This window comes from Bacillus sp. FJAT-45066 (assembly GCF_002335755.1).
Taxonomy (GTDB): domain Bacteria; phylum Bacillota; class Bacilli; order Bacillales; family Bacillaceae_I; genus Bacillus_CD; species Bacillus_CD alkalisoli.
In genome coordinates this window covers 2,594,630-2,652,300 of the sequence record NZ_NISQ01000001.1, presented here as the reverse complement: position 1 = coordinate 2,652,300, position 57,671 = coordinate 2,594,630, and the positions used below count along the sequence as shown (strand labels likewise).

54 protein-coding genes (1 of these 54 cut by a window edge) are annotated in these 57,671 nt (G+C 35.5%); 41 read left to right on the top strand and 13 right to left on the bottom strand.

Annotation, left to right across the window (positions count from 1 at the left end):
* Positions 1-260: 260 nt before the first annotated feature.
* The 3 genes from CDZ92_RS13400 to CDZ92_RS13390 are packed head-to-tail and all read right to left on the bottom strand — an operon-like array spanning position 261 to position 2,395.
* Positions 261-938 (bottom strand): hypothetical protein, encoded by a 678-nt coding sequence (locus CDZ92_RS13400; RefSeq protein ID WP_096155703.1) that lies wholly within the window; start codon positions 936-938, stop codon positions 261-263.
* Complete coding sequence (locus CDZ92_RS13395) at positions 922-1,320, bottom strand: hypothetical protein (RefSeq protein WP_096155702.1); 399 nt, start codon at positions 1,318-1,320, stop codon at positions 922-924. Before CDZ92_RS13395 ends, CDZ92_RS13400 begins: the two co-directional genes overlap by 17 nt.
* Positions 1,265-2,395 (bottom strand): hypothetical protein, encoded by a 1,131-nt coding sequence (locus CDZ92_RS13390; RefSeq protein WP_096155701.1) that lies wholly within the window; start codon positions 2,393-2,395, stop codon positions 1,265-1,267. Before CDZ92_RS13390 ends, CDZ92_RS13395 begins: the two co-directional genes overlap by 56 nt.
* Positions 2,396-3,073: 678 nt before the next feature.
* Here CDZ92_RS13390 and CDZ92_RS20055 point away from each other — a divergent pair.
* From CDZ92_RS20055 to CDZ92_RS13350, 8 genes are all read left to right on the top strand, one after another.
* Positions 3,074-4,132: a hypothetical protein gene (locus CDZ92_RS20055; protein ID WP_096155700.1), complete on the top strand. Its 1,059-nt coding sequence runs from the start codon at positions 3,074-3,076 to the stop codon at positions 4,130-4,132.
* Between the two features lie 381 nt (positions 4,133-4,513).
* Positions 4,514-5,866, top strand: coding sequence for a DUF3895 domain-containing protein (locus tag CDZ92_RS13380; protein ID WP_096155699.1), 1,353 nt, complete (start codon positions 4,514-4,516; stop codon positions 5,864-5,866).
* Positions 5,867-5,938: 72 nt separating this feature from the next.
* A complete protein-coding gene (locus CDZ92_RS13375; protein ID WP_096155698.1) occupies positions 5,939-7,159 on the top strand; it encodes a hypothetical protein in 1,221 nt (406 codons plus the stop codon).
* Between the two features lie 387 nt (positions 7,160-7,546).
* The gene (locus CDZ92_RS13370; protein WP_096155697.1) at positions 7,547-8,437 is read left to right on the top strand and encodes a hypothetical protein; all 891 of its coding nucleotides are present in this window, start codon (positions 7,547-7,549) and stop codon (positions 8,435-8,437) included.
* A gap of 141 nt (positions 8,438-8,578) precedes the next feature.
* The gene (gene mgrA, locus CDZ92_RS13365; protein WP_096155696.1) at positions 8,579-9,574 is read left to right on the top strand and encodes an L-glyceraldehyde 3-phosphate reductase; all 996 of its coding nucleotides are present in this window, start codon (positions 8,579-8,581) and stop codon (positions 9,572-9,574) included.
* A 227-nt stretch (positions 9,575-9,801) separates the two neighbouring features.
* Positions 9,802-10,659: an EamA family transporter gene (locus tag CDZ92_RS13360; RefSeq protein WP_096155695.1), complete on the top strand. Its 858-nt coding sequence runs from the start codon at positions 9,802-9,804 to the stop codon at positions 10,657-10,659.
* A 437-nt stretch (positions 10,660-11,096) separates the two neighbouring features.
* Positions 11,097-11,270, top strand: coding sequence for a sigma factor (locus CDZ92_RS20525; protein WP_096155694.1), 174 nt, complete (start codon positions 11,097-11,099; stop codon positions 11,268-11,270).
* A 238-nt stretch (positions 11,271-11,508) separates the two neighbouring features.
* Positions 11,509-12,249, top strand: a complete 741-nt coding sequence (locus tag CDZ92_RS13350) for a Fic family protein (RefSeq protein ID WP_096155693.1) — start codon at positions 11,509-11,511, stop codon at positions 12,247-12,249.
* Between the two features lie 183 nt (positions 12,250-12,432).
* On the opposite strand, the gene CDZ92_RS13345 is transcribed toward CDZ92_RS13350, so the two are convergent.
* Entirely contained in the window at positions 12,433-14,160 is a 1,728-nt protein-coding gene (locus CDZ92_RS13345; protein WP_096155692.1) for an ABC transporter substrate-binding protein, read from the bottom strand.
* A 116-nt stretch (positions 14,161-14,276) separates the two neighbouring features.
* Between CDZ92_RS13345 and CDZ92_RS13340 the strand changes: the two genes are divergently transcribed.
* The 3 genes from CDZ92_RS13340 to CDZ92_RS13330 all read left to right on the top strand — a co-directional run bounded on the left by CDZ92_RS13340 (position 14,277) and on the right by CDZ92_RS13330 (position 16,605).
* On the top strand, positions 14,277-15,500 hold the full coding sequence (locus tag CDZ92_RS13340) for an MFS transporter (protein ID WP_176483774.1): 1,224 nt from the start codon (positions 14,277-14,279) through the stop codon (positions 15,498-15,500).
* A gap of 247 nt (positions 15,501-15,747) precedes the next feature.
* Positions 15,748-16,149: a hypothetical protein gene (locus CDZ92_RS13335; protein ID WP_096155690.1), complete on the top strand. Its 402-nt coding sequence runs from the start codon at positions 15,748-15,750 to the stop codon at positions 16,147-16,149.
* Positions 16,150-16,245: 96 nt separating this feature from the next.
* Positions 16,246-16,605 carry a cache domain-containing protein gene (locus CDZ92_RS13330; RefSeq protein WP_096155689.1) on the top strand — a complete coding sequence of 120 codons (360 nt, stop codon included), beginning with the start codon at positions 16,246-16,248 and terminating at the stop codon, positions 16,603-16,605.
* 169 nt (positions 16,606-16,774) lie between these two features.
* On the opposite strand, the gene CDZ92_RS13325 is transcribed toward CDZ92_RS13330, so the two are convergent.
* The gene (locus CDZ92_RS13325; RefSeq protein ID WP_096155688.1) at positions 16,775-18,328 is read right to left on the bottom strand and encodes an ABC-F family ATP-binding cassette domain-containing protein; all 1,554 of its coding nucleotides are present in this window, start codon (positions 18,326-18,328) and stop codon (positions 16,775-16,777) included.
* Between the two features lie 413 nt (positions 18,329-18,741).
* Here CDZ92_RS13325 and CDZ92_RS13320 point away from each other — a divergent pair, with 413 nt between their 5' ends.
* From CDZ92_RS13320 to CDZ92_RS20365, 4 genes are all read left to right on the top strand, one after another.
* Positions 18,742-19,194 carry a YaiI/YqxD family protein gene (locus tag CDZ92_RS13320; RefSeq protein WP_096155687.1) on the top strand — a complete coding sequence of 151 codons (453 nt, stop codon included), beginning with the start codon at positions 18,742-18,744 and terminating at the stop codon, positions 19,192-19,194.
* 91 nt (positions 19,195-19,285) lie between these two features.
* Positions 19,286-19,558 (top strand): hypothetical protein, encoded by a 273-nt coding sequence (locus CDZ92_RS13315; protein WP_096155686.1) that lies wholly within the window; start codon positions 19,286-19,288, stop codon positions 19,556-19,558.
* 497 nt (positions 19,559-20,055) lie between these two features.
* Positions 20,056-21,015, top strand: coding sequence for a tRNA dihydrouridine synthase (locus CDZ92_RS13305; RefSeq protein ID WP_096155685.1), 960 nt, complete (start codon positions 20,056-20,058; stop codon positions 21,013-21,015).
* A 201-nt stretch (positions 21,016-21,216) separates the two neighbouring features.
* Positions 21,217-21,330: a putative holin-like toxin gene (locus CDZ92_RS20365; RefSeq protein ID WP_227521548.1), complete on the top strand. Its 114-nt coding sequence runs from the start codon at positions 21,217-21,219 to the stop codon at positions 21,328-21,330.
* Positions 21,331-21,500: 170 nt separating this feature from the next.
* Here CDZ92_RS20365 and CDZ92_RS13300 read toward each other — a convergent pair whose 3' ends face one another.
* Both CDZ92_RS13300 and CDZ92_RS20360 read right to left on the bottom strand, forming a co-directional pair.
* Positions 21,501-21,779, bottom strand: coding sequence for a TetR-like C-terminal domain-containing protein (locus CDZ92_RS13300; RefSeq protein WP_176483773.1), 279 nt, complete (start codon positions 21,777-21,779; stop codon positions 21,501-21,503).
* Between the two features lie 32 nt (positions 21,780-21,811).
* On the bottom strand, positions 21,812-21,946 hold the full coding sequence (locus CDZ92_RS20360; RefSeq protein ID WP_255249823.1) for a hypothetical protein: 135 nt from the start codon (positions 21,944-21,946) through the stop codon (positions 21,812-21,814).
* Positions 21,947-22,129: 183 nt separating this feature from the next.
* Here CDZ92_RS20360 and CDZ92_RS13295 point away from each other — a divergent pair, with 183 nt between their 5' ends.
* The 4 genes from CDZ92_RS13295 (at position 22,130) to CDZ92_RS20355 (ending at position 26,146) form a co-directional block, all read left to right on the top strand.
* Positions 22,130-22,681, top strand: coding sequence for an RNA polymerase sigma factor (locus CDZ92_RS13295; protein WP_096155683.1), 552 nt, complete (start codon positions 22,130-22,132; stop codon positions 22,679-22,681).
* Positions 22,647-24,665 (top strand): GerMN domain-containing protein, encoded by a 2,019-nt coding sequence (locus CDZ92_RS13290; RefSeq protein ID WP_096155682.1) that lies wholly within the window; start codon positions 22,647-22,649, stop codon positions 24,663-24,665. The genes CDZ92_RS13295 and CDZ92_RS13290 overlap by 35 nt, the downstream gene beginning before the upstream one ends.
* Before the next feature lie 179 nt (positions 24,666-24,844).
* Positions 24,845-25,702, top strand: coding sequence for a YihY/virulence factor BrkB family protein (locus tag CDZ92_RS13285; protein WP_096155681.1), 858 nt, complete (start codon positions 24,845-24,847; stop codon positions 25,700-25,702).
* A gap of 330 nt (positions 25,703-26,032) precedes the next feature.
* The gene (locus CDZ92_RS20355) at positions 26,033-26,146 is read left to right on the top strand and encodes a putative holin-like toxin (RefSeq protein ID WP_255249822.1); all 114 of its coding nucleotides are present in this window, start codon (positions 26,033-26,035) and stop codon (positions 26,144-26,146) included.
* A gap of 459 nt (positions 26,147-26,605) precedes the next feature.
* On the opposite strand, the gene CDZ92_RS13280 is transcribed toward CDZ92_RS20355, so the two are convergent.
* Entirely contained in the window at positions 26,606-27,061 is a 456-nt protein-coding gene (locus CDZ92_RS13280; protein WP_369679948.1) for a staygreen family protein, read from the bottom strand.
* 360 nt (positions 27,062-27,421) lie between these two features.
* Between CDZ92_RS13280 and CDZ92_RS13275 the strand changes: the two genes are divergently transcribed.
* The 3 genes from CDZ92_RS13275 to CDZ92_RS13265 all read left to right on the top strand — a co-directional run bounded on the left by CDZ92_RS13275 (position 27,422) and on the right by CDZ92_RS13265 (position 28,920).
* A complete protein-coding gene (locus tag CDZ92_RS13275; RefSeq protein WP_096155679.1) occupies positions 27,422-27,664 on the top strand; it encodes a hypothetical protein in 243 nt (80 codons plus the stop codon).
* Between the two features lie 216 nt (positions 27,665-27,880).
* Positions 27,881-28,063 (top strand): hypothetical protein, encoded by a 183-nt coding sequence (locus CDZ92_RS13270; protein ID WP_217990668.1) that lies wholly within the window; start codon positions 27,881-27,883, stop codon positions 28,061-28,063.
* Between the two features lie 374 nt (positions 28,064-28,437).
* A complete protein-coding gene (locus CDZ92_RS13265; RefSeq protein WP_096155678.1) occupies positions 28,438-28,920 on the top strand; it encodes a DUF4825 domain-containing protein in 483 nt (160 codons plus the stop codon).
* A 276-nt stretch (positions 28,921-29,196) separates the two neighbouring features.
* Here the strand turns inward: CDZ92_RS13265 and cspC are convergent, their stop codons facing one another.
* A complete protein-coding gene (gene cspC, locus CDZ92_RS13260) occupies positions 29,197-29,397 on the bottom strand; it encodes a cold shock protein CspC (protein WP_096155677.1) in 201 nt (66 codons plus the stop codon).
* A 518-nt stretch (positions 29,398-29,915) separates the two neighbouring features.
* Here cspC and CDZ92_RS13255 point away from each other — a divergent pair.
* From CDZ92_RS13255 to CDZ92_RS13235, 6 genes are all read left to right on the top strand, one after another.
* On the top strand, positions 29,916-30,377 hold the full coding sequence (locus CDZ92_RS13255; protein ID WP_176483772.1) for a CarD family transcriptional regulator: 462 nt from the start codon (positions 29,916-29,918) through the stop codon (positions 30,375-30,377).
* 598 nt (positions 30,378-30,975) lie between these two features.
* Positions 30,976-31,317 (top strand): iron chaperone, encoded by a 342-nt coding sequence (locus CDZ92_RS13250; protein WP_406564934.1) that lies wholly within the window; start codon positions 30,976-30,978, stop codon positions 31,315-31,317.
* 289 nt (positions 31,318-31,606) lie between these two features.
* Positions 31,607-31,768, top strand: a complete 162-nt coding sequence (locus CDZ92_RS20050; RefSeq protein ID WP_176483771.1) for a hypothetical protein — start codon at positions 31,607-31,609, stop codon at positions 31,766-31,768.
* Between the two features lie 283 nt (positions 31,769-32,051).
* The gene (locus CDZ92_RS13245) at positions 32,052-32,567 is read left to right on the top strand and encodes an AAA family ATPase (protein ID WP_096155674.1); all 516 of its coding nucleotides are present in this window, start codon (positions 32,052-32,054) and stop codon (positions 32,565-32,567) included.
* A gap of 21 nt (positions 32,568-32,588) precedes the next feature.
* Entirely contained in the window at positions 32,589-33,176 is a 588-nt protein-coding gene (locus tag CDZ92_RS13240; protein ID WP_096155673.1) for a DUF4256 domain-containing protein, read from the top strand.
* 532 nt (positions 33,177-33,708) lie between these two features.
* Positions 33,709-33,888 (top strand): hypothetical protein, encoded by a 180-nt coding sequence (locus CDZ92_RS13235; protein ID WP_096155672.1) that lies wholly within the window; start codon positions 33,709-33,711, stop codon positions 33,886-33,888.
* A 45-nt stretch (positions 33,889-33,933) separates the two neighbouring features.
* Here CDZ92_RS13235 and CDZ92_RS13230 read toward each other — a convergent pair whose 3' ends face one another.
* Positions 33,934-35,643, bottom strand: coding sequence for a two-component system sensor histidine kinase NtrB (locus CDZ92_RS13230; protein WP_096155671.1), 1,710 nt, complete (start codon positions 35,641-35,643; stop codon positions 33,934-33,936).
* A 193-nt stretch (positions 35,644-35,836) separates the two neighbouring features.
* Positions 35,837-36,952 (bottom strand): metallophosphoesterase, encoded by a 1,116-nt coding sequence (locus tag CDZ92_RS13225; protein ID WP_255249821.1) that lies wholly within the window; start codon positions 36,950-36,952, stop codon positions 35,837-35,839.
* 631 nt (positions 36,953-37,583) lie between these two features.
* Here CDZ92_RS13225 and gloA2 point away from each other — a divergent pair.
* Entirely contained in the window at positions 37,584-37,970 is a 387-nt protein-coding gene (gene gloA2, locus CDZ92_RS13220; protein ID WP_096155669.1) for an SMU1112c/YaeR family gloxylase I-like metalloprotein, read from the top strand.
* 72 nt (positions 37,971-38,042) lie between these two features.
* Here gloA2 and CDZ92_RS13215 read toward each other — a convergent pair whose 3' ends face one another.
* Positions 38,043-39,149, bottom strand: coding sequence for a Fic family protein (locus tag CDZ92_RS13215; protein ID WP_096155668.1), 1,107 nt, complete (start codon positions 39,147-39,149; stop codon positions 38,043-38,045).
* A gap of 245 nt (positions 39,150-39,394) precedes the next feature.
* Between CDZ92_RS13215 and CDZ92_RS13210 the strand changes: the two genes are divergently transcribed.
* The 12 genes from CDZ92_RS13210 to CDZ92_RS13155 all read left to right on the top strand — a co-directional run bounded on the left by CDZ92_RS13210 (position 39,395) and on the right by CDZ92_RS13155 (position 56,391).
* Complete coding sequence (locus CDZ92_RS13210; RefSeq protein WP_096155667.1) at positions 39,395-40,423, top strand: Gfo/Idh/MocA family oxidoreductase; 1,029 nt, start codon at positions 39,395-39,397, stop codon at positions 40,421-40,423.
* 580 nt (positions 40,424-41,003) lie between these two features.
* Complete coding sequence (locus CDZ92_RS13205; RefSeq protein WP_096155666.1) at positions 41,004-41,975, top strand: LacI family DNA-binding transcriptional regulator; 972 nt, start codon at positions 41,004-41,006, stop codon at positions 41,973-41,975.
* 278 nt (positions 41,976-42,253) lie between these two features.
* On the top strand, positions 42,254-43,645 hold the full coding sequence (locus tag CDZ92_RS13200; protein WP_096155665.1) for an ABC transporter substrate-binding protein: 1,392 nt from the start codon (positions 42,254-42,256) through the stop codon (positions 43,643-43,645).
* A gap of 30 nt (positions 43,646-43,675) precedes the next feature.
* Positions 43,676-46,612 (top strand): extracellular solute-binding protein, encoded by a 2,937-nt coding sequence (locus CDZ92_RS13195; protein WP_096155664.1) that lies wholly within the window; start codon positions 43,676-43,678, stop codon positions 46,610-46,612.
* Positions 46,602-47,489 (top strand): carbohydrate ABC transporter permease, encoded by an 888-nt coding sequence (locus CDZ92_RS13190; protein ID WP_096155663.1) that lies wholly within the window; start codon positions 46,602-46,604, stop codon positions 47,487-47,489. Before CDZ92_RS13195 ends, CDZ92_RS13190 begins: the two co-directional genes overlap by 11 nt.
* A gap of 47 nt (positions 47,490-47,536) precedes the next feature.
* A complete protein-coding gene (locus tag CDZ92_RS13185; protein ID WP_096155662.1) occupies positions 47,537-48,412 on the top strand; it encodes a carbohydrate ABC transporter permease in 876 nt (291 codons plus the stop codon).
* A 17-nt stretch (positions 48,413-48,429) separates the two neighbouring features.
* Positions 48,430-50,451, top strand: a complete 2,022-nt coding sequence (locus CDZ92_RS13180) for a YIP1 family protein (RefSeq protein ID WP_176483770.1) — start codon at positions 48,430-48,432, stop codon at positions 50,449-50,451.
* A complete protein-coding gene (locus tag CDZ92_RS13175; protein ID WP_096155660.1) occupies positions 50,444-52,714 on the top strand; it encodes a DUF5696 domain-containing protein in 2,271 nt (756 codons plus the stop codon). Before CDZ92_RS13180 ends, CDZ92_RS13175 begins: the two co-directional genes overlap by 8 nt.
* Positions 52,711-53,577: a carbohydrate ABC transporter permease gene (locus CDZ92_RS13170; RefSeq protein ID WP_096155659.1), complete on the top strand. Its 867-nt coding sequence runs from the start codon at positions 52,711-52,713 to the stop codon at positions 53,575-53,577. The genes CDZ92_RS13175 and CDZ92_RS13170 overlap by 4 nt, the downstream gene beginning before the upstream one ends.
* 12 nt (positions 53,578-53,589) lie before the next feature.
* Positions 53,590-54,549, top strand: a complete 960-nt coding sequence (locus CDZ92_RS13165; RefSeq protein ID WP_227521545.1) for a carbohydrate ABC transporter permease — start codon at positions 53,590-53,592, stop codon at positions 54,547-54,549.
* Between the two features lie 312 nt (positions 54,550-54,861).
* Positions 54,862-56,193 carry a glucoamylase family protein gene (locus CDZ92_RS13160; RefSeq protein WP_096155658.1) on the top strand — a complete coding sequence of 444 codons (1,332 nt, stop codon included), beginning with the start codon at positions 54,862-54,864 and terminating at the stop codon, positions 56,191-56,193.
* Between the two features lie 15 nt (positions 56,194-56,208).
* Positions 56,209-56,391, top strand: a complete 183-nt coding sequence (locus CDZ92_RS13155) for a hypothetical protein (RefSeq protein WP_096155657.1) — start codon at positions 56,209-56,211, stop codon at positions 56,389-56,391.
* Positions 56,392-56,837: 446 nt separating this feature from the next.
* Here CDZ92_RS13155 and CDZ92_RS13150 read toward each other — a convergent pair whose 3' ends face one another.
* On the bottom strand, positions 56,838-57,671 hold the 3' portion of the coding sequence (locus CDZ92_RS13150) for a DUF3231 family protein (protein ID WP_096155656.1). It continues 174 nt past the right edge of the window; 834 of the gene's 1,008 nt are visible here — the last part of the coding sequence; its start codon lies off the right edge, out of view — the gene reads right to left on this strand; the stop codon is at positions 56,838-56,840.

Sequence of the window (57,671 nt, the reverse complement as noted above, 5' to 3'; positions counted from 1 at the left end):
TTTTATTTTGGAATTAAATATAATTGTAGCCAAAAACTTAGTCGAAAAATCAATTGCCCCCGCAAGTATTGATATTATAATGCTCTGAGACGATTGGTTCGACTCCCGCCGTTAATAACATTAACTCAACAAGATGAAAGGTAGTGGTTGTTTTTCCACTACCTTTCTTAATTATTTATTTTACCCTATCCAATGTTACGGTGAACCGTATCATAAATAACGGTAAACCAAAGATAATGAAACAAATAAAAAAATCCTCTTCAATTCTGAAGGGGATCTTTCATTGCGGGATGTTTTTGTAAATAAGAACTTATATTAGTATCGTTTATTATGTCCATCTTTTTTTGTTCAATGATTTCGAAAAAGGATTTATTTTCTATAAGCTGTCTAAAATCATCTAGAGTAAAGCTGATAATAAGTATAGCATGCTTTAAATATAACTTTTTTGTCCATCCATAGGCATCAGACCAATTAGATCCTGTTATTCCTTTTTTAGAAACTAGGATGCCAAGGTTTTTACTTTGGCTTAATAGAAGACAAGCGAATTTACCAACATAAGTAACATCTACTGGCCGTGCATAATTTTTGCACTCTATTAAAAATTCATCTTCAAAACGAAAGTATCCTTTTGTTTTAGCGATATTTCCAGATTCTGATAATTTACAGAGGAAATCTATTTCATTTGTTGAGGTATGAATATTAGGTAATGCATCAAAAAACTTTAATGCTTTTAGAGTTTCTCTGGTTAATAGTTCTAATGCGTCGCCTTTTTCTTTTTCTGTACTAAATACACCCGTATCTATTTTGTCAATTAATGCAGCTAATTTAACCTTATTTTCTTCATTAAGTAGTAATATTTTTTGAAATTCAACAGCCTCTTTATTACATTGTTCAAATAGAACATCTAATGCATTATAACCATTAAACTTGCTCGTCATAGGTAATATCCACCTGATGAATAACTCGATATATCAGTATGTTACTTTCTTGTATGTTAACAGTTTGACCGCATTCTGGACAATCTTGCTTCAAATCATCCCCAAGTAAATCTAAAAGGTTCTCATAAATCTTACCAATAGACTTGGATTCGTACGGACAGTAAACCTCATAAAACTCTTTAAGAAATCCGTTTTCTTTTAGCAAATCTAGAATTTGATATGCTACTTTCATTCCAATATTTAACTCGCGGATTAAAACTCCAGGATATACATAGTGACCTGGCTTGAAAAGTTTAAAAAGACGGGTAAGAGCTTCTTTTTGTTGTTTATTCAGTTTGATTGGCAAGTTTTTGCTTGTTATCAAAAATGAATTGTGTAACATAAGACATCCTCTCCGAATCGGCATTATTGCCGTAATATTGTAAAACACTGAAATCTTGACCGTGATAGTTGAAAAGAAACTTCACTTTCACAACCTTGCTTTTCACTTCATTTTTCCATGCTAAAGTTATCCATGGATGATCAGAAAGATACTCTGCTTCTAAAATTATTTCTTCAAGCATCGTATGTATCTGTTTAGTTTCTTTGTTAGCATCAAAGAGTTCCTCATTATTCTTTAAAATATCCTTCAAATTTCCAATCAAAGGTAATATCATGTTATCATTGTTACCTGTATCTAATACAGCTTTTGAACCTGTATGATACTCTAATGCTTGTGCTGAAATTGCTACTTCATTTTCCTCAGATTCATTCAAGGTTTCTTTAATGTATTTTACAATAGAAGACAGGTTAATAGCTAGTAGTTCAATACCCAGTATATTTTCTAATCTTTGTTTAACCTCTTCGATTTTTTTTACATAAAATCCGCTTTCACCGTTGCTAATGTATCCTTTCACTTTCTCAAATCGAATTTCTACCATATTAGTTTCAGGGTGTAGTAAACAAATTATTGGATAAACTATTTCACGCTTATTGTCGTTTTCTTGAGGTAAGTATCCAACGAGATGCAATGGGAATTTTAAGATATTCACATTAGAAATTTTTTTTATTGAAGGTATACAGCTGATGACGTTAGTTGATAAATGGTCATGGAGATATTCATCTGATTCAACAGGTAAGATAAGCCCTTCTTTAATAGCAAGATTTAAGTTATTTTCCCATTCTTCTTCAATCTCAAATAAAACAGAATAGCTATATGCAGAATCGTATTCTTGTTCTTGAATCATTGAGATAACATCACTTGTCTTATTATCTAAAGATATTAGTAATTCTGTTGTGTCATATCTAGGATGATAAGGGGTTTCATCGTCGTTACTAAAAATAAATGCTTCCTGAGATAATAGATCTGCTTTATAACTAATTATCCCTTTTTCTTCTAGTTTTTTAAGTAACGTTTTTATTAAATAATTTGGATATACTTCTCTGATTGTAGTTTGAATTACATTCTTATACTCCATATTGTTGTCCTCCATAAATTTTTATAAACATCCTGTATAAAAAATTTACAATATCTACATTAATTTTAACACATAATGGATATTCATTGTTGTTTAAATGGATAAGAAACCGACTACTTTAAAAATAAAAGTAGTAGGTTTGAAATATATGTTAAACCTTATTGAGAGACATACGAAATAGTGAAAAGCTATCAAAGTTTTGCTAGTTTGGAAGAGATGAACGAGGAGATTCGTCGTTTTTTATATAGATATAAATCAACTTTGTCAAACGTGGCTATGGGGCCAGTCCCCCGACACGGTAAAACTTTATCGTACCGGGGGTCAGGCCCCGTTTTCTCCGGAATAAAACTCACCAGCACCCCGTGTGTTGCCACATACACTCTGGACATGTGGAGTGTATAGTCAAAATTGAATTAGTATAAGCAAAAAAGCCTTAACCTATGACGGTAAGGCTTTTTTGTGTGGTCTCTTGGAGCAGTAGCTAGTTTTCTTAGAGATAACTATTAAATATTAACAAGGTTTACGTGGGAAAAAGGTTTTAATGAAGTGTTAAGATAAATTGGTAACCTGAAAATGACCTAAAAATGCGGTTATTTGTAACTTTTGTAGAAATATAAAGGAAATTGAAAAAAATTGTAGAATATACCATTAGTTCAAATAAATAGTAGGGAGAATTATATGGAAAAAACAAATAAATTCTATCAGAGAAAGTGGTTTGCTATTTTATTATTAATATTCTTTGCACCTATTGGTATTTTCTTAATTTTTAAGTATGAGCACTTTAAAAAGAAGACTAATATTGTATTATCAGCAGTCTTCGGGTTGTTCTTCCTTACTATGTATTTTGGGGAAGCAGATACTGAGACAGTCTCACGAGAGGAAGTTAAGACTAAGATAGAGGCAGTAACCACTTCAACTGAAGCAGAAGAAGAGAAGGATAAGAAAGCAGAAGATAATGCAGCTAAAGAAAAACAGAAGGCTGAAGAAGAAGCTAAAAAGAAAGTTGAAGAAGAAGCAAAGAAAAAAGAACAGGAAAAGAAAGCGCAATTAGAATTTAAGGGTAATATGGAATTAAAAGCCGAAGAAGGTAAGATACATGTGAATATCACCTCGAACGTACCAGATGGTGGAATATTCGAAGTAGTGCTAATGGAGGCAAATTTTAATATTGTTAGTGATTTTTTAGAAATAAAAGACGGTAAAATACAACATACATTTGATGTAAGTGAGTGGGAACCTGGTGAAGTAGGAGGTATGGCAATGTTTAGATTTAATCTAGATGACCATCCTCAACCAGATAGTATAAAAGTAATTTATGGACAGTTTGGTGAAAAGATGACGGGTACTTTAGCAGTTGCTCATCATCAAAATGGGAAGAATGGTTCAATTGAAAATGTAACCATAGCTTATCCAAATGAAACAGCAGTGAAAGAAAAGAGAAGTGAACAGTTTGTAAAGGCTATCCAAGAAATTATTGAAGTTAGTGGAGGGATTATTGTTGATATCTCCCCAAGGTACAATGATGGTGATTGGACACTTGTTAACGTTGTTGTAAGTGATGCTTGGTATTATTCTGCTCAGCATGAGAAAGAACGTTTTGCTGAACAAGTAGGGAATACAGTGGAAACATTAATAGTAAATGCAGGAGTTAGTAAAACGACTAGTGTTTACTTTGTGGATACTTTTGCTAAAACGGTTGCAGAACCTAAGATATTCGGTGGTTATAAAATTAAATAACAAATAAAATAATAAACCCTGCTATGGATCCAGTCCCCCAGTTTGGTAAAACTTTAACGTACTGGGGGTCAGGTCTCTTTTCCGAATTTGTAAAGGCCAAAAAGTCTTATCCTATTGAGCCATGGGGGCAGGCACAACTTCCTAATGCGCAAATTCCGCATTCTGTTCAAAGGCGCTTATCCAAAAAGTATAGATCACGCAAATCAACTTTGAAAGGTTTTTAAGAGATTATTTCGTAATATAGAAAACATAAATTATTTAGATTCGTCGAAAAGGTGTACTGATTACAGTACACCTTTTCCTACATACTAAACTTACCAGTTTTTTCATGTTATTGTAAATACAGGCATATAGAACTAATTGTGGTGGAGGGGAATTGTAATGAAAGAGGCGATATACGAGGGGAGTTTTTTTGACTTAAGGACCTATTTAGATGCAAAAGAAAATCAGCAAGAAGCCATTAAAAAGTTAAAAAAAGGTGCAGATAAAGGAGCTTTTACTTGTCCTTATTGTGGAGAAACTTTAATCCTAAAATCGGGTGAAATTAGGGAAGAACACTTTGCTCACAGGCATTCCAGGTCTTGTGAAATTTCTATTGCTAGTGAAGTGTATCAAAAGCAAGTAAAACGGGAATCGAAAAAGCATTCAGTAATGAAAGAGATTATTTATGATGAACTAAAGTCACAAGAAAAAACAAATGAAGATATCAACGTAGATTATGGTTATGTTACAAAAGGTACAGAGAAGTGGAAGTACTATCCAGACATTATTTTGAAAAATAAAGAGAAAGAATTTGCGCTAACAATCCTTACAGATGTTACATACAACAAAGACTCTAAGTTAGTAAAGCAAATTAAAAATAGAAATAAATACTTCAAATCTAAAAAACTAACGCCAATTTGGTTTGTTGAAGATGCGGAACAGTCGGTAGATATAGATAAACATGTTATTCACTTATGGGAAGCTGAGTTAGATATTGCGACAAAAACGAAAGAAGATCTAGTTTGGGAGGAGACATTAAATTCTTTGTCACTAGATTATTCTATTTTCAAAATATTTAACTACCAGTATAGGGGAATTCCTAAAAACTATGAAGTTTACAGTATATATTATGTTCATTCAACAGAAACCAATATTGAGTTTACAGTCCAAAGGTTTATTAAAGATGATGACCAAATGCCTTATCGTGCTTTTTCTATAAACAAAGGATATCAGATGAGCTTATCAACAGCATTACTTGCAAAAGAAGATTTACAGTTAAGTAATCCAAGTTTAGAAAAACAACATAGGGATGCCTTCTTGCAAGAAATCCAACAAAGGCAAATTCAATTCGATAAATACTTCCAAGAACAAATCCTCCATGAAGAAAAAACAAAGAAAGTACTGAATCTCAAAGAAGTTATAAAAATGCAAGGGGAAGTTGGTTCAACAAGAAAAACTGCTCCAAGAATAAATATTCCTATTACACCTATTAGTCAAAACAATTATATCGAAGAGTTGAAAGGGGCAATAAACCTTTACTTGATGTCCCAACTAAAAGCATCTGCAATGGAGTTATGTGAGTTTCTGGTCGAAGCAGGTGCATCATCAGAATGCTATCCAACTGGTAGATACAAAATCTATCCACAAGTATGCCAATACTTAGATAGCTTAACGAAAAAAGGTGCATTAAAGTTAGAAAATAAAGACTCAGTTAATGATAGAGTATACTCTGTTTTATATAGTGATTTTTAGGGACAGACACTAACCAATAAAAAATAGTACTAAGTTTGAAAACCACTGTACCACTCTGAAAGTAGGGAAACAATGACAACCAATTTACAACAAACAATCGACCGATTCATAAAAGATATCTGGGTATCCAAAATACCTCAAGACTACGAATCTTTCTATTTACTGAAGGAAGATACACTAAAGAACGCACTTTACTTCCACCTGCGTACAAGCCTTAATAGTTTTTTCATGAAAAACAACATAAGGATTTATACAGAATTCCATTACAAAGGCTCTATTGCAGACATTGCTATGGTAAAGCTTAAGGATAAGCCAGGGAATAGTGATCATTTAAAAGATGACATAGAATCTGTTCTTGCAATCATAGAAGTTAAATATAAATCCTGTTGGAATGACAAGCCATTTTTGGATGATATTTTAAAAGTGAAAGATTATATGGAAACATTACCTCAAGATACAACACAATACTATTTAGCTTTTGTCCATGAGATAGAATATGAAAATATTGCGGGAGATTCATGGTTAACAAAACAACAAAAAGCGTGGGCAAGAGGTAGATTAACAGAATTGTCGGGACACTATATAGGAGTAAAGATGGTCTGGACTGTGTTATCTCATAATGAAATGAATGAAAATTACAAGTGGAAATATCGTTTTACTAAAGAAGATTTGATGATAGCAGCATCTAGTTTTAACGAGGTTAAATATTCTCATGAGCTTTACCACCACTATCTAAATATTTTAAAGCAAGAAAAAGGTGTAACCGAACAACTAAAAGAAGCAGTAGAATTTTTGGTATATTGGAAACTTGGTAAAGTTTCAACAACGAGAATTCCGGTGGAGAGTAATAGAGAAGCTAAAGGTGTTACTTTTAGCATTTCAGGCGGGACTACTTCTCATCATAACTTTATTCAAAAAGCTGTTTCGGAAGAACTGTTAGAATTGGCTATTAAGTTTCGCGACGATCAAATTACGTATGAGGAATTTAAAGGTGTGGTTTCAATGATGACAAAAACATCTATTGTATTGCCAACTTTTTATGTTCACATTTGGAAACCGGATACTTTTCCAATCCTTGATGTGAAAGTATGGAGAACGTACAAGTGGGATAAAGGTGAGAACTTAAAGAAGTATACAAAACCAATGTCATGGAGCCACTACGAAGAATATACAGTTTTTTTTCAAGAGTTGGTGAAAGATGCTGAGAGTGAATGGCGAATTATTGATAAAGGGTTGTGGAGTTTTAGTGACAGATTGAAGCTAGATGAATCGAAAATAATTCAACATATATAATAAGGAACTAAGGTGCCTTGCACGACCCGAAAAATCTTGTTTCACAGAAATGTTTCACGAAACAGGAGATTTTGCTAAATTAAAAGGTTTCTTCTAAGTTATAGAAGGAACCTTTTTTAGTATGGTCACTTTGAGCATTATCCAGTTTTCTAACTAAGAGCTAGCTATTAAACAATCTACCAGTCTGTCCTCAAGAAAAAGATCCAAGAATTTTTCCACAATATAACCAATATCCCTCCAAACTCACCACCCAAACGTAACATTTTCCTAAGGGAAATGTTGCATTTCCACTTTCTCATTAAACGAATATTCATCGTTTCCCTTTTTTCATTTCTATGATCTTTTCTTACTATATTCTTGAGTTTGTTTATTAGGGAGGCAAATAGGATGGAAAAGTTTACATACGAAACAGTGAAAAGCTATCAAAGTTTTGCTAGTTTGGAAGAAATGAATGAGGAGATTCGTCGTTTTTTATATAGATATAAATCAACGTTGTCAAACGGAGCGATTAAGGTGATCCAGTATATCGCTAAGCATTCGTGTAAAGTTATAGGTGTTTCTTTTTCCAAAAACCAAACGATCGCATCTGCATTAAATTTAGGTGTTCGTACTGTAACACGATCAATCAAAAAATTCGTGGATATTGGGCTTCTTAAAAAAATTCATACGGTACGTGAAAACGGCAAACAAGGGGTGAACATACTTGTCATTCAACCTTTTTCCACTAAGATGACCACCCTTGATGACCACGTATGTGACCACCCTAATAAAACTGAAAAGAAACTAGATTCACTCTGTGAGAATAAAAAACCTTTTATCGAAAAAGAAGAAAATGCGACCACTGATACCACACCACCTCCATCTTCTTCTTTAGAAAAGAAGGGGCTAAAAGAAAACCCTTATGCATACATAGATAGCACATTTTTACCTCCGTTTGTTCATCCGGAGTTTATTAAAGTTGCAGACCCGTTTTTCAGTGCAATGGAGATTTTCCAATTGTGGAAGCGTGTAACGATCGCCTATAACAAGATACCATTTGATCGCCCGCTGGAAGAATTAATAGATGCCATTATACAATCTTTTAAAACTACCATTTTCATGCATAAAACGAAAAAGATTCACTCTACTTTTGCTGGCTACTTTTACAATACGTTATACGCTAATTTCATTGTAGAAAAGCGGAAGGAAAATTATGAGGAATTTATGTTTGATGTGTTTTTGGAGAGGTTGGAACGAGATGGTGGGAATGAAGAAGATACTATTTACATTGGTATCTAAAGATACGATTCCAGCCCCATAGCCTGTTGCATCCCATTTTGATTAAATAATGCAATTAGGATAAAATTGTTCTGTTAAATCGAACGATTGCAGAACAGGTATATACCTGGGGAAAAGGCTTCGAATAAGGAGGAATGAATAATGGGATATCAACCGAATGAGCAAAGATATGAATCAATGGTTTATAATCGATGTGGTAAATCTGGTATTAAACTACCAGCTCTTTCATTGGGATTATGGCATAACTTTGGTGGAGAAGATGTCTTTGAAAATGGACGTTCTCTCATTAGAAAAGCATTTGATTTGGGGATTACGCACTTTGATCTTGCAAATAATTACGGGCCTCCACCTGGATCGGCAGAAGAAAATTTCGGGAAAATACTTCGTCAAGATTTTGAAGGGTTTAGAGACGAAATGATAATTTCTACAAAAGCAGGTTATGGAATGTGGCCGGGTCCATATGGTGATTGGGGATCAAAGAAGTACTTAGTTTCAAGTCTTGATCAAAGCTTAAATAGAATGGGATTGGAATATGTTGATATTTTTTATCATCACAGACCGGATCCAGAAACACCGCTTGAAGAAACAATGATGGCCCTTGATCATATCGTCAAGCAAGGTAAGGCCCTTTACGTGGGAATTTCTAATTATGGAATAGAGGAAACAAAGCAGGCTATCCATATTTTAAGAGAATTAGGGACTCCGTTACTTATTCATCAGCCCGCTTATTCCATGTTTAATCGCTGGGTTGAGGATGGGTTAACTTCACTGCTGCAAGAGGAAGGGGCAGGTTGTATTGCTTTTGTTCCACTTTCTCAAGGGTTGTTAACAAATCGATATATAAAGGGTATTCCTGAAGATTCACGTGCATCTAAAGTAAATAGCTTTTTAAATCGTGATGATATTACAGAAGAAGTCATTCAAAAAGTACAAAAATTAAACGAAGTAGCGCAACAGCGTAGTCAATCCCTTGCGCAAATGGCAATTGCATGGGTACTTCGTGAGCAAATGGTTACTTCTTGTTTAATAGGCGCAAGTAAAGTAAGCCAACTTGAAGAGAATGTAGCCACTCTTAATAATCTTGAATTTAGTTCAGAAGAATTACAGTTAATTGATAACATATTAAACCCCGATTAAAGAACAAGTCTAAAGCCACCAGGATGCGCTAAAGGGCCAGACACTTTGTAGCATTCATTGCTACAAGGTGTCTGGCCCTTTGCAACATTAGCTGAGGCTTTTATGTATCTTTTCAAATCCAATATCTTCCGGATAACAAGTACCCAAAATTAAGTTATAAAAACTCTACTAGGAGGTATAGTCCCTAACATGTACAGATGTTAAATGTGATATGTGGAGGTAACTATATGCGTGTTGGTGGGTTAGGATTTGTAATTTTAGCAGCATTTTTATGGGGAATTTCCGGAGGACTAGGCGGCTTTTTATTGGATATGGGTTGGGATCCCTTGGTCATCTCCTTTTATAGGGGAGCAGTGGGTTTAGTATGTATTCTTATTTGGTTCTTGTTCCAGCCGACCCGGTTGAATAAGCCGCTGCTGTTCTGGTCTATTGTTGCAGGTATTGGTGTAGCAGGGAATTTTATATTTTACTTTGTTAGTATCTCAGAGGGCAGTATTGCCGTAGCAGCAACATTGATGTATACTGCGCCCATTTTTGTTCTCCTTATTTCTTTTATTTTCCGTCTTGAACAGGCGTCATTATTTAAATGGCTGGCTATTGGTTTTGTGATGGCTGGAGTGGTATTGCTGACAGAGGTTTACAGTATTGGCTCCGATAGCATCTCGATGCTTGGACTTGTTACAGGATTAGGCGCAGGGTTATCGTATGCAATGTTCATTTTTGGTTTTAAATATGCATCCCGCCATGGGCAGCCGCAAGGAATTTTAACGATTGCATTCCTTTTCTTTACTATAATTACGCTGCTTTTCATTGACCGCAGTGAAGCAGCTTCCGTCTTTTACTCACCTGACCTTTTTTGGATGATTCTTTTAGGGATTTTCGGATCAGGTTTGTCATTCTTCTTGTATGTAGCTGGTTTGAGACGAACATCACCGACTTCAGCTTCCATCGTTGCAATGGTGGAACCAGTCACTGCATCCCTTTTTGGATTAATTGTTCTGAGTGAACTGCTTACAGTAACCCAGCTTGGAGGTATGGGAATTATCTTGGTGAAAGTGACCATCTTAAGTTTGAAGCAGAGTTGAAAAAAGCACCTCTTTGTTTCACTAAAATATAGTACAATGAGACGGCCGACCAATTGGTTGTGGCTGTCTTTTTTTACATTAAATATATAACAGATACTAGAATACCAGAGAAGGTATTAATGAGGATTTATTAAAACAATAGGAACTTATCATAAGTAGGGGTGATAGAATGATACGAAGGCCGTTGGGGCAGTCCCCCGGCCATGAAAAAATTTAGGTGCTGTGGGTCAGGCCTCAATCTCCCTGAAAAAAGAAATCAACTGGGCTGCTTTTTGTCTGTAATAAACCACTTAGTTTACTAAAATAGAAAGATAAATAAAATAAACGGGTCAAAGCCATCATTACATTCGTCTGATTTTTGGAAGGGAGGTTGAGCGGTGTTTATTCAAGAAAGTAATGATTTAGAAATAAATAAAGATGCCCTCTTGTAACAGTTAATGCAGAAGTATGGATCTGAGTTAAAACGGATCGCCTATTTGTATGTAAACGATAAAGTTGAATGTGAAGATATTATTCAGGAAGTTTTTATTTCTTGTTATCAAAACTTGGAACAGTTTCGGAATGAAGCTAGTTATAAGACTTGGCTTATTCGTTTGTTATTTCATAATTAAGAGGATGGACAAAGGTAAAGGTTTATTGAGCAGGGAAATTATTAGATATAGTTGACTTCCAGTATTTGTTTGGACAACCTATCCCTATGTCCACATGGACTCTATCCATATTAGCTCTATAATAAGTAATAGGCAGCTCTAATTCACTAATTATTGTTGTCAAAATAGAAGGTATTTTAGCCAAACTATCGAATGTTAAATTAAAATATATAATCAGTCGGTAAGAGAGGTGATTTAAATGTTCAACCAAATAGATGGGAAGAAGGCACTTCTAGATGCAAATCGACCTTTACCTAAATATACTGTCAAGAGCTTACGTGAGAAGTTATTGCTTGAATGGACATATAATACAAATGCAATAGAAGGTAATACACTAACCATTAATGAAACGAAGGTAGTTCTGGAGGGAATTACGGTTGGTGGTAAAACGTTGCGTGAGCACTTAGAAGTAATTAATCACCGTGATGCTATTACATATGTAGAGGAAATTGTACAAAAGGGAGAACCTTTATCAGAGTGGCAAATTAAGAATATACATCGTCTTGTATTAAAAGGCATTGATGATGAATATGCAGGCGTGTATCGAGATCAGCAAGTGTTTATTTCAGGAGCTAATCATATACCACCAACTCCTATACTCATAAAAGAAGAGATGGAAGAGTTAATGGAATGGTATGGACTTGAAAAAACGAAAATAATGCACCCGGTTACCCGTGGAGCTATGCTACATGCTGAATTTGTTGGTATTCACCCATTTATTGATGGGAACGGAAGAACATCGCGCTTGTTATTAAATTTGGAACTGATGAAAAATGGTTTTCCACCTATCGTAATAAAAGTACAAAATCGCCTAGCTTATTACGAAGCTTTGGATAAAGCACATACACAAAACGAATATGATGACTTTATTCAGTTGGTAGAAACAGAAGTAGAGGATTCATTAGACCTTTATTTAAGTGCTATTGATAAAAGAGTTTAGATATTGGTATGGCCGGATTTTGGAGTCAGGAGTTAAAACCCAACCTTACATTTAAAATAATATAAAGCAATCATTATTCACATTACTCGTCAACGTGCCAGCAGTCTGGAATAAGTTATATGAGGGACGGGGTTATAATTCTCATGCTTTCCAAATGAGAAATGTAACCCCGTCCCCGTTTTTCTAACTCGGTAACCACAACTTCGTAAAATCTAAATGTCCAAATGAGTGAGACTCCACGTCTTGGATGAGCGGATCAAGGGCACGTGTAACGATTGGGTGGTACAAAAAGAATAGTGCGAACTCTTTTTGTAAATATTGCTCCATTTCTTGCATAAGCTTGTCCCGTTCATGTTTTTCACTCTCAAACTCGAAATCTTCGAGTTTTTTATAAATGAATGCTTCTACGTCAGGATGAAACATGCGATTAAATAATAATGCTTTGTTTTTAAATGCATAGGAGAAAGCAAGGTGTTTATCAAACGACAATGCTAGCCCCATAATGAGTATATCAATATTATCCTCCATTCCTTCATCTGAAAAATCCCAGAAAGAGATAGGATGTAAGTGTATAGAAATACCGTACGTTTTCGCTTCTTTTTTCATCCACTCTGCTTCAAGGACAGCATAATAATTGTCAAAGTGATACAAATGGATTGGTTCTCCATGATAACCTGCTTCTTCAAGTAATCCGATAATGCGCTTTGCATCCTTATTCGGAGGTTTGGATCGTTCGATTTCAAAACTACTTGCTTCTTTAATTTCCATGCTTAGCTCTTGAGCCATTTTCTGGACATCAAAGAGATGATAGATTGCTTTTCGAAAAGAAGGTTGTTGAATAATGTTTTGTCTTTTCAAGTTGTACGCTAATAATCTAATACCTGCATCATTGATTTTATGATTGCTAGGTGTTATGTTCGTAGCATTTTCATCTCCGGATAAATAAACCGTTTTTGCGGCATCTTTTGTTACCTGGTAAAAATGGATCTCATCAATTAACGGGCGTTCCTTAAAGTAAGTGTCATGTGCTTCTAACACTAGTTTATGTGCGGTCCGTTCTTTTAAACGAAAAGGCCCTGTACCAATCCACTCGTACTCATTAAATTCTACATTTGCAGGCAATATGCAAAAGTTGATTGCCGATAAATAACGTAAGAAAAATCCGTTTGGCCTATCAAGGTGCATAATTACTTTATGTTGGTGTGGACATTCTACTTTCACAATATTACGTGCAAGCCAAGAGTAAGAAGGTGAGCTTGTTTTCATTCGGTCAATCGTGTAAGCAACATCTTTACTCGTTACATATTCTCCGTTATGAAAGGAAACGGACTTACGCAAGTAAAACGTCCAAACAGTATTGGTTTCGTCTGCATGAAAGTGATGGGCTAGGTGTGGGACAAAACAATCCTTTTCGCTATCGTAGCGGACAAGTGTGTCACCTAAGTATTCAATAAGGTGTGTTTCTAACGATATGGACACCTTCAAAGGATCAAGCGTTGTGATATCTCTCGCTTTAAATGTATGTAGAACATCCCTTGAATCGGAATCGTCTCGTTGAAATCCTAGTAGTTCTCGAATCTCTTTCGAAGAATTGGCAACCCAACTCTTTGGAATCGGCAAACGTAATATTTGTGCAATCAAATCTAGTTGCTCATCATTTACACACTTCTCTATGTATCTCTCGATTTCATGTTGAAAAGAAATTGGATATGTAAGTTTTGAGGAGTTCCCTCTTCCTCTGCCAGGTTGATAAGCTAGAAGATTTGCTTGTTTAAGTTGACGTAAGATTCGCTTCGTATTTTTTCGGGAGCAAAACCAAATCTGATCTGCCTCTTCCAATTTAAACTCGTAGTCTACCTCATTTGAATAATGCTTAAGGTGAGCTCTTAAAGATAAATATCGTTCATTCATTTCAGTACCTCCATAAAAGGGGACGTAATTGAATATATTTTACCCTTTTTACCTCTTTTGAGAAAGTGTTTAATACAAATATAGGAAATACGAAGATTTTTGAAAGGGTGAAAAGGGTGTTTAAACAATCGATATGGAGAGAACAAAATGCCGTTCTCTATTTTTCTGGAACGATTCTATCTAAGATAGGGGATAAATTCTACATTATTGCGATACCATGGCTCATATATGAACTAACACAATCAGCAGCTAGTATGGGTGTTATGTTTCTTGTGCAAACACTACCGTTTATCTTTATTTCTCCAATTGCAGGGGTATTGGCAGACCGATTACCAAGAAGAACGTTACTTATTTCGAGTGCATTACTGCAAGCGGTGTTAGTAGGATTAATCCCAATTTTACACATGCTTCAAGTTTTACACATATGGCACATCTATTTATTAGGGTTTCTCGTGGCAAGTTTAGGGGCAGTTTTCTCTGTGGTGAATGCTACTGTTGTCCCTCAATTATTTCAAAAAGAAAAGTTAATAAAAGTGAATGCAACGCACCAGTTCATCGACACTTCGTCCGTTCTATTCGGAAGTGTGCTCGCGGGTGTATTAATCGGAAAAATTGGAGTTTACAATGTGCTTTTACTAGATGCCTTTTCCTTTATTCCAATTGCCGTTTCTATTGTATTCTTGAAGTTCTTAACAAAAGAAACGCCAACGAAAAAGAGCACGAATTCTTGGGAACAGCTTCGTGCGGGAGCGGATTTCCTCTATCATCATTCGATCTTAGGACCATTCACGCTACTCATTTTAATCGTCAATATTGCCAATGGGGCACTTATAAGTATGCTAGTCTATTTTTCCCGTGAAAAATTGCTTCTTACGTCTGATCAAATCGGCTGGGTGTATGCAGGGGCAGCGGTCGCTCAAATCGTGGCCATTGCTATCGTAAACTACCAAGGAGACAAGAAAAATCCAATTCGTCTCATGTTAATAAATATCATGATAAGTGGGATAGGAATCATTACAGTTGCTTTTAGCTGGAATTGGCAAACACTATTGCTTGCTGTTGCTATTCAAAGTGCACCAGTTATTATGTTCAACGTTCTATTCAAAACAATGCGCCAAAAATTGGTCCCAACACACATCTTTGGTAGAGTAAACGGACTAATAATGATGCTAGGACTTGGTACACTACCATTAGCAGGATTTTTAACTGGTATTCTCGCAGAGTTTATGGACATTCGGAAAATATTCTTCGTACTGGGCATTTGTTCCGTAATTGCTACCATTAAATTTATGGGGTTAGCAAAGGTAAATATAGAAGCAGAAGAAAGAGAAGCAATATAGGGTTTAGGGATTAGGCTGACTTAACAAGAAATGTAGGTTTTAAAAATGGAAAAAGACTACTTGTCACAGTTAACAAGTAGTCTTTCTTTTCGGTATTCCCCTTTATCATATAGAACTACCATCTAGTAAATATGTAATATTCTTTTAGGAATATAGTGGTGTGAAAATCCTAATATATGGTATTATTCTTCTGGTGATTATCACCATTTTACAATTTAACAGTACAGGGGAAGTTGGAGGGTATTAAATGAAAAAACTAGTATGCATCTTATTTTTTGTAGTGCCTTTATTCGTAGCATGTCAAACGGTTAAAGAAGACCCAGTAATAAAAATAAGCAATTTTAACATTGATCAAACAGTTACAGAAATAGAAGTAGTAGATTGGTTAAGTAATGAACATGTTGCTAAAGTCACGGACCAAGATTTTATTAATAATCTAGTAAAAGAACTATCTTCATCTGATAATCATTCAACAAAAGCGGTAGAGCTAGGAAATCCTGATTATAAATTATATTTTATTAGTAATGGAGAAGTAGTATATGAATTAGGTTATTTTAATGAATCTGTAACATCAGGTGTTATTAGTCGCTATTGGGATTATCAAAAAGATGGTTTATATGAAATAATCCTCCAATTACCAATAGATTGATTTAATTAATAAGCAATGTTGAGAGAAGTTAACGTAGTTGCATGTAGCGAAGTGTATACTTTGGACTAATATAATATTATCAATAGGGGAGAATTTATGAAAAAAGTATTAATAGGTTTTATGTTTATCATAGCTCTAGTATTTTTATTTGGTTGTTCAATGAAAAATGATCTACCTTATGCTTTGTCAGCCGAACAATTTAAGGTTGTATATGTTGTTCCGGGTATCGTTGCTGAGGGAGAACATAAAGAACAATTAAAATGGTTACAAGATTTGCAAGACGAGCATAAAGGTGTTGTTTTAATCGCGATGGATTTGGAGCTAATAAACAAAGAATTTCCTTCATTGAATGCCAATCAATCGCCATATTTCTATGTTCTTAATCAAGATGATATAGTTTTTGAGGGCTCTAATTTTGAAGGGGCCCAAAAATATTTGATAGAAAACACTGATTAGATAAAGCAAATCAATTACGTAAGATAGTCATAACATTGATATGGCTTTTTAGATAAACTTAAGTGCAGACGCATTTAGAAACCATTGATAATATTAGAGATGCTATAAATAATATTAATAAAGGGATACCCAAGTAAACTCTTACTCCTGGGTATCCCTTTCATTCTATTTAAAACACCTTCGTCGTCCAATCCTCACAGTTCCAAATATCCGTCGCAATGTCACGATAGAAATCAGGTTCGTGGGATACCATTAAGATACTCCCGCGATATGCCTTTAACGCGCGTTTTAATTCTTCTTTTGCGTCCACATCCAAGTGATTGGTAGGCTCGTCAAAAATTAATATATTCGTTTCTGTGTTTAAAATTTTACACAAACGAACTTTCGCTTTTTCCCCACCAGAAAGGACTTCGACTTTACTTTCGATATGTTTCGTCGTTAATCCACATTTTGCAAGTGCAGCACGGACTTCAGCTTGATTTAAACCTGGGAACTCGCTCCAAATCTCTTCAATACAAGTGTTGTAGTTGGCTTCTTTCACTTCCTGTTCGAAGTAACCGATGTGTTGATACTCACCACGTTCCACTTTACCCGAAATCGGATCAATCAATCCAAGAATACTTTTTAAAAGAGTAGACTTACCAATACCATTTGCACCAACGAATGCGATTTTTTGTCCTCGTTCCATTTGCAAATTAAGAGGGCGAGAAAGTGGTTCATTGTAACCAATCACAAGATCCTCCGCCTTGAAAATCCAACGACTAGCTGCACGAGCTTCTTTGAAGTTGAACTCTGGTTTTGGCTTTTCTTTTCCTAATTCAATAACGTCCATTTTGTCTAGTTTCTTCTGACGTGACATCGCCATATTACGCGTTGCCACACTTGCCTTGTTACGAGCAACGAAATCTTTCAAGTTAGCAATTTCTTGTTGTTGACGCTTAAAAGCAGACTCTAGTTGTTGCTTCTTCATTTCATAAATATTTAAGAAGTTATCATAGTCACCAACATATCGATTTAACTCTTGGTTTTCCATGTGATATATCAAGTTTACAACGCTGTTTAAGAATGGAATATCATGCGAAATTAAGATAAATGCATTTTCATACTCTTGTAAATAGCGCTTTAACCATTCAATATGTTGCTCATCTAAATAGTTTGTAGGCTCGTCCAGTAATAGAATCTCAGGCTTTTCTAGTAAAAGCTTAGCTAGCAATACTTTCGTACGTTGCCCACCGCTAAGGTCATCAACATCGCGATCAAGTCCAACACCATCTAATCCTAGACCACGAGCAACTTCCTCTACTTTTGCATTAATTTGATAGAAATCATTACTATCTAACGTTTCCTGTAGCTCTCCAACTTCTGCAAGCAGTGCATCAATATCAGCACCTTCATCACCCATTTTTCCATAAAGCTCATTGATCTCTGCTTCTGCATCAAATAGATATTGAAAAGCTGTACTCAAAGCGTCACGTATCGAAGAACCTTTTTGAAGAACAGCATGTTGATCTAAATAACCAACACGTACTTTTCGTGACCACTCCACTTTCCCCTCGTCCGGTTGTAACTTCCCAGTAACAATATTCATGAAAGTAGACTTACCTTCACCATTCGCCCCAATTAATCCAACGTGTTCTCCTTTTAAAAGTCGGAAGGACACGTCATTAAAAATCGCACGATCACCGAAACCGTGACTTAAACCTTGTACGTTTAATACGCTCATTTTTTTACCCCTCATCTAATGTCATATGTGGATATCTTACTAGATTTAGACAGGTTTTTCTATTTATTTTTTATGGAAAATATAATTTGATTTTTATATCGCTATGAAAGTGGACAAGGGACAGATTCATTGTCCAGGAAAACTATTACATATTTAGTTGACTTCCAGTATTAATTTGAATTGGTGAGGTTACCTCAGTATGAATCTAGAATAAAGATCAGTTGACATAGCAACCTATTGTGTTGGCAATTGAACGATCATTTGCTAACGCAATTATATAAAGTATAATATGAGGATAGAAAAACACGGCAAAAGAAATACTCTTGTTTATTATTAAACAAAAGTCACCATCCCTTATATAGTAGAAAGAATAAGTTAAATATTAAGTCGAACTTCTTAACAGGAGGAGAAAGATGAAAATTTATGTGGATGCAGATGCTTGTCCTGTGAAAGATATTATTATTTCTGAAGCAAGGAAGCTTGAAATTCCGGTTATCCTTGTTACAAGCTTTTCTCATTTTTCTAATGCAGAACAGCCTTCAGGAGTGGAAACCATTTATGTTGATTCCGGAGCAGATGCTGCAGATTATCGGATTGTGAAGTTAGTGGAAAAAGGAGATATTATCGTGACGCAAGATTATGGTCTTGCATCTCTAGGTTTAGCAAAAGGAATTAACGTCCTCCACCATAAAGGATTTAGCTATACAAATGAAAACATTGACCAGTTATTACAAACGCGTTATTTAAGTGCAATGGCTAGAAAAAGCGGACAGCGAACAAAGGGACCAAAGCCTTTCACAGCAGAAGACCGGGAGCAATTTAGGGATCTGTTTAAACAGGTTATTTCTCGTGAAAAATTAGGCTAAATGAGTTAAGGGGATAGAACATTCAAATCATTTCTAGGTACATTTATATGTGAAGATTGTTTTGAAGAGCTAATTATTGGAGGTTATATAAATGGAAGAAATTAAACACTTACTATCTAAGGCTTTAAAATCAAACAAAGAAGTAATAAAAGGCCAAGAATTCAGCGTTGAGGCACATTTAAAAATGAGGTCTGATAATTATATTACTCTTTATGCAAATGATGTTGTTGTGGCTGTATATGATGCAGATGACCAAGATTTAAATATACTCAAACATGACTATCGGAAAGCAGTTAAATTTTTTGGTGAATGTCTGGAAGATGAGGGAATGGAAGTATATATAGATGAGGCCTTAATGGATTGATATTTTATACTGTCATTTTTCGACTTGGGTATTATGTATTATATAAACCTTGAACTAGCAGTGCTGATTGTATTTTTTATCACGTATCTTCCAATGGGGATGTTGTGTTGATAAAAAGAGAGAAGATGAAAAGTGAATATTAATAATCGGGACCAGAATTTCTGGTTCTTTTTTTGTGCAAAAGATTAGTGTAGCGTCGGTTCTGCTACCTAGGAATTACGAGAAACGAGTTCTTCTGCTTCGGAAGCAAGAGAACCGTCCCCGTGCTTTCCTTTCAAATTGGCTATTTTATACATACCATTCGGCACTATTTTTCGTTAAAATAAACATTGTTGACTTTCAAAATTATTTTCACAAACTATAACTGTCCCGATGTACTTGTGTTTGATAACAAGATATGGAGCATGTTATAAGTATAAAAGAATTGGAACATTTGACTTTATATTTCTTGACCGTTGTCAGAAGTTGCATTGATAGAGAGAGGATTTGAGTTTGATATGAAAGAAAATTTTTGGCGTGATTTACCTAAGCCATTTTTTGTATTAGCACCTATGGAAGATGTGACAGATGTAGTTTTTCGTCATGTAGTAAGTAAAGCAGGTCGTCCGGATGTATTTTTTACAGAGTTTACAAACTCAGATAGCTATTGTCATCCTGAGGGTAAGGATAGTGTGCGTGGCCGTTTGCTTTTTACAGAGGATGAACAACCGATGGTGGCTCATATTTGGGGAGATAATCCCGAGTATTTCCGTCAAATGAGTATCGGCATGGCAGAGATGGGTTTTAAAGGGATCGATATTAATATGGGCTGTCCTGTCCCAAATGTGGCATCAAGAGGGAAAGGTAGCGGCCTTATTCTTTTCCCAGATGTTGCGGCAGAACTTATTCAAGCTGCAAAAGCAGGTGGGCTACCTGTTAGCGTGAAAACACGACTTGGCTTTAATGAAGTAAAAGAGTGGGAGGAGTGGTTAACGCATATTTTAAAACAGGATATTGCGAACCTTTCTATTCATTTACGTACAAGAAAGGAAATGAGCGCAGTAGATGCACATTGGGAGCTCATTCCGGAAATCAAAAAATTGCGTGACCATATCGCACCAGATACGCTACTAACCATCAATGGAGATATTCCTGATCGCCAAGTTGGACTTCAGCTTGCTGAACAATATGGTATTGATGGCGTTATGATTGGTCGAGGTATCTTTAAAAATCCTTTTGCTTTTGAAAAAGAGCAAAGAGAGCATAGCAGTAAAGAATATCTTGATCTCTTAAGACTGCAGCTCGATCTTCAAGATCATTATGCAGAACAAGTGCCACGTTCCATCACAAAGCTTCATCGCTTTTTCAAAATTTATGTGAAAGGGTTCCGTGGGGCTGGTGAATTAAGAAATCAACTAATGAACACGAAATCAACAGATGAAGTGCGTGCATTGTTGGATGAGTTTGAGCAGGATTGAAATTCAGGGACAGACCCCTTGTATAATCAAGTGATACAAGGGGTCTGTCCCTTTTTTGCTCAACTAAAAGGTTTATTAAAAAAATTAGGAAGCTTAATACTTTTTAATAGAAATGCAGAACGTATGTTTTGTATAATTAGTTTAGCAGCTACATAAAGCGGATGGGCGGTTGATCATCTCCTCTAGAAGGGAGGTGGTTGTATGGTGACATATGAAGCAATGAACATGCTTTTTCAGTTTGGGGTGTTTTTGGTAACCACTCTAACTGCACTCGTTGCAATGATTGCACTTGTCACCAATAAAAAAGAGAAATAACCGCCCCCACGACCAATGGAAATGCGGTTACTTCTCAGTTAAACTGTTTATTCAATTGGTCAGCCGCTCTTCATGCGGCATGTAGTTGCTTGGCTGAGTGTTCACAGCACTCGGTCTTTTTTTATTATGTTACATAAATTATATATTAATGAATGTAGTCATTGCAATTATTAAACTACATATTCTGGTGGAACAAGAAGGTCTTCCCGCTTGAAAGCAGAATTTTTATTACTATCAAATAGGGCTTTTCGCATAAACATTTTCAACTTTGATTGAAAAGTTATATCCCCATTTGGCCCTAACATAGCTTTCATAAATCCTCTATTTTGATTTAAAAACTCAATAAATGGAACAAGAAAAGGTAAGGGAATCACATTCAGAGTATTGGTTTCAAGGTCAGCGATGACTTTTGGAATGTTTTTTAAAATCTTGTTCTCCATTTCTTTCACTAATTCTCCCTTTACTTCTTCAAGTTCTTCTTTTAAACGGGAAAAAGGTCTTCGCCTTCTTCTTGTGCATCTCTTAAAGCTATCTCCCATACATCGTCCGACTCATGTATAGGGAGGAGGTTACATGTTGCAAATTCTCTTTTCGTCTCTTTTGAAATATTCCACATAAAATCACCCTCAAAATAGTTGGTAAAAATAGTATACTATAATAAAAGTATTCTAGGGACAGACACCTCAGTGCATCAAGTGAAATAAGGTGTCTGTCCCTAATTTTCATTATTTAAATTTTTTTAATCTTTTTGAAACAAATATAAACGTCACACGACTTGTTAGTAAAGGGGGGGATGTAGGTGAGTAAAGAGGTAGATGTTGAAGAGCTATATTTACAATATTATAGAGATATTTATCAGTTTGCTTTATATTTTTCAAACAACAAACAGGATGCGGAAGATATTACACAAGAAACGTTTATAAAAGCGATGAAAAATATACATTTACTAAGAGATACTTCACGAGCGAAATATTGGCTGCTTTCTATTTCAAAACATACAGCAATTGATCATCTGCGGAAAAAGAAGTTGAAGAACTTATTACCTGGAATATTAGAAAAACTGAGTAGGCAAGGTGAAAATGAATCATTAGATAATCAATTACTTTTAAAAGAAAAATGGGAAGAAATCCAACTCGTACTTTTAAAAATAAAGCCACATTATCGCAGTTTACTTATTCTACGTGGGATACAGGAATTATCCGTGAAAGAGACCGCAGAAGTTTTACAATGTACAGAATTAAAGGTGCGGGTAGATTTTCACCGTGCTGTGAAATTGTTGAAAAAAGAACTGCACTTGCTGGAAGGGGGAAATTCGGATGAAAAAGATAGAACAACAGCTTCAAGAAGCTAAACAACTACTTCAGCCAATAAAGCAACGTCCAGAGCTTGAACCAAATAGTGCGTTTGTTCAAGAGCTACATCAACGAATACAACGAGAAAAAACGAAGAAAAAGTTCAACCTAAACTTCTATCCGTTTTTCGCCACTGCTTCTGTCCTTCTCGTTTTTACTATTTTTATATTATCTACTAACTTTAGTAACGAAGAAGCAGAGGAGATAGGAAAAGCATTTCCTATCCTAGAAACTTCCAAGCTTACATTGGTCGACACGTTTGCTTATGGAAATGAAGAAGGTCAAGTTGGCTTATATTTTGAAGGAATGAAAGATACGTTACCGGTTAGTGTGGCTGGTTTCGATGTGAAAGATGGGATCGTTTATCTTTTAGATGAGGCAAGATCTCAAGTAGTTATAAAAAGTGCGGAAGGAGAAACTACTTCATTTTCTATTCAACAGAGCGGATTGAAACCTGTTGGTTTAGACGATATTTTAGTGTCCGAAAATGGGGATATCTATATTCTCTATACCGAAAGAAACTTAGTTTATCAATATAGTGAAAATGGAGATCTGATTGAAACGCATTTACTCTCAGGCGTATATTCGTTTTTTCCTGATTCATTATTAGAATTAGAAAATAATCAAATTATTGTCAGTCAAAGACAGGAACGGTTTTTCAGTTTAGAAACTAACGAGTTCATGAATCGTGAAGAACTTCCATTTCAACTAGAACAAGTGAATCGTAAGGAATCTACGTTGCAAATTTTAAAAGGAGGGAAAATGGAGGAGATTACGCTGTTTTCAGAATTAGGGTTAGCAGAACGAGCGGTTCTTGATTTAAGAGAAGAGCATGTTTTGTATACGCAAACTGTAAAGCCACCAGTGATGGAATCTATTTCGGAAACGCACGTGTATGCGCTTGACCGAGAAGGAAGTATTGTTGGAGGAATACGTATTCCGGAAGAAAAATTTATGGAAACTCCGCAATTGCCACAGAAATTTTTGAAAACGGATGGGGATTCTATTTATCTTCTTATTCCAGAAAAAGAACATGTTGCCTTATATGAAATAACGCTTGGAGAAAAATATGAAAGCCTCGCCAAGGAGCAGCTCGCAGAAGTGGATAATGGTTTTGACTATGAAACATTTGGTAGTCCGTTCCCACAATTAGAAGCGGAAATAAATAAGATATTTATCGATGGATTATTAGAGTATGGTAACGAGCAATCGTTAAATGGAGTAGCGATCGATGAAAACGGAACGGTAGTGATTGATTTTAAAGATTTTCTCGCACCTAGCCCGGCAAATGCACAAGCGCAGCAGTTATTCGAAGTATTGAAAGCTGCAACGTTTGAGAAGTTTCCGCAAATTGAACAAATCTACTTTCAATTTGATGGCAGCTTTAGCGCGTGGTGTTACTGGTTAGAAAGTACGGAGGAACCCTGGAAGCGAAAAGACGCTATAGGAGCTTCGTTACAAGATGAGCTAACACTAACAGAAAAGACTGCGGCGCTTTTCAAAGATTTGGAGGATCTTAATTGGGAAGGCATCGCAACGCATGTGCACGAAGAGAAAGGGTTAACATTCTCCTTCTATGCTAGCTTGGGAAGCTTTGATAGCGGCGAATTGACGTTTACAAAGTCTGAGGTTGCTAATTTAGGAAATGATAATACATCGTATGTTTGGGGCTATGATAATGCTGATAGAGGGCATGAATATTCACCAAATAATTATGTAAAGGAAATACTACTCAAGCATCAGTATTCAAAGGAAGTGTTAGATTACGCTGTTGTCACTTTCAACAAACAAGCGTATGTAAGTGGTGGCGTTAGAAACACCATCCATGAAAACTACCCAGATGCAGTGTATGTAGACTACTTTTCTCCACCACCTGAAGGCGAATATGGTGAATATTACTGGCAAGCACTACGATTTGTCTACGAACAAACTGACAACCAATGGCTCCTAATCGCCATCGTAAGAGATGTCCACAACCCGTAAAAAGGAGGGACAGCTATAGTGCCAGACCCTCAGTTCGGTAAAACTTTACCGTATTGGGGGTCTGGTCCTTTTTTTCTTTTTCCCATTTGGATGTGACAGAGTCCTTTTCAAAAAAAGAGATTCAGTAGAAAAGAATAGGGAATATAAAAGGAAAAAAGATTGTATTTGGGAGGAATTATATGAAAAAGATAATTTCATATGGTAAAGCAATGATAAAGGAGTTTTCTAATGACGATGTACCTTTACTTGCAGCGGCGCAAGCATACTATTATATTTTAAGTTTTGTGCCAATGATTGTATTAATTTTTGCTATTTTACCGTACCTAAATATTAACCCTACACAGGCTATGGAAGTAATAGAGAGTGTGATGCCTAGTGCTACGGTGGAAGTTTTTGAGGAACAAATTATTAGTATATTAACAGAACCTAATGGTGGGTTACTTACGGTGGGTATTATTGGAACCATATGGTCTGCTTCAAATGGTATGAATGCATTTATTACTGCACAGAATGTGGCGTATAACGTAAAGGATAACCGTTCTTTTATTAAGAAAAGGTTATTATCCATAGGATTAACATTTGGAATAATCATTGCGTTATTAGTAGCATTAGTACTTCCTGTTTTTGGCGATCTATTAATAACTACTATTGGTTCTCTAGTGTATATGACAAACGAAGTAGAAATGATGGTAAGAGTGTTAAGATGGGTTGTAAGTCTCATCATCATTGTCACAATAATCTCTGCTCTTTATCATTTTGCACCAAATATAAAATTACCTTTTAAAACAGCTATACCAGGAGCAGTGTTTGCGACTGTTGCATGGCAGTTAACTTCTTTAGGTTTTTCTTACTACATTAGTAACTTTGCCAATTATTCAGAAACATATGGAAGCCTAGGCGGAGTGTTTATGCTCATGTTATGGTTCTATCTTATCGGTATCATTCTAGTAGTTGGAGCAGAATTAAATGCTATTCTATATCGTAAAAAGCGTATTCAAGTACATGTAAAGAATATAGATAAAACAAGTATTCAATAAAGTAACAGGCCGAACCATGTATAGAAGGTTCGGCTTTTTAATGTTTAGGTTGTGAAAATTCCCATTCATGGTCCGATTCATGAATAGGGAGGAGGGTGTATGGTGGAAAATCAATTTTGGCTTCCTTTGATATGTTCCACGTAATATCACCTCGAAATAGATGGTGAAAATAAGTCATGTGACGGTTTCTTTGTTTCAAACTATTGAGAAAGAAAAGGAATATTAAAACTTTTTAATAGAAATATAGAACGTATGTTTTGTGTAATTAGTTTAGCAGCTACATAAAGCGGATGGGCGGTTGACCATCTCCTCTAGAAGGGAGGTGGTTGTATGGTGACGTATGAAGCAATGAACATGCTCTTTCAGTTTGGAGTATTCTTAGTTACAACTCTAACTCCACTCGTTGCAATGATTGCACTTGTCACCAATAAAAAAGAGAAATAACCGCCCCCACGAGCAATGGAATAAGCGGTTACTTCTCTGATTTTCTTCTTTTCTGTTGGTCAGCCGCTCTTCATGCGGCATGTAGTTGCTTGACCGGGTGTTTGCAGCACTCGGTCTTTTTTAGTGTGTTACATAAATTATATATTAATGAATGTAGTCATTGCAATTGTTAAACTACTTAAAAGTTACTCAGGTCACGTTTGTGCCAGTTGCATATATAATATACATTGTTTCTTCTATCATTTAATCTTACAATAAAAGGGAATCTGTTTAAAGGATCGAATACATAAGGCTGTAGAGGATGACTAAGAGATGCTGCCCGAGCGAAATATTGGTTGCTTTCTATAACAAAACATACAGCAATCGATCATCTGCGGAAGAAGAAGCTGAAGAATTTATTACCTGGAATATTAGAGAAATTGAGTAGCATTAAATGCTATAAAGTTGTCTGTCCTTCTATCACAAATTTAAATAATCTCTAGGAGTACCATAGTATAGAATTTGATTAATTTCTGGATAAGTGGATTCATACACAATATAAATAGGCGCGTCTAACAATGACGGGTAATTTTTGAAAAAGGGTAGATCACCGTAAAACATTCCTTTTAATGCTGTACTCATTTCTTTTTGGAAGATGTTAAATCGAATTTGGGACTGCTCCTTTGTAAATTGTCCTTGATCAACGTGAGCTTTTCCAACGACCCTTAGTCGATGGAACGCATCTTTTTGCCATTCTGCTAAAACTTCATCGCGCATTTTCCAATCGATTGCTTCATAATTATAATTGGTGCCGATATCTAAAAATAATTCACCTGTAATATCAGAATGAGTTAAGGTGTATTTACGCCCTTGAATAGGTTGCATAAAAGTTGCCGGGGGTATTAGATTAACCGTTAACTTTTGCGGATCAAACATAATAATGAATTTGCCTCCTTTATGTTACCAGCAAGTTCTATTTTCTCCCTACAGTATATGCCTAAGTGTGATTACAAGACTTAAGGGATGTCAGTACTTTTATAAAAATAAGCTATGTTAAAGTTTAGTGTTAAAAATTAAATACTAATACCTGTTGATTTCCGTGCAAGGCTGAGATTCCTGCGGGAGAAGCGGGGAGCGGGAGACCCCACAGGCGCATGCGCCGAGGAGTAGGTTTTTTCACGACAGTGAAAATAACCTTCCTTTTTACTGCCCGCGGAAAGCGAAGCCTTGCACGGAAATCAACAGCGAACTTTAACATAGCCTAAAAATAAAACCGTTAAACAGGAGGACTATGAAATGAGCCAAACGCATTCTTTACATATTATTGATTTTGAAACAACTACACATAAAACAACCTTTGTAAAAATAACTATTTATGACGCAATTTTTGAAAAGATGCTAGAAGGAGAGGTTAAATTTGTTGGGGGCATGCCCTACGGAGATATCATCCATCGGGATAGATCTACATTATCACCAGAATGTAGGCAGTACGTTCAAGCGAGATTGTTAGAAAAGTATAATGAAGGAGATTTTGATTAATATCTATTGTAAAAAAATACTTGAGAAGCTTTATCAAGTTCATTATTGACTTTTTCTTTAGTGGGAATGAACTTGAAAGACCTTATCAAGTTCATTATTGACTTTTTCAAAAGTGGAAATGAACGTGAGAGGCCTAATCAAGTTCATTTTTAGTTCTTACATAAGTGGAATCCATTTATAGATGGAAACGGCAGAACATCAAGGCTGTTATTAATTTTGGAACTGATGAAGGAAGGTTTTCCGTCAATCGTAATAAAGGTTGAAAACCGACTAACTTATTATGAAGCATTAGATGTTGCACACACGCAGAAAAAATATGATGATTTCATTAATTTAGTGGCATTAGAAGTAGAAGATTCACTAGACTTATATTTGAGTGCTATAAATAAGAACGCATAGTCTAAGGTGTTATAGTTTATGAGGTTGAACGAAGTTTAAAAACAATGGAGAAAGTTTTAACAGGTAAACAACTATAAATACGAACCCTTAATAATTGATTTAGAGGGACACCTTGAATCATTTGACGATTCAAGGTGTCCCTCTAAATCATTATTTATTAATTCTACTTTGTATTTGTTCTAAAGAATACTTGGCTAGCTTTCTAGCATCTTTATTTTTACTTTCGGAAAAAGTCAAGCAAATAGTCATCTTCTAGTATTCCTTTATTTTCAACCTCGGCGCACATTAAAAAAAGGAGTAAATAAACAGAACATTCGTTTTTCTCTAACGAACAGTAATTATGAAATTGATTCAAATATTAGGGGGAATAAAGAGTGACTAAAACATTAAGATTTTTCTTCTTTTCATTAATAATATTATCTTTCTTGAATGGTTGTAATGCAGATAATACTAATAAGGAATTATTTGAGTTTAAAGGTTCGTATATTGGAGATAACAGTGCAGTTGGAAACATTGTTAGGAACTTACCAAGCGGTGATAATTTAGAGGGATTTGAACTTAAAACAAAAGAAGAACCTTATGGAATGATTTTAAACTATAAAGGCATAGAAGCTGAGGAAATAGAAAAAAAGCATAAAGAAACAGCAATTTATAATGCTACGTTCATATTCGTTTTGGTTCAGAATGCAGAATGGATTACTTTTAATTTTGAAAATCAGGAATACCAAATAACAAAAGAAAATCTACAAGATTGGTACGGTAAAGAATTAAGTGAGTATTCGAGTGAAGAAGAACTCAGAAAACTAACCCTAAAATATTTAGAAGATGAAAATAAAATAAATGACTTATTAAAGTAAAGGGCAGCTAGTGGAATAAAAAAGATAAAAAAGCTTAGAGAATCTGGACTCTCTAAGCTTTTTACGTATGTAGTCGTTAATTTGGGGCTTTGGGGCAAGTCCCAGTTCGGTAAAACCTTTACTTACTGGTGGTCTGGCCCCGATTTCTTTGGCAAAAACTTTAGATCCTTTACCATTACCTGTACCACTTTCCTACTCGAACGTTTGTTAAGTATTATACAGAGAACAAAAAAACAGGCCCTCTATAAAGAGCCTGTTTGTATAAACATTTTAAGATTAAGCTTTTTGAACGTTAGCAGCTTGAGCTCCACGAGCACCTTGCTCAACGTCAAACGTTACTTTTTGACCTTCGTCTAAAGATTTGAAGCCGTCACTATTGATTGCGGAGAAATGTACGAATACATCGTCACCATTTTCACGTTCGATAAAGCCAAAACCTTTTTCTGCATTAAACCATTTTACTGTACCTTGTTCCATTTTTGTTGCCTCCTAGTGCGTTATCACACAATGTATTACTATCCTTGCCAAAGTATCAAGATGAAAAGTTATTCATACTATCATTTACACCGAACAAAAATAATTCTTCTTTATTGTATCATAAAACAAAATGAATTTCAAGTTGTTGGGAATAGAAAAAATCCGCAAAGAAAAAGAAGAGCAATCACGCAGCTCAAAAAAGAAGTCATTATGATTGTTGTTTTGATCAAGTGCTTGATGTAATGGTTAATTGTTTGGGGTTAAAAGACATACAACCTATCGTTTTCAAGTGAAAAGTAATCTAAGTTAATTAGTAGAGGAATAAGCATTTGCGTTTAAAAATATACCTTCCCTTTATTGGTAAGCAAAACGACTCCTATTTTTTCTTTTTACTTTCTTTAATTTTTAATGAAAAAGTTATTGACGTGGAAAATAAATTTATGATATTATTAAAATTTTGATAAAAATAAGTATTTATGGTAAGATTAAGAAGGTTACCAAATATGGAGGTGGATTATTTGTTTCAAATTGGCGATAACATTATTTATCCAATGCACGGAGCAGGTATTATTAAAGACATCGAAGAGAAAGAAATCTCAGGGGAAAAACAACAGTATTATGTTATAAAAATGTTAATTAGTAATATGCAAGTCATGATTCCTGTTAGTAAAATAGTGAGTTCAAGTATACGTCCAGTTACTGACATAATTGCATTAAAACACATCATACACATTTTCCAGAATGGTGAATCAGATAGTTTACTTCCGTGGAAAGAAAGGTTTAAAGTTAACACAAACAAAATAAAAACGGGTAAAATACAAGAAGGTGCTGAAGTTGTACGTGATTTAATGCGTATGAAGAACGAAAATGCACTTAATTCAAGCGAAAAGAAAATGTTGAAAAACGCAAATGAATTTTTAATTAGTGAACTGAGATTAATTAAAGGGATCACTGAAAATCAAATAAAAAGTTTCTGTTAAGGTTAATTAAAGCATGTATAACACCTCCCGAAAATGTCTTGAAATTTTTGGGGAATATAATTAGTAGTATTAAAAGTAAATCATTTCAAAGAACATTCAACTGCTCCAACTCACTTTTAGAGCACCATTAACCTCTTTTGTTAATTCTACAATCTAATCCATTTTAATTGAATCCATTTCATAATTACGGTTCGTTTAATAGTCATACACTGTAACGAACTCCTTTAAATTTCTTTTACGAACGTTTGAAGTTTTATCAACCTGATAAAATAATCATTTGATTTTTGCAATCCTGATTCACACTGGCACGGACAAGGATCCGTAAGGATGAAAGAGAGGTAGGGCTTTCATTGTTTTAGGTAAACAATTTAATATTAAAAGAAATACAAAGAGCAGAGGGTACAGACACTCTGAATCATTTAGTGATTCAAGTTTCTGTGCCTTCTGCTCGTTTCGAATATGATAATATAAAGATATATTTAGCAAACACATTGTGGCCAGCACCCCTACGTTAATACTTATTATATCGATGGACTGGCCATTAATTAAGAAGATAGGAGAGAACAACTTGGAATCTTTAGTTGATTTTTTAGCGGGGATGGACAACCCTTCTCACCGAGAAAGAACGGAAGAAGTATTTAATTGGATAGAAGATAAATACCCTAACCTACAGTCAGTAATAAAATGGAAGCAACCGATGTTTACAGACCATGGTACATACATTATTGGTTTTAGCGTTTCTAAAAAGCATTTAGCTGTTGCTCCTGAAGCCGTTACGATTTCTCATGTAGAGGATGACATTGTTAAGGCAGGCTATGACTACACAAAGGAGATTATCCGAATTCCTTGGAATGGCCCACTGGATTACTCTTTACTGGAGAAAATGATTGAGTTTAATATTCAAGACAAGGCAGACTGTTCTACTTTTTGGCGCAAATAGAGGGATGGGGTTAAATTTCTCACTTAAGTTAGAAAGATAGCTAAATAGAAATTTTTAAACAAACGTTTGATTAAAGAATGTTTCGATTGGTTATGTATAAATGATCTATGTGCCTGAAGGTGAATTTAACATTTTAAATAGTAATTTTACAATAGTAATTTGCAGGCACTATTAACAGTTTTTCCATTTGAAAATGGAGTGCTAAATATATTTTACAATATTAGATACTAATAAATAGTAGAGAAATTCACATACTAAAAAAGTTACTTTTAGTATGGTGGTGAATAAGATGACAGATTGGAATAATCAAGCTAGTAGAAATAATAATGTACATTCGACAGTGACGATGAAGCAGGAAAGTATGGAAAATAAAAGAATACAATTGAATGTTCAAGAAGAAAATGGCATTGAAAACGGTCAAAATGTAAAGCCACAAGTTCGTCAGGAATAGTTAATGGGTCCAGGTATGATAGTTACTTACGTACCTGTGTTTTTTTCTTATGGATTGTCATATATGATTACCTATCAATGAAAGAAGAAGCAAAGAAAAGCTAAGGCACAACTAGTATCATTCGCTAGTTGTGCCTATTTTCGTGCAAAGCTTCCGATTGCCCCCTGTTAGAAACGTCCCCGTGCTTTAGAAATACCCCCTCCCATATTTAATAACTCAAAAGGGAAATCATACTCCGTAATAGAATATGGTATAGAAAACTATTATGGATTAGGTGGTATTATTGAAAAAAACAATCCCCAAAAAAATACATATTATTGGCTCTGTTGGAAGTGGTAAAACGACCTTAGCAAAAGAATTATCGTCGGCGTTAAATATACCTTACTATGAATTAGACAATGTGGTTTGGATAAGAAATAATTCTAGTGATATAAGAAGAACGGAACAAGAAAGAGAAGAGCATTTAAATGCAATAATTCAATCAGAAAGTTGGATTATCGAAGGGGTACATAATGAAGATTGGGTGAGCAAAAGTTTTGAAACCGCAGACTTGATTATTTATATGGATACAAAGTATTCAATTAGAACCTACCGAATAATAAAGAGATTTCTTAAACAAAAACTTGGATTAGAGAAATCAAATTACAAGCCAACAGTTGAATTGTTTTTTAAAATGTTCAAATGGAATCGGCACTTTGAGGAAGTTGGAAGAGTTAACTTTTTCAGCAAATATGGAAACAAAGATAAACTAAAAGTTATTAGCAACACAAAAGTTATTAACAGATACTTCAACGGCTAATGAAACGATTATTTAAGTCCTATGCTAAAGGAGCAAATTATTGTGACAAATATAGATAAGGAAATGACAGTACAACAACGTGAAGGTTTACTCCAAATATTGAAAGACCGATTCGAGAAAAATATAAACCGCCATGAAGGAATAGAATGGGCTAGAGTCCAAGCAAAATTGGAAACTAATCTTGAAAAACTGTGGTCTCTTAGTGAAATGGAAAGAACCGGCGGTGAGCCGGATGTAGTTAGTTATGATAAAGAGAAACACGAATACATCTTTTATGACTGTTCAGCGGAAAGTCCTAAAGGTCGCAGAAGTGTTTGCTACGACCGTGAAGCACTAGAATCAAGAAAAAAACACAAGCCAGAAAATAGCGCGATTGATATGGCTAATGACATGGGCATTGAACTTTTATCGGAAGAACAATACCGAGAGTTGCAGAAACTTGGAAATTTTGATATGAAAACATCGAGTTGGGTGAATACACCTGCTAATATAAGAAAACTTGGCGGTGCCATCTTTTGCGATCGTCGCTACGGCACTATCTTTATGTACCACAACGGAGCTGATTCCTATTATGCCGCAAGAGGTTTCCGCGGCTTGCTAAAGGTTTAAGAGTATTGTACATAAGGATTTTGTTTAGTGCAGGAATTGTGGTCGGTTTAGAATAGTGGGATAAAATAAAGACCGAGTTTCGTGGAAAAGAGGAACTTTCACGTAATTAGGTCTTTTTCTGTTCTTTATGGTTAAGGTTGAATGAAATATATTTTCATCCCGCAATGCAATTGAATTGTGTTTCAATTTATTGGCGTTGTGTTTCAATTTCACGCCTTTCTGTTTCAATCCACAAGCCTTGTGTTTCAATTTTAATGTGGAAACGTTAATCCTTACATTTGTGTTTCAATTTATACATGTTGTGTTTCAATCACGCACTTTACTGTTTCAATCCGCAAGTCTTGTGTTTCAATTCACCCCCCTCCTCCAAACCATATTAATTTACAACAAATCAATCCTCACACTTCTTTCGCTCACCTCCCATTCGAAACCTAGTTTAAATGTGAAACGAACCCCGTCCCCATTTCACATGCATATTTTTCCACGTTGGTGCAAAAACTAAGGTGAAATTGTGAAAAGGAGGTTTTACATAATGCAAAATCAAAATGCACAAGATTACGTGAATCAAAGTATGTCGTCTGTTCAAAGTACAATGGGTAGTTTACAACAAGCATTAAGCTGTGCGGAAAAGCCAGAAAACAAAAACAAAATTGAACAAGCAATCCAATCGCTTCAATCCGTTCAACAAGACTTATCTAGCTATCAAGATTAAGAAGAATGCAAAAAGAGCCTGTCCATTGGAAGGCTCTTTCAACTTTTACGGAAGTGGAAATGTAATTAAAAATGTTGTGCCGTGTTTAGAAGTGGTATGAACTTCTATCTTCCCATTATGATTCTCTATAATCCGTTGAACAATCGTTAGACCTAGTCCAGTTCCAGATTCTTTTGAAGTAGAAAATGGATCGAAAAGTGTTTTCTTCATATACCCCTCAATACCACTGCCAGTGTCTGAAATAAACAGTTGGTATGAATGGCTCTCTTTTTTGGAGTGAATAGAGATCGTGCCTTTTCCATTCATGGCTTCTTTACTATTTCTCAATAGATTATAAAAGACTTGTTTCATTTGCTTCGTATCTAGTAATAACGGAGTTTCATCTAATTGTAAATCCAATCTTAACTCCGGACTATCTCCAATCACACTCGGCATATCAGCTAGTACTTCTCTCACCGTCGCTTCTTTTACAATCGGTGCACCAGGTTTAGCAATCATCAACATTTCTTCCACAATCGTATTAATTCGCTCAAACTCTTTCAATAAAAGGGGTACTTGAAATTTATTGCTCACCTCTTTGGTGAATGACTGTTTCATAAGTGTAAGAAAGCCATAAATTACAGTAAGAGGGTTTCTTATTTCGTGAGCAGCACCGGCAGCAAGTTCCCCAAGTAATGCCAACTTTTCTGAATGATGAATCCGATTTTGTAACTCTTCCGTTTCCGTAATATCGATAAAGTGAAAAATTGTCCCAATAAGGCTATCATGCTGGTCGCGCAACTCTGATTGCGAGACGAGAAGAAGGTGGTTGTCATTCTCTGTTTTGAACGTAACCTTTTGGTTTTTGCATATTTCTTTAGAAAAAAGAATGTTCCAAAATTGTTCGTTTTCTTGCCGTTTCTTTTGCCAGTACTTGATTTCAAGAGGATCTATCTTTATTAATTTGGAAGCAGCGGTGTTTAAGGAATATTTGTTAGTAAGGTTATCGGCGGTAATAATTCCGACTGGTAAAGAATTTAAAATTTGTTCTCTGTATATTTTGTCTTTCTTCGTTTGCTCATACAGTTGGAAATAGTTATTAAAACTAATCGATATGAAAATGATCGTCAAAGTAAAAATTATAAGGCCAAAAACGGGATAAACCCCTAGTAATATCGTTAATATTAATGCTAGCAATACGGTACTCAAATAGTGAGTAACAGAATCCTTGGCAATACTCTTCATGATTAGAAGAACATTGTCTTGCGTAGCTAGTGCAAAATATAAAGCGATTAACAAAGTATTTATGAAAAAATAGATGGTGATAGCAAAAATATAAGCATGTAAGTATTCAAGAGAAAGTGCTCCAACCTCTCCCCCTAGCCAAATAAAAAATTGGTAAGAAATAAAGATCATGATTGCATAAATAGAAAAGTTAAATACTTGCTTCCACCACTCGGAAACTCGTTCAAGCAAATAAATGAGGAAAGCGCTTATGAAAAGTAACCATAAAGTATTTTCTAATCCAAATAAATAAATCGTTGCCAAATATATCGAAGTATCCATAGAGAAACCATTACCAACAAGAGGTAAAACAACTCTGAATCTATTTAAAAGTAAGATGGAAATGGAAAGGAGAACAAATAAAACCCCGTTTATAGAAAGTGGAGTAAACGGAATAATAACTTGCTGTAAAAAAAGCGCACAGCCAATTATGGAAGTAATTGCTAGGTAGATATAGTTAGATTTAAGAAAGAAGAAATGTCTTTTCACCATGCATCACGCTCGTGTTTACTAGATTTGATTTGCAAGGATAATTCTAAAGCAAACAGGAGCAGTGGTCAATCTGTGCAAAATGGGGACGGGGTTTGATTTCACATTTTCAGCATGATTAGCTTTAGAAATAACTCCGCGTCCAAAAAGCCGCCTTTTTCACGATAAAAGTGAGAAACCGAACCTCGTCCCCGTTTCACCCCCCTATAGTAACGATTATTTGGACTATTTCCGACCGAGTTCCTAATCGAATTGGTGGACCCCAAAATCCATACCCCATGGAAACAATAGAATGGAGCGAATCTTTCTTCATATAGCCCCAATCATTTTCATAGATTCGTCTAGTGATCAAGCTTCCGGGGAAGATTTGACCTAGGTGGGTATGGCCAGAAAGGATAAGGTCAATGCCATTTTCTTGTGCAACATCTAAATCATAAGGTTGATGTTCTAGTAAAATAGCGGTTTTATCTAATGGAATATCCTTAGTCAGAGATGCTATATCCTGCCTACCTCTGTTCGTTCGGTCACGTCGCCCTATTAAAATAATATCTTCCATCACCATAACAGCTTCGTCATATAATACTTTGACATTTCCTCTTTCTAAAGCGACGATTAAATCTTCTATCGGACCACTATGCTTATCGTGATTTCCGAGAGAGATGTAAACGCCAAGTGGCGCATTAATCTGTGCTAGCACTTCGTGAATTCCTTGGATTACAAACGGATCAATATCATCGTCTACAATATCGCCAGGAAAAACGACAAGATCAGGATTCAATGCGTTTATTTCTTTCACCATCCGAGCTGCATGTCTTCTATTGGAAAGAACGCCAAAATGCATATCCGACGCCATCACTATTTGAAGACGTTCAGTTGTAGGAGTGTTTTTTTCTATATGAACTTCATATGTTTGAACGATTGGAGAATACGCATTGTATAACCCTAAGCCAACTAAAGAAAAAGTCAAACCAATCGTTACTATACTCGACCATCTATCAAGATGCCTTCTGGAAAGTCGAGTAAACGTAAGCAACCAAACGCTAATATGTACTAAAGGCAAAAGGACAAGCAATAAGTAAAAAAACGCCATCCATAATGAGCCAACAATATGTAGTAATGTATTTTGAAAAAATCTCCCTAATATAAACGATGTAGAAACGAATGTAAGTGTGACAATATAAAGGAGTTTAACTTTCCATGAAATTTCATCTTTCACCCAAGACTTCATCCAACCCCAACCACTCCAACCAATATAAAAAACGAGTGCAACATATATCAATAAGAAAACAATACCGAATTTAATCACATCCACAAGCTCCATTCCTAGCACTATATATAAATATATACTGTGCAATTTTTCCAATTGTAGTCATGAGAAATCGGAAAGGGGATCCAATATCGGAACAAAAAAATTCAAAATGAAAGTTTACCCCAAAAAAATTTATTTTTTGGAGTTTTCAATGGAAGTATTCTGCAAAAGTTGGTGCTTTTTTAGGTTTGTTGATGAAGCATTTCGGGTTTATCGGCGAAAATCTCAGGTTAATCGGCGAAAGACTTGATTCTATCGGCGAAAATAGGGGATTAACCGGCGAAAACTAACATCCAATCAGCGACAAAAATTTTTAATCGGCGAAAATAATAAGTTATCGGCGAATTATTAAGTTTATCAGCTATACTAAGGTTTCTTTCTTAATACCTAAACCAAAGCAGGGGTAAATGTTCACAGTATAGTTCAATAATGTGAACATTTCCCCATTCACATTTCTCATTGACGAAGTTTATCTAAAAGTATGCCACTCAATTCTGTAAAGTTAGTAAAATCATCCACATCCACTTTTATTTCCAGTATAACTACCGTAGAATAATTTGTACTAAATGAGTTTTAATATAATAAAGACCAAAGAGGAAAAGATTCAGCATTTAGAAGAAGGAGGGAAGACGAAATGTTTATAGAAGGAGTCCACCATGTAGCAATAATTTGCTCTAATTATGAAATTTCCAAGCGCTTCTACACAGAAATGTTGCAGTTTCCTATTATAGAAGAAACGTATAGAAAAGAACGGGATTCTTATAAACTAGATTTGCAAGTTCCCGGTGGTGTGCAAATCGAGTTGTTTTCCTTTCCGAACTCACCAGCGCGTCCGAGTTATCCGGAGGCACAAGGATTACGTCACTTAGCATTTATAGTAAAAGATATAGAAGAAATCGTAAAGGTGCTAATAGGAAAAGGATTAGATATAGAACCTATCCGAGTGGATGAATTAAGCGGTAAAAAATTCACCTTCTTTGCAGACCCAGACGGACTGCCTCTAGAACTATATGAAATGTAAAACAAGGACGGGGTTTTCTTCACATTTTCTTAAACTACGAAAATGTGAAATGAACCCCGTCCCTGTTTTCCCTTAGTCGGTCATTATACTAATCAAATCATATTGATAAAACCTTCTGTTGCGTTTTCTATCGTCTCCGAAAACCATATTTAATTGAACAAGTTGAGCTAGACTTTTTCTTATGGTAGGTGGTGCTAGGTCTGTTATTTGTTCAATCTGATGTACAGTAGCTATGGGATAAATAAACATGGCACGCCACACCTTTTTAGTAGAAGGCTGGTCTAGCGTAGCTAAACCTTCGTTGTATAATCTCTCAGCCTTATCCAATTTATTATATTGATGTTCAGCCATACGAATGGTGGCGTTTAAGAAAAATACAATCCAACTTTTCCAATCAGGCTCTTTTTTGCCAATCCCTCTTACTCCATTTAACATTGTATAATATTTAAATTTTTCTCTTTCTAATTCTTCACTAATAAAGAAAAATGGAGAATCAATAAGCTCTGTTTGAAGAAGGTATAGAACAATTAAGATTCGCCCTAAACGTCCATTTCCATCAAGAAAAGGGTGTATGGATTCAAACTGAGCATGGATTATTGCCGCTTTAATTAATGGATGTAACGAATCAACTTGAACTTCGTATGGATGCCCGTTAATATAACGCTCTAAGTTTGACATATACTCTGCCATTAATTGTGGTTCTGGTGGGATATAAGAAGCGTCTTTTATATCTTTTGTAGGGCCAATAAAGTTTTGTATCTTTCTATATTCACCTGCAGCCCCAGTCGCTCCTCTAGCATTATTCATTAAGAGTTTGTGTATATCTCTTATTAAACGTTCAGTGAGAGGATAACCATTCTGAATAATCTCGAGTCCTAGCTTAAGTGCATTCTGGTAATTTCTAACTTCAATTCTTTCCCAGTCTTGTTGTTCCTCTAGTTTATCTTCAAGCATTTCACTAAAAGTTACTTGAGTTCCTTCGATTCTAGTAGACTGAACAGATTCGTGCAAAGTAAGTAATTGAATAAAAGACTCATTTACAACAGAGTATCTAAGTTTCTGTTTTAAACTTTCTAGTTTAGAAGAGGCTTGAACAACTAACTTATAAAACTGCAGTTCTGTTTCTGCATTAAAATGAACGGGAAGTAAAGGTAAGTCATAAGGCTTTTTCTTCTTCATAAAACTAATCCACCTTTACATATGTTTTTATTTATATTATTTCCTATAATACAGTTTTTAGTACACTTACGCTATTATTTTACTTAAAAATAGCGCAGTGAATCAGGTGCGGGGTTCGTTTCCCATTTTTTTACACTACGAAAATGAGAAGTGAACCCCGTCCCTATTTATCTTTATAGTGATTAGCTGTTAGACTATAACCTAACAACTGGTAACTAACCAACTAAAAAAGGAGTTGTTCTCATATGATAAAAACTATTATAGTAGGTTTTGGCTTTGCTGCAAAAGTGTTTCATTTGCCACATTTAGTTCATTCTGAAAAATTCGAAGTGGCTGGAGTTGTCTCTAGGTCAGGTGCATCAAAAGAATACGGTGATGTGAGTTCTGTACCTGTATACGCCACGTTAGATGAGGCTCTTACACAAAGCGATGCCACGTTATATATTATTACGACACCTTCAAATATGCACGTTGACATGATGAAACAGTGCATACGTGCAGGAAAAGATATTCTTGTAGAAAAGCCAGCATTCTTAACGGTGGAAGAAGGTGAAGAGTTAATTCAGCTTGCTGAAAAAAGCGAATCTGTTGTGTCTGTTCACCAAAATCGTCGCTGGGATGGCGACTTTTTAACCTTACAAAAACTTCTTCAAGAAGGTACGTTAGGAGACTGGAAAGTACTAGAATCCCGATTTGATCGATTCCGCCCACATGTTCGAAATCGTTGGAGAGAACAAGCTGGACCAGGTTCAGGTATACTGTACGATTTAGGTTCGCACTTACTAGACCAAGCACTTGTTTTATTCGGAGAGCCAGACGCTGTTTATGCAGAAGTAATGACACAACGAGAGAACGGACAAACAGATGATGGCTTTTTTATTGTGCTCCACTACGGAGAAAAGCGAGTATATTTACGCTCTAATTCATTTATTAATTCCAACTATCCTCGATTTGAATTGCACGGAACAAAAGGTAGCTTTGTGAAGTGTGGCTTAGACATGCAGGAGCCTCAACTAATAGATGGTACCTTTTATGAAGAGAGAATGAGAGAAGTCGGAACGTTACATATAGAAGATACACAAGATTTTAGTATACAGCTTGGAGGATATGACCAATTTTTTTCCTTGCTAGCAGAAGGGTTATCCAAAAGAGAACCTGTCGTTTCATTAGGAGAAGCCCTTAAAATGACAAAGATTATAGAAATGGCACGTTTGTCATCTGAGGAAGGTAGAGTAATAAAGCAGGAAGAATGGAAAGGTGAGTCCGTTTTATAATGTATCATAACTATACGAAAAACGAATTATTCTACAGCGTCATGCATAAGAGTACAATAATAGGCGAACGTTTCTTAAGTTAGAGTGAAGTTTAGTTCGTTTTTCACTAAACGAACCGTAATTATGAAATTGATTCAGGTAATAAAAAGTAAAAATTTTATTAATAGTAACCATAAAGCCCAGTGAACTATCAAAGTAGGACTGGGCTGTTTTTTCTAATATTTGCAAGTGGAACATACACTTTTTTGTATTCATAAAAGAAAAATCGTTATAGGGGCTTAATCAAAGTGGGACTATATACAACCATCATCATTAATTTAATATGGTAATATAGTGGTAAATTGAACGGTGGGGATTTCGATGTGTTGTAGAGTTTTAAAAATAAAGCTAAAAAATGTTTTGCGAAAATTGTAGAAATTAACTGTGAAATTTGTTGTTTTTTTAAAATTAGTATATTGTAATCGTTTTCAAATTGGATTATAATTTAGATATTGAAACGTTTCAAATTTAGAAAAAAATAATCCAAGGGGGATTACGATCAACTTCTAATTCTACTTAAGCTTAAAGGAATGAAGGAAAATTGCCTACTTTAAAAGATGTCGCAAGAGAAGCAAATGTTAGTGTATCCACCGCATCTTACGCAATTAATGGAAGTACATTAATTACAAAAGAAACGAGAGAAAGAGTTCTCCAAGCTGCACAAAAGATTGGATACCGTCCGAACGCTAATGCTAAAAACCTCAAGAAAAATAAAAGTGAAATCATCGGATTTTTCTTAAGTGGTTTTACCGGTCCATTTTTCAACGAAATTTTAGAAGGTGTTCAGGATGTAGTTATAAAAAATGGATACGAAATGGTTGTTTCTGCATCAAACCAAAAACATAGATTGCTAGTTGAGAGCTATGTGGATGGGGCAATTATTTTGAATTTCCATTTAGATGACCAACTAATCGACAATCTTGCCAGCGAGAAATTACCTATCGTAACATTAGATCGCGAAATTGAAAACAAATTCATTCATAATGTAATCCTACAAAACAAGGCTGGGATGGCTTTAGCTGTTAATCACCTTGTAGAAAAAGGGCATAAAAGAATTGGTTTCATTGGTGGACATACAAATTCGTATGATGGAGAAAAACGTTTAGAAGGATTTAAAGAATCGTTAACAGCTAAACAGTTATCTTTCCATGAACAAGATCTTATTCGAGCAGACTTTACAGAAATTAGCGGTCTGTTAGCAATGGAGAAACATATCGAAGAAAATAAAGATGATATGCCGACAGCATTTGTTAGTGCAAATGATGAGATGGCAATAGGTGCCATTAAGGCTTTACAGCAAAATGGCTTCCATGTACCAAATGATGTAGCAATTGTAGGTTTTGATGATATCGCGCTGGCCCAATATGCTAACCCTCCTCTATCAACGGTTCGTATTCAAAAGAAACTATGGGGAGAAATTGCAGCCAAAACATTATTTGAAATGTTGGACAAGCAATATGATTCTGATTTACCAGAAGTACCAATCGAATTCGTACAACGTTCGTCAAGTTAAAGTATTATAATACTTTGAAATTGCGAACGTAAGCGTTTACTACATTTTCTAGCCAGACTAAAATGCATCACGTTACTTAAAATATGAGGAACCATTCGATTTTTAGTAAGTGATGTTTTTTACGGCCTTCTATTGAAACGATTCAATTGATTATTTGGGTGAAGTTCACGTACTCTTCTTACTCAAAATCTAGTTGAAACTTTTGAACAACTTGGCCTTTGACTCAATTGTTAGCCAGTAGGTTAATAATAAATATTAAATGAAAAGGGGATTTTCAGATGAAAAAGTTAACTTTATTAATCACAGTTTTATTTCTAACTGCGTTTATTGTGGGATGTTCATCAAACAATACAGATAATTCCACAACAGACAAAAATAAAAACGACAACGTAACAGACAGTAAGGAAGAAGTAACGCTTAAAGTTGCAAGCTGGAGATTTGGTACGGAAGAAGATAACAACTTAGAAAGACAAATGATTCAAGCTTTTATGGAAGATTATCCACATATCAAAATTGAAATTGATGAATCAATCGCAGATCCTTGGAATGACTCTTTAGCAACTGCTGCAAGTGCTGGAAATCTTCCAGATGTATTTGAAATAGCAGATATTCCTGTAGCAATCCAAAACGAGTGGTTATATGACTTAAGTGAAATCGTTGCGGGTGACGCTGATTTTGATAGTATCTCTGAATCCGTTAAAGATGTATTATACCATGATGATAAAGTAATCGCGCTTCCATCTGGACAGCATTTCTTAGGCTACTATGTGAACAAAGATCTTTACGATAGACAAAACCTAGATGCTCCAGAATACGGAATGTCCATTGATGAGTTTTCTGATGCAATTCGTAGTGTTACTGATATTTCTAATGGGGTTATTGGTTTAAACCAACCATTCTCCATTATTGAATGGTATCCAGCTGCTGCAAATGATAACATGGGAATTTACACATTCAACGATGGTCAAGTTAACTTAAACAGCAATGAATTTATTCGTGGAATTAACTTTGCGAATAGTATCGTTTCTAACAACTATGTATGGGATGAAGGGTTATCAGATACCCAAAAAGCAAACTTCAATGGTGAAAATGCAACAGAAGTATGGAATCAAGGTAATGTTGGTTTCTTCTTCGATGGAAGTTGGTCAATCGGTTGGATGGCTGAGCAATCTGACTTTAACTGGGACTTTGTTGGTATCCCTGGTGGAAGAACGGTAGTAGTAAATGACTTCATGGGAATTTCTAAATCTACAAAGCATGCGGAAGAAGCTTACCTTTTCACGAAATACATGACTTATGGTAAAGAAGGATTCATGAAGCGTTTAGCAGTTGCAGATGCAAATGGAGAGAAAATAAACAACTTACCAATTTCTACAGACCAAGAAGTATTAGATGAATTCTTTTCAAGATTAGATGTACCTGGGATTTTAGAAGCTTACAATTACATCGATAACGGTGTTGCTAACTTACCGAAAATTGTACCTGGTTATATTGATGCACGTTGGAATGCACCAACAGGTGTGCAGTTAAATGCAGAAATTCCAAATGCAAGTATCGGGCAGTTAATTGATGCAAGTGTAAGAGGAGAAGTGAAAATTGAAGATTACATTTCTCAATTAAACGATTTAGCGAACCAAAAGTTACAAGAAGGTGCTGACGCACTAAATTAGTGTTTTATGAAAGTTGAGGGAGGTACAGACATGAAATATAAGGCTTTATTAGGGTCGTTACTTTTACTTTTATTGATGCCACATACAACTATTCATGCTGAGACTGGGGATCTAATCGAGCAATCGACCGAACAATTAATAGAGCCTCATTATCGTCTTGTCCTCAACGAATGGGAGAATAATAATCTAGGTAGCACTGCTCTTTTTGAGCGTGCTATCTCTCCTATTTCATTTGAAAATACAGATGAACTTCAGCTAGTACAAGCAGCAAAAAGCTATGGCTACAATGATAGTGTAGTCTATTGGGATAATGAACAAACCGTAAGTTTTGAAGTGGAAGTCAATCAATCTGGGTTATATGAAATCGGATTCGATTATTATCCGCTTGGTGATTTAATTATGCCAATAGAAGGTGCAATTAAAGTAAATGGGGAATTTCCATATTTTGAAAGTAGACGTATTGTTTTTCCTGTTGATTGGGAAAATGAAGTAAATAAATTTGAACTTGATCGTTATAACAATGAAATAGTACCAAACCAAAAACCTATTGAACGCTGGTATCAAATGAAAGCGACAGATGCTAAACATTTTCATGCACGACCGCTTAAGTTTTATTTAGAAGCAGGGAAAAATACAATTTCCTTATCGAATCTTAAAGGTGAAATGTTAGTAGGAAATGCTTATATCACTTCACTAAAGCAAGTACCAACTTATCAAGAATATATTGGTGAATCAAATCAAGATGTTGTGTCTACACTTTACACAATAGAGGCGGAACATCCTTTAAAGAAAAACAGTTCTTATATACGACCTTTTGCAGTAAATAGTATCTCCGTATATCCATACGATACGAAACGATCTCTCCTAAACTCATTTGGTGGTGAATCTTGGAGTGTTTCAGGGGATACAGTGACTTGGGAAATTAATGCAGAAGAAGAGGGGTATTATCATCTTTCTTTTAAAGCATTTCAAAATAAACAAACGGGAGCACCCGTATTCCGAACTCTTCTTGTGAACGGAACTATTCCTTTCCAAGAGGTAGAACAGTATCGATTTGATAACAGCAAAAAATGGTACAACGAAACGTTTAGTGATGAATCTGGCGAACCTTATAAATTCTATTTGAATAAGGGGACGAACACACTTACGTTAAAGGCAGATGCTTCTCCTTTTGGAAGAGTTATTTTTACAGTAGAAGACATCATGAAAGGTATCGAACAACTATCACTTTCCATTCGAAAGTTAACTGGTAATCAGCTCGATCAAAATAGAGATTGGAATATTAGTGAATACATTCCGGGAATTGAAGAATCATTATTAGAATGGGCAGACCTTTTAGAACAAGAAAGAACTTATTTAAATGAAATTAGTGGAGGTAAGGAATCTACAGAGAGTGTTTCATTAAGAATAAGTGTGGACAAGCTAAAAGCTTTGGCAAATAAACCAGATGAAATTCCGTTCCGACTGTCGGAACTTTCTGAAGGGTCTAATTCAGCTGCACAATTATTAGGAAATCTAATGATTGACTTACAAAAGCAGCCACTTTTATTAGATCGTATATATGTACATGGGGAAGAAGAGTTACCTAAAGCGAATGCAAGCTTTTTTGCTAGAGCGAAAGATTCTATCGTGAATTTCTACTATTCTTTCACGCAAGATAACATGGCAGTTTCTAATGTAGAAGAAGGAACAGTAGAAGTTTGGGTGAACCGTCCAAGGCAATTCGTAGACCTTCTTCAACATATGTTAGATCAAAAATTCACGCCAGAGACAGGAATTAAAGTAAAACTTTCATTAATGCCTAGTGAAAATAAACTTATTCTTGCAAGTGCTGCGAATAGCCAGCCTGACTTAGCATTAGGTATAAGTAACTGGCTACCTTATGAATTAGCAATTCGTGGAGCAGCTGTTGATTTAAGGCAGTTTGATGAGTTTGCAACTGTAGGACAGCAGTTTTCACCTGGAGCTTTCTTACCGCTAATCGTAGAAGATTCGGTATATGCTCTTCCAGAAACACAGGATTTCTTCGTCCAGTTTTACCGAAAAGATATTTTAGATTCTTTAAATATACCTGTTCCAGATACGTGGGATGACGTTGTTAGTATTCTACCAGAGCTTCAACGCTACGGACTGAACTACTATACACCAATAGCTGGTGCAGTAGCCTTCAAACCATTCCAAACAACAGCACCATATATTTATCAATTTGGTGGAGATTTATACAAAGAAGATGGAATTGGCACTTTGATTGACAGTGAAGAAGCGTTACGTGGAATACAATTCATGACAGAGTTAAATACGATTTATAGTACACCATTACAAGTTCCGAACTTCTATAATCACTTTAGATATTCCACATTGCCAATTGGTATTGGAACATTTTCGGAGTATGTTCAGCTAACAGCAGCAGCGCCTGAAATTTCTGGTTGGTGGGATATTTCCCTTCACCCTGGAGTAAAACAGGAAGACGGCTCAGTAGCTAGATGGGCGACTGGTTCCGCTCAAGCTTCTATGATTTTTGAAGGTGACTTAAAAGAAGAAGCTTGGGAAGTATTGAAGTGGTGGATGTCTACAGAGACTCAAGTTGAGTATGCAAGAAGCTTACAAACACTTTACGGTCCAGAGTATATGTGGAACACAGCGAATTTACATGCATTTAACAGATTACCTTGGCCAGACGAGTTTAAAGCTACGATATTAGAACAATGGGAACATTTAAGAGAAGTACCGAAAACACCGTACTCTTATATGGTAGAACGTGAAATAAGTAATGTATGGAACAAGGTTGTCTTCGATGGAGAAAATATTCGCTCCGCAGTGGATGACTCTGTAATTACGATTGATCGAGAAATGAGACGTAAGTTAGAGGAATTTGGTTATATGGAAAATGGGAAAGTGGTCAAACCATATACGATTCCAACGATTGAGAAAGTGGAAAGGTGGCTAGGAACAGATAATGAAAAATAATCAGCATTTAAGTACATCCATATTTCTGGCCCCTTATATGATTCTGTTTTTTACGTTTATTATTATCCCAGTAGTAGTGGCCATTGCATTATCGTTTACGTACTTTAACGCAATCCAAATGCCAACGTTTGTAGGATTTTTAAACTATGTCAATTTATTAACGCAAGACCATATCTTTATGCAATACGTACTACCTAATACATTGATATTTGCATTTATAGTAGGACCAGGAGGATACATTCTTGCCTTTATCCTAGCTTGGACACTGGCACAAATTCCAAAGCTACCAAGAACCATTCTTGCCTTAATAATTTTCTCCCCTTCCATGACAGCTGGTGTTGCCATGGGAGTGGTGTGGAAAATCATTTTTAGTGGTGACGAATTTGGATACTTAAATAACCTTTTAATTAGAATGGGTATGATCTATGAACCTATTCAATTCCTTCAATCACCAGAACATCTTATGACAATTATGATTGTGGTAACTTTATGGGGAAGCATGGGTGTTGGATTTTTAGCGATGCTATCTGGAGTCTTAAATATTAACAAGGAAGTATTTGAGGCTGGTTATATCGATGGAATAAGTAATCGATTCCAGGAAATCATCTATATCACGATTCCCTCGATGAAACCGCAAATGTTCTTCGGCGCCGTAATGGCAATTGTTGGAACATTCCAAGCTGGAGCAATCGGGGTTGAATTATCAGGAGCGAACCCTACTCCGCAATATTCCGGACAACTTATGGTTAACCATTTAGAAGACTTTGGTTTTATTCGTTATGAAATGGGATATGCTGCGGCAATTTCTGTATTGTTATTACTATTTATTTACTTTTTTGCGAAAATTGCCAGTAAGTTATTTTCAGAAAAAGACTAATCCATTATCTATATGTCATCCAATTTCTTTATTAGGAGGAGCTGAGTATGTCTTCATTTCATGGGACGAAGTTAAATCCAGATAAATATCATCGAAGTCAATTGAAATTTTATCTTTTTCTTATTCCTTTAGCGATATTTATGGTTTTACCAATAATCTTTATCATATCTCACGCATTTAAACCTTTAGATGAGTTATTTGCTTATCCACCAAGGTTTTTTGCAGAAAAACCGACAATGCAAAACTTTGCTGATTTGTTTTCACTTACAAATGCAACAGGTGTTCCGATATCTAGATACTTGTTTAATAGTATTGTAGTAACTTCAGTAGTAGTTTTCCTTACAGTTTTAATTAGTACGATGGCAGGTTATGTTCTTTCTAAAAAAAGATTTAAATTAAAGAAGACAATCTTTGAAATAAATACACTTGCTTTAATGTTTGTGCCAGCTGCAGTAGGGATACCACGTTATTTATTAATTGAAGAGGTTGGCTTACTTGATACATTTTTTGTTCACATTTTTCCTTTACTTGCAATGCCAGTAGGCCTCTTCTTAGTGAAGCAATTTATTGATCAAATACCAAATGAATTAATAGAGGCAGCTCAAATGGATGGCGCTTCCGATTTCCGTATATTCGCCACCATTATCGTACCTTTAGTAAAACCTGCGATTGCGACCATTGCGATTCTTTCATTCCAAATGGTTTGGAATAACGCAGAAACATCTGTCCTATACGTTAATGATGAAAACTTAAAGACATTTGCCTTCTTTATGTCAACATTAGCGTCAGATACTGGTAACTCTGTAGCAGGTCAAGGGATGTCAGCTGCGGCATCGTTAATCATGTTTATTCCGAACTTAGTTATTTTCATTTTCTTACAAAGTAAGGTAATGAACACAATGGCACATTCAGGTATTAAGTAATGTTAGGAGGAAGGGAAATGAGGAAAACGTTCATCGTGGTGTTTTGCCTTCTGTTAATAGGTTTGTTTCCCATACATTCCTCTGCAGCCGGTTCTGTTCCGTATAAGACAGAAACTTTATCGGCTGATGGAAATGTTATCGAAACGCAAACAGCATATGTTCCAATCGGAATATTTGAAAATGATGCAGAGATTGTATCTCCAGAACATGTCTTTATCGATGAAAATGACTATATATACATTGCTGATTCTGGTACACAATCCGTAACAAAGTTTGATGAACAAGGAAATGAATTATTGAAATTTGGTGAAGGAATCCTTCAGCAGCCTTTAGGCGTGTTTGTAAATCATGAGAATGATGTGTATGTAGCCGATTATGCGGCCGAAAAAGTGTTTCGATTTTCAGAAAGTGGGGAGCTCGTTATGGAATACGGGCGTCCTGACTCTCCTTTATTCGGAAAGAGGACAACTTTTAAACCTCAAAAAGTTTCTGTAGATTTACGCGGAAATATTTACATTATTAGTGAAGGATCGACGAACGGTATCATTCAAATAAATCAAGATGGTTCGTTCCTAGGGTTTTACGGAGTAAATAACTCTCGTCCATCACTTTTAACATTCTTGCAAGATTTAATTACAACACAAAATCAAAAAGCAAATTTATTCATGAAGGTTCCTCCTGCACCTACGAACATCACGATTGATGAAAAAGGATTAATTTATACAATCACTTCTGGTACAGACTGGGAAGTAATTCGAAAGTTAAATATCGCTGGATCCAATATGTTACCTTCTGCTATTACAGAAGTTAGCAACTTACGTGATCTTGCGATTGGTCATATCGGAAACATTTATACAATCGGTAATGATGGAAAAATTTATGAATATGATCGATTCGGAAATCTACTATTTATATTTGGTGGGAGAGAAGATGAAACGAATCGTAATGGTCTTTTCATGCAGCCTACTAGTATAGAGGTGGATAACCTAGGTAGATTATATATTGCAGATAAAGAAAAAGGTACGGTTCAGATTTTTGAGCCAACCGATTTTACGGCAAAGCTACATGAAGGTCTCGCTTTATATGCAGAAGGTTTTTATGTGGAAAGCCAAGATAATTGGACAGAAATATTAAATTTGAACTCATCCTTTGGCTTAGCGCATACTGCAATGGGCCAAGCCTTCTATAAACAACAACAATACGATGAGGCATTAGAAGAATTTAGATTAGCAGAAAATAAAGTTGGCTATTCAGACGCGTATTGGGAAATTCGTCAAAGCTGGATGCAACAAAATTTAAGTAAAGTTTTTTTACTACTTGTAGGGCTATTTATTTTATGGTCTGCTGTGAAATTTGTCGATAAGAAGAAAGGCATCCTTCAACCGGCGAAAGACATTTTAACAAAAGTGAAAAACCAAAAGCTAATATCGGAGCTTTTATTCATCCTTAAGTTTATGAAACATCCAATTGATAGTTTCTACTATATAAAGAGGGCGAATAAGGTCTCGGTTTTAGCTGCAACGATTCTATACATTATTTTATTTATAGAATACTTAATGACGATCTATTGGACTGGTTTCTTATTCTCCAATAGAAGTCTAGTCGACATTAATCTATTTATGGAAATAGGTACACTGTTTGTTCCTATCTTCTTATTTATCACTGCTAACTATTTAGTTAGTACGATAACAGATGGAGAAGGGAGATTTAAAGATATTTATATTGGAACCATTTATTCCTTAGTTCCAGTTATTTTATTCTTAGTCCCAATTGCCATCGTGTCCAATGCATTAACAATAAACGAATCGTTTATTTACACGTTCTCCATGCAGATTATTACGGTATGGTCTGCGATTATACTATTCATAATGATTCAAGAGATTCATAATTTTACGTTCTTCGAGACGATCCGTAATATACTTGTAACAATTTTTACGATGCTAATAATCGTTCTTGTATTCTTTGTAATCTATGTTTTACTTGACCAAGTTTATGACTTTGTACTATCGATCATTCAGGAGGTGATTCTTCGTGTCTAAGAAATGGATATTGCTACTAATTGTTCTGATATTCCCAATACAAGTTATTGCGACGTCCTTATCTAATGAAGAACCAGAAACAGAAGTGACGGAAGTACAAGAGGAGCTTTCTAAACAGACGTTCCGATATTCCTCCAATCAGTTTACAAAGCCAGAGAGAGATGTTTCTCCTATTGAAGTAGAAACAAGCATGGATGGCTTTGAACAGGTTGCTCAAAATTCAACATTAGCACTATATGTTCATCCTGATTCTCTAGCTTTGAAAATAATGGATCAAAGAACTGGCTATGTTTGGAACTCAGGTTTAGAGGAAGATGGAGATTATCGTTTAAATACAAGATGGAGAAATATGGCGAATTCTGCTGTGACCATTACGTACGTAGATGATAAAAATAAGGAAGCGAGCGAAGACCTTATCTCCAACAACATTAAGCCTAATATGCAATTTATAGAGAATGGCTTTACGGCAGATATTGAATATAAAAATGCAGGTATTGCTTTTCAATTACAAGTTACATTAGAAGAAGATTCCATTGTGGTTTATGTTCCTGAGGAAAAACTAACCGAAGACGGAAAAGTGAAGTTAGTATCTATGCGTCTTTACCCGTTCTTAGGAGCAGTCGAATCCAAAACAATAGATGGATACATGTTTATCCCGGATGGTAGTGGAGCCTTAATGAGATTTGGTGAACGTACAAGTGCTAATTCACCTTATCAAGCATTTGTTTACGGAAAAGATGAAGGCTATTCTCAAGTAGTCTCTGACCCAAACAATGATATAAGCCCACCAGAAAAAATTTCGATGCCAGTATTTGGACTCGTACACGGGGCAAAACAACATGGATTATTCACGATTATTGAAAGCGGAAGCTTTAATAGCGAACTTGTCGCATATCCAGCTGGTGTATCGACAGATTTCAACTGGATTTATTCTGAGTATCATTATCGTTACCAATACTTCCAACCAACTAGTAGAAGTATGAGCGGTTATAGAACGTATCAAAATGAAAGAAATCAGTTCGATATTCAACAAAGAATTGCATTTTTAGCGGACGAGGATGCTGATTATGTAGGAATGGCTAAATACTATCAAGACTATTTAGTCGAATCTGGAAAGCTCGCGAAAAATGAAGACCGTGCGGATGTACGATTAGAATTTTTAGGCGGCGAAGTGAAAAAAGGATTAATATGGGATACCATTGTTGAAATGACTAGTATTAATGACTTGCCAACATATATCGATAAGCTTCAACAACAAAATGTAGATAAAATGAATGTTGTTTATCGTGGATGGTCAAAAGGTGGGTTAACTGGTACCTTACCGAAAAAGTTCCCAATCGAAAAGAAATTAGGTAGTACTTCTGACTTTGAAGATGCTATTAACACTTTAGAAGGAAAAGAAATTGATCTTTCTTTCTACACAGATTATACAAAGGCGTTTAGAGGGGCTTCTGGTTATTCTGGAAGCACGGATGTAGCTAGAAAAATAAATGGAGAAACGATGCAATTTAAAAGGTATGACAGAGACTACTATTTATTAAGTCCGTCAGTTTCTCTTGAAATGGCACAAAACGACATGAAAGAATACGAAAAACTAGGTATTTCTAACATAGCAATTGATTTAACAGCTAGCATGTTATTTTCTGATTTCAATTCTAGAAGAACAACGAATCGTTCCGACAATGTAACTGTCTATACAGAAATGCATCAATTATTATCAGAAGAGCTTGGGCCTTTATCTTTATATAAGCCGAATGATTATTTATGGTCAGAGACAGGGCGTTACTACGATATTCCAATGTATTCTTCTAATTATAGTTTTGTAACGGATACGGTTCCGTTTTTGCAAATTGTATTAAAGGGATATGTACCATATTACGCTCCGTTTTCAAACTTCCACTTTAATAGGGATGAAGAAGTGTTAAGAATGATAGAATATGGTGCAAACCCATCGTTCTATTTAACAACGGAACCATCTCATTTATTGATGAATACACCTTCAAGAGATTTATATACGTCACAATTTTCTGTATGGGAAAGTGAAATTGTAAGACAGTATGAACTTGTTCAGGAAAGTCTTGGTCAAGTGGAAGGTGCTACGATTGAAAGTCGTTATGTTCACCAAAAAGGTGTAGTGGAAGTGACCTACTCAAACGGAGTATCTATCATTGTCAACTATACGGATCAACCGTTTGTGACAGAAGGGGTTCAAGTAGAGGCATCTGGTTTTCAGGTCATGAACAAGGGGGATAAGACATCATGAAAAACCTTTCGATGAAAACGAAAAAAAGTTTGATTGGCCTTGCATTTATTTCCCCCTGGCTAATTGGCTTTGCTCTACTAACGGCATTTCCGGTATTTTATTCCCTCTTTTTAAGCTTTCAAAAGGTGAGGGTTACAACAGAGGGGATTCAAACTGATTTTGTAAAGTTTTCAAACTTTGAATATGCATTCGCTGTAGATGCAGTTTTTACACAAAAAATATTAACATTCATACAGGAGTTAGTACTTTCTGTTCCAATTATTATTGTTTTCTCTTTAATCATCGCGTTACTTTTAAATATGCCGATTCGATTTAAAGGGTTTTTCCGAACAATATTTTTCTTACCAGTTATTATTGCCAGTGGACCTGTTATGAGGGAGTTAATGGAACAAGGAGTTACTTCCATCCCTTCCATTGAGGAATATGCGATTTTTGCAATGATGATGTCGGGGACGGAAGGTTTTTTAAATACGATTGTTATTTATTTAATGGATAACCTTATTTTCATTCTTTGGTTCTCAGGTGTACAAATTTTAATTTTCTTAGCTGGATTACAAAAGATGGATAAGCAAATTTATGAAGCGGCAAAAATTGATGGTGCTTCTAATTGGGAATGTTTCTGGAAAGTAACACTACCAAGCCTGATGCCAATGGTCATCGTTAATACGATTTACACGATTGTTATGTATTCAATATTTGCTTTAAATCCAGTTATTGATCATATTCAAGTCAATATGTTCAACATTAATACAGGATTAGGTTATGCATCTGCACTTGCTTGGATTTATTTCTTAGTAATTGCGGTCATATTATCGTTAAGTGTAGGGTTACTTACAATGAGAGTGAACAGAAAATATGGATAAGGAGGGATTATAGTGGCAAGCAAAGTATTAGAGTATAAGGAAAAAATAAGTCATGCTAGCAGTTCGGTTTTACGATTTTTCCTCGGTCATAGAGGGCAAACTGGACTGATTTTAAAGGCTTTCGTATACATCCTATTAATAGGAATTGGCTTTGTTTATTTATACCCTTTATTATATATGGGATCATATAGCTTAAAGTCACTATCGGACATCCTAAATCCTCTAGTAAATTGGATTCCGACACAGATTTATTTAGACAACTATGGAAGAGCCAATGACGTCCTAAAATTCCTTCCGACATTAGTTCAGACATTGTATGTAACAGTTCTACCTGCTGTAGCACAGACTGCTGTTGCGGCAGTAATTGGATATGGTTTCGCAAGATTTGAGTTTCCATTTAAGAAAACGTTGTTTGTATTCGTTTTAGCAACATTTATCATACCGCCGCAATTAACAATGATCCCTAGATATGTATTCTTTAATGAACTAGGCATTCTAGGAAACATTCAATCATTCTTTATTCCGGCTGTGTTAGGGCAAGGAATCAATAGTGCTATATTCATTTTAATCTTTTATCAGTTCTTTAGAATGATACCGAAATCTTTAGAAGAAGCAGCTCAGTTGGACGGTGCTGGATATTTCCGCATATTCTTCACTATCGCAATTCCAATGGCGGTGCCAGCTTTCATCATTTCATTCTTATTCTCTTTCGTATGGTATTGGAATGAAACTTATTTAGCTGCTCTATACTTTGGTAACTCATTAACAACATTACCACTAGAATTGAATAAATTCGTTGCCACGTACAATCAGTTGTACTCAGGAGCAGAAGGTGGAGCAGATAATAACATCAACGAAGGTATAAGAATGGCAGGTACCATGCTAACGATCTTACCACTTTTAGTTGTGTACTTCTTAACTCAAAAATGGTTCGTAGAAGGTATCGATCGCTCAGGTATAACTGGAGAGTAAATATTAAGAAAATAGTCAGCAATCTAGGTTGCTGACTTCAATTGTTTAAAGGGTTGAAACGTTTCAGTGCTATTTGTTGAATTGACATAATTGGGCTGTGTTAAAGTATATTGCTGATTTTAAAAACCTCTCTAGCAGATGATTTCCGTGCAAGTCGGAGACTCCTGCGGGAGAAGCGGGGAGCGGGAGACCCGCAGTCGCGAATGCGATGAGGAGGCTCCCGGCCCGCCCGCGGAAAGCGGAGACTTGCGCGGAAATTATCTGCGGTATTTAACAGAGTTTAAAAAAATAAATGAATCTGGAGATAAATACATGAAAACAAAAAAACAAGCACTAATAATAGGATCTATTGCTGCTCTTGTCATTATTTTCACGGTTGCAGCTGCAGTTAATTTTATAGCAAATAAAGATGATTCCGTAAAAATAAATAAAGATGAACCAGAAATTTTAGAATTAGAAAGCCAAAAAAACTTTGAATTTTTTTGGAACGAAGCAAATGTTGATCATAATAGCCAGGGTTACGGCTTAATTCGTGACAGAGCTCCAGGTAATCCAACATTATCTAGTATTGCATCAGTCGGTTTTGGCTTAACAGCCATTACGATTGGTGCGGAAAGAGGTTGGATTACAAAAGAAGAAGCCGAAGAGCGCGTAAACGGTACGCTCGATACGATGCTTAATAACGCTGAACATATTAATGGAGTATATTATCACTTCTTAAATATGAACACCGCAAAACGAGCTGGAAAAAGTGAAGTGTCCATTATTGATACTGCCATTTTAGTAAGCGGTGCCCTACAAGCTGGGGAATATTTTAAAGGTGACATTAAGAAAAAAGCAGACGAACTTTATAAGCAAGTAAACTGGGAATGGTATTTAAATCCAGACCGTAATATGTTTTACATGTCTTACACACCAGAAGATGGATTCTCTGGAGCTTGGGATTTTTATGCTGAACAGCTAATGCTTTATTTTCTTGCGGTTGCATCTCCTACACATCCAGTAAATGAAGAGACTTTTTATGATTTTATCCGACATGAGCAAGCGTATGGAGATGGGGAGCCATTTATTCATTCTTGGTTCGGTTCTATCTTTACGTATCAGTTTTCTCATGCTTGGTTTGACTTACGAGGGAAAGTGGATAGAGAGGGAGTAGACTGGTTCGAAAACTCGGTCATTGCATCCATTGCGAGCAGACAATTTTCTATTGATAATATGGACAGGTTTGAAACATTTGGTCCAGATGCGTGGGGATTAACAGCGAGTGACGGTCCAAAAGGTTATGAAGGTTTATATGGTTCATCTCCTTCTGGTTATGACAACACGGCACATTTCACAGACGGAACAATCGCGACAGCTGGTGCAGCTGGTTCAATTGTATTTACTCCGGAAGAGTCCATCGCGGCTTTAGAAAACTATTATGAGAACTTCCCAGAATTATGGGGAGAACACGGCCTTAAAGGAGCTTTTAACTTAGATTTAACACCTCATTGGTATGCAGAGGATAGTTTAGGGATTGATAAAGGTATCACGTTACTAATGATAGAAAATTATCGATCAGACTTTGTTTGGGAGACAATGATGAAAAATAAGTACGTGCAAGAAGGTATGAAAAAAGTTGGATTAGTAGATTCCAAAGAGTAATTAAGGGGACCTTCCATGTCAGTATTAATGAATCAAGGTTACAAATGGAAGGGAATCGTTCTTATTTGCGGTAACTATGATGAAGTAACACAAGATACAGTGATTTATGAAAATGGTGAGTTATTATTTGGTGGTGAAGCAATTGAATTACCACCTAGATATCTTCTGTCATTATTGTTAGAAATTATGAAATCTTAGATGGCGTTGAAATTGAATACGCAACAGTAGAAATGACGAATGTAACACAGGGTGATCAATTTACGGAAATGACCATTAAAACTATAGGCACGAATGGAATGTTGAAGTTGGATACGGACGGCCAATGGAAAATGGTTGTATTTTTATCAAAGATATTAAAAACCAACTACTATTTTCAGAGGTGCAAAACAGGAAATCGCAAGGCAATACACAATAGCTATCACATCACTTTCACATTGCATTTCACAGTATAATTCACAACAAAAAGGACTTAGAAATTTTCAGTTCTCTAAGTCCTTTGATTATATTTGATTCTTTAACTAACGCCACGCGATAGTTGAAGAGCTGAAAAGTTATTTAGAAACTGACCGAACCCTGGTAAAGCTATATTCCATAATAAGGCTTCATGTTTTTTAGGCTTTCTATACTCCTTCATCCTCCATCACTCACTTCAACAGATGATTGCGTTCTTCTGTTTGAGGTGGTTCTTCCATCCAACCATTTTTAATCATAATTTTTGCACCTTTATGAGCATATTCAAATACATCTTTCATAAAAATCGCCAGTTTAGGTGGCAAATCATTTCGTAAACTCAAAGCAGTCCCTAATGAGCCACTTCCCATCGAAAAACTACAAAAAAGACTCGTGCAATACATCATCAACTTATCGGAAAAGGGTGGTATTGTTGAACGAGTTGCATTGCCACCTGCTGTTTGAGGAACTTGTGTCCCGTTTTCAAGCAAGACTTCACTAAATTCCTTTATCATACTTTTAGCAAGTTCAGCACCCTCATTAAAGAAGGTTTTTACTTCTTTTTCATTTGCACATTGAGCAAAACCTATAATCATTTGAAGACCCGTAATATTTGATTCAATCGAATGATGAAGATGCGCAACTTCCACTGTATTTAATGAACGTTTTTCGCTAAACGGACTAACGGAGTGTCCAGTCAAATAATGCTTATCTTTCACAAATTCAACTGATTTTGGCATAGAAACATGAGGAGATTTAACAAGTAATCCTTTTTCAAGTAAATATTGTGTACAAAGGTTGTAATACTTTTGCGTAATGGCAGCTAGCTCGTTCACCATCAGTATAATATCTTCTCGATAAGTCATCGTCATATTTAATGCGTGAAGCCCCGTACTAATTTGTTTCAATAGGCGAACAAACATGATGTCAAAACCATTATCATATAATTTCGGCACCTCTTTGTTGACATCCTCAGCTATGAAGCCAACTGGGATGACCGCCCCTTCATTTTGAAAAATTTCTATAAT

Coding starts and splice junctions, on each gene's coding strand:
- CDZ92_RS13400 (WP_096155703.1), bottom strand. CDS start 938: ATGACGAGCAAGTTTAATGGTTATAATGCATTAGATGTTCTATTTGAA.
- CDZ92_RS13395 (WP_096155702.1), bottom strand. CDS start 1,320: ATGTTACACAATTCATTTTTGATAACAAGCAAAAACTTGCCAATCAAA.
- CDZ92_RS13390 (WP_096155701.1), bottom strand. CDS start 2,395: ATGGAGTATAAGAATGTAATTCAAACTACAATCAGAGAAGTATATCCA.
- CDZ92_RS20055 (WP_096155700.1), top strand. CDS start 3,074: ATGGAAAAAACAAATAAATTCTATCAGAGAAAGTGGTTTGCTATTTTA.
- CDZ92_RS13380 (WP_096155699.1), top strand. CDS start 4,514: ATGAAAGAGGCGATATACGAGGGGAGTTTTTTTGACTTAAGGACCTAT.
- CDZ92_RS13375 (WP_096155698.1), top strand. CDS start 5,939: ATGACAACCAATTTACAACAAACAATCGACCGATTCATAAAAGATATC.
- CDZ92_RS13370 (WP_096155697.1), top strand. CDS start 7,547: ATGGAAAAGTTTACATACGAAACAGTGAAAAGCTATCAAAGTTTTGCT.
- mgrA (WP_096155696.1), top strand. CDS start 8,579: ATGGGATATCAACCGAATGAGCAAAGATATGAATCAATGGTTTATAAT.
- CDZ92_RS13360 (WP_096155695.1), top strand. CDS start 9,802: ATGCGTGTTGGTGGGTTAGGATTTGTAATTTTAGCAGCATTTTTATGG.
- CDZ92_RS20525 (WP_096155694.1), top strand. CDS start 11,097: ATGCAGAAGTATGGATCTGAGTTAAAACGGATCGCCTATTTGTATGTA.
- CDZ92_RS13350 (WP_096155693.1), top strand. CDS start 11,509: ATGTTCAACCAAATAGATGGGAAGAAGGCACTTCTAGATGCAAATCGA.
- CDZ92_RS13345 (WP_096155692.1), bottom strand. CDS start 14,160: ATGAATGAACGATATTTATCTTTAAGAGCTCACCTTAAGCATTATTCA.
- CDZ92_RS13335 (WP_096155690.1), top strand. CDS start 15,748: ATGAAAAAACTAGTATGCATCTTATTTTTTGTAGTGCCTTTATTCGTA.
- CDZ92_RS13330 (WP_096155689.1), top strand. CDS start 16,246: ATGAAAAAAGTATTAATAGGTTTTATGTTTATCATAGCTCTAGTATTT.
- CDZ92_RS13325 (WP_096155688.1), bottom strand. CDS start 18,328: ATGAGCGTATTAAACGTACAAGGTTTAAGTCACGGTTTCGGTGATCGT.
- CDZ92_RS13320 (WP_096155687.1), top strand. CDS start 18,742: ATGAAAATTTATGTGGATGCAGATGCTTGTCCTGTGAAAGATATTATT.
- CDZ92_RS13315 (WP_096155686.1), top strand. CDS start 19,286: ATGGAAGAAATTAAACACTTACTATCTAAGGCTTTAAAATCAAACAAA.
- CDZ92_RS13305 (WP_096155685.1), top strand. CDS start 20,056: ATGAAAGAAAATTTTTGGCGTGATTTACCTAAGCCATTTTTTGTATTA.
- CDZ92_RS20365 (WP_227521548.1), top strand. CDS start 21,217: ATGGTGACATATGAAGCAATGAACATGCTTTTTCAGTTTGGGGTGTTT.
- CDZ92_RS20360 (WP_255249823.1), bottom strand. CDS start 21,946: ATGTGGAATATTTCAAAAGAGACGAAAAGAGAATTTGCAACATGTAAC.
- CDZ92_RS13290 (WP_096155682.1), top strand. CDS start 22,647: ATGAAAAAGATAGAACAACAGCTTCAAGAAGCTAAACAACTACTTCAG.
- CDZ92_RS13285 (WP_096155681.1), top strand. CDS start 24,845: ATGAAAAAGATAATTTCATATGGTAAAGCAATGATAAAGGAGTTTTCT.
- CDZ92_RS20355 (WP_255249822.1), top strand. CDS start 26,033: ATGGTGACGTATGAAGCAATGAACATGCTCTTTCAGTTTGGAGTATTC.
- CDZ92_RS13280 (WP_369679948.1), bottom strand. CDS start 27,061: ATGTTTGATCCGCAAAAGTTAACGGTTAATCTAATACCCCCGGCAACT.
- CDZ92_RS13275 (WP_096155679.1), top strand. CDS start 27,422: ATGAGCCAAACGCATTCTTTACATATTATTGATTTTGAAACAACTACA.
- cspC (WP_096155677.1), bottom strand. CDS start 29,397: ATGGAACAAGGTACAGTAAAATGGTTTAATGCAGAAAAAGGTTTTGGC.
- CDZ92_RS13250 (WP_406564934.1), top strand. CDS start 30,976: ATGGACAACCCTTCTCACCGAGAAAGAACGGAAGAAGTATTTAATTGG.
- CDZ92_RS20050 (WP_176483771.1), top strand. CDS start 31,607: ATGACAGATTGGAATAATCAAGCTAGTAGAAATAATAATGTACATTCG.
- CDZ92_RS13240 (WP_096155673.1), top strand. CDS start 32,589: ATGCTAAAGGAGCAAATTATTGTGACAAATATAGATAAGGAAATGACA.
- CDZ92_RS13235 (WP_096155672.1), top strand. CDS start 33,709: ATGCAAAATCAAAATGCACAAGATTACGTGAATCAAAGTATGTCGTCT.
- CDZ92_RS13230 (WP_096155671.1), bottom strand. CDS start 35,643: ATGGTGAAAAGACATTTCTTCTTTCTTAAATCTAACTATATCTACCTA.
- gloA2 (WP_096155669.1), top strand. CDS start 37,584: ATGTTTATAGAAGGAGTCCACCATGTAGCAATAATTTGCTCTAATTAT.
- CDZ92_RS13215 (WP_096155668.1), bottom strand. CDS start 39,149: ATGAAGAAGAAAAAGCCTTATGACTTACCTTTACTTCCCGTTCATTTT.
- CDZ92_RS13210 (WP_096155667.1), top strand. CDS start 39,395: ATGATAAAAACTATTATAGTAGGTTTTGGCTTTGCTGCAAAAGTGTTT.
- CDZ92_RS13200 (WP_096155665.1), top strand. CDS start 42,254: ATGAAAAAGTTAACTTTATTAATCACAGTTTTATTTCTAACTGCGTTT.
- CDZ92_RS13195 (WP_096155664.1), top strand. CDS start 43,676: ATGAAATATAAGGCTTTATTAGGGTCGTTACTTTTACTTTTATTGATG.
- CDZ92_RS13190 (WP_096155663.1), top strand. CDS start 46,602: ATGAAAAATAATCAGCATTTAAGTACATCCATATTTCTGGCCCCTTAT.
- CDZ92_RS13185 (WP_096155662.1), top strand. CDS start 47,537: ATGTCTTCATTTCATGGGACGAAGTTAAATCCAGATAAATATCATCGA.
- CDZ92_RS13180 (WP_176483770.1), top strand. CDS start 48,430: ATGAGGAAAACGTTCATCGTGGTGTTTTGCCTTCTGTTAATAGGTTTG.
- CDZ92_RS13170 (WP_096155659.1), top strand. CDS start 52,711: ATGAAAAACCTTTCGATGAAAACGAAAAAAAGTTTGATTGGCCTTGCA.
- CDZ92_RS13160 (WP_096155658.1), top strand. CDS start 54,862: ATGAAAACAAAAAAACAAGCACTAATAATAGGATCTATTGCTGCTCTT.
- CDZ92_RS13155 (WP_096155657.1), top strand. CDS start 56,209: ATGTCAGTATTAATGAATCAAGGTTACAAATGGAAGGGAATCGTTCTT.